The organism is Phenylobacterium sp. CCH9-H3 (assembly GCF_001557235.1).
In the GTDB taxonomy this organism is placed as follows: domain Bacteria; phylum Pseudomonadota; class Alphaproteobacteria; order Caulobacterales; family Caulobacteraceae; genus Phenylobacterium.
Genome location: NZ_LSJI01000075.1, coordinates 1 through 49,160, shown reverse-complemented (window position 1 = coordinate 49,160; position 49,160 = coordinate 1). Strand labels below are relative to the sequence as shown.

47 protein-coding genes are annotated in these 49,160 nt (G+C 66.2%); 22 read left to right on the top strand and 25 right to left on the bottom strand.

Annotated elements, in window-relative coordinates:
- Positions 1-134: 134 nt before the first annotated feature.
- The gene (locus tag AX721_RS06570) at positions 135-1,505 is read right to left on the bottom strand and encodes a HAMP domain-containing sensor histidine kinase (protein ID WP_156467043.1); all 1,371 of its coding nucleotides are present in this window, start codon (positions 1,503-1,505) and stop codon (positions 135-137) included.
- A 64-nt stretch (positions 1,506-1,569) separates the two neighbouring features.
- Positions 1,570-2,247 carry a response regulator transcription factor gene (locus AX721_RS06565; protein WP_068875213.1) on the bottom strand — a complete coding sequence of 226 codons (678 nt, stop codon included), beginning with the start codon at positions 2,245-2,247 and terminating at the stop codon, positions 1,570-1,572.
- A gap of 332 nt (positions 2,248-2,579) precedes the next feature.
- Between AX721_RS06565 and AX721_RS06560 the strand changes: the two genes are divergently transcribed.
- From AX721_RS06560 to AX721_RS06550, 3 genes are all read left to right on the top strand, one after another.
- The gene (locus tag AX721_RS06560; protein WP_068879149.1) at positions 2,580-3,014 is read left to right on the top strand and encodes a hypothetical protein; all 435 of its coding nucleotides are present in this window, start codon (positions 2,580-2,582) and stop codon (positions 3,012-3,014) included.
- Between the two features lie 111 nt (positions 3,015-3,125).
- Positions 3,126-3,395, top strand: coding sequence for a hypothetical protein (locus AX721_RS06555; protein ID WP_068875211.1), 270 nt, complete (start codon positions 3,126-3,128; stop codon positions 3,393-3,395).
- 53 nt (positions 3,396-3,448) lie between these two features.
- On the top strand, positions 3,449-3,832 hold the full coding sequence (locus tag AX721_RS06550; protein ID WP_068875210.1) for a response regulator: 384 nt from the start codon (positions 3,449-3,451) through the stop codon (positions 3,830-3,832).
- Between the two features lie 150 nt (positions 3,833-3,982).
- On the opposite strand, the gene flgC is transcribed toward AX721_RS06550, so the two are convergent.
- Positions 3,983-4,402 (bottom strand): flagellar basal body rod protein FlgC, encoded by a 420-nt coding sequence (flgC, locus tag AX721_RS06545; RefSeq protein WP_068875209.1) that lies wholly within the window; start codon positions 4,400-4,402, stop codon positions 3,983-3,985.
- 527 nt (positions 4,403-4,929) lie between these two features.
- Between flgC and AX721_RS06540 the strand changes: the two genes are divergently transcribed.
- A complete protein-coding gene (locus AX721_RS06540; protein WP_068875208.1) occupies positions 4,930-6,189 on the top strand; it encodes a type II restriction endonuclease in 1,260 nt (419 codons plus the stop codon).
- 1 nt (position 6,190) lies between these two features.
- Here the strand turns inward: AX721_RS06540 and AX721_RS06535 are convergent, their stop codons facing one another.
- The 4 genes from AX721_RS06535 to AX721_RS06520 form a co-directional block, all read right to left on the bottom strand.
- Complete coding sequence (locus tag AX721_RS06535; RefSeq protein ID WP_068875207.1) at positions 6,191-6,769, bottom strand: RNA polymerase sigma factor; 579 nt, start codon at positions 6,767-6,769, stop codon at positions 6,191-6,193.
- Positions 6,766-7,197 (bottom strand): Spy/CpxP family protein refolding chaperone, encoded by a 432-nt coding sequence (locus AX721_RS06530; protein WP_221221126.1) that lies wholly within the window; start codon positions 7,195-7,197, stop codon positions 6,766-6,768. Before AX721_RS06530 ends, AX721_RS06535 begins: the two co-directional genes overlap by 4 nt.
- 5 nt (positions 7,198-7,202) lie before the next feature.
- On the bottom strand, positions 7,203-7,496 hold the full coding sequence (locus AX721_RS06525) for a hypothetical protein (protein ID WP_068875205.1): 294 nt from the start codon (positions 7,494-7,496) through the stop codon (positions 7,203-7,205).
- Positions 7,497-7,624: 128 nt separating this feature from the next.
- A complete protein-coding gene (locus AX721_RS06520; protein ID WP_068875204.1) occupies positions 7,625-8,026 on the bottom strand; it encodes a DUF305 domain-containing protein in 402 nt (133 codons plus the stop codon).
- A 324-nt stretch (positions 8,027-8,350) separates the two neighbouring features.
- Here AX721_RS06520 and AX721_RS06515 point away from each other — a divergent pair, with 324 nt between their 5' ends.
- From AX721_RS06515 to AX721_RS27245, 3 genes are read left to right on the top strand one after another with little or no spacing between them, the layout of a single operon-like run.
- Positions 8,351-10,834, top strand: a complete 2,484-nt coding sequence (locus tag AX721_RS06515; protein ID WP_068875203.1) for a heavy metal translocating P-type ATPase — start codon at positions 8,351-8,353, stop codon at positions 10,832-10,834.
- Complete coding sequence (gene cueR, locus AX721_RS06510) at positions 10,831-11,268, top strand: Cu(I)-responsive transcriptional regulator (RefSeq protein WP_068875202.1); 438 nt, start codon at positions 10,831-10,833, stop codon at positions 11,266-11,268. Before AX721_RS06515 ends, cueR begins: the two co-directional genes overlap by 4 nt.
- A 31-nt stretch (positions 11,269-11,299) precedes the next feature.
- Positions 11,300-11,572: a hypothetical protein gene (locus AX721_RS27245; protein ID WP_156467042.1), complete on the top strand. Its 273-nt coding sequence runs from the start codon at positions 11,300-11,302 to the stop codon at positions 11,570-11,572.
- A 177-nt stretch (positions 11,573-11,749) separates the two neighbouring features.
- On the opposite strand, the gene AX721_RS06505 is transcribed toward AX721_RS27245, so the two are convergent.
- Together AX721_RS06505 and AX721_RS06500 are read right to left on the bottom strand one after the other, a co-directional pair.
- The gene (locus AX721_RS06505; RefSeq protein WP_068875201.1) at positions 11,750-12,079 is read right to left on the bottom strand and encodes a copper-binding protein; all 330 of its coding nucleotides are present in this window, start codon (positions 12,077-12,079) and stop codon (positions 11,750-11,752) included.
- A 176-nt stretch (positions 12,080-12,255) separates the two neighbouring features.
- Positions 12,256-12,453, bottom strand: a complete 198-nt coding sequence (locus tag AX721_RS06500) for a heavy-metal-associated domain-containing protein (RefSeq protein WP_068875200.1) — start codon at positions 12,451-12,453, stop codon at positions 12,256-12,258.
- A 212-nt stretch (positions 12,454-12,665) separates the two neighbouring features.
- Here AX721_RS06500 and AX721_RS06495 point away from each other — a divergent pair, with 212 nt between their 5' ends.
- From AX721_RS06495 to AX721_RS06480, 4 genes are all read left to right on the top strand, one after another.
- The gene (locus AX721_RS06495; RefSeq protein WP_068875199.1) at positions 12,666-13,079 is read left to right on the top strand and encodes a four-helix bundle copper-binding protein; all 414 of its coding nucleotides are present in this window, start codon (positions 12,666-12,668) and stop codon (positions 13,077-13,079) included.
- Between the two features lie 220 nt (positions 13,080-13,299).
- On the top strand, positions 13,300-15,153 hold the full coding sequence (locus tag AX721_RS06490) for a copper resistance system multicopper oxidase (RefSeq protein ID WP_068875198.1): 1,854 nt from the start codon (positions 13,300-13,302) through the stop codon (positions 15,151-15,153).
- 77 nt (positions 15,154-15,230) lie between these two features.
- Entirely contained in the window at positions 15,231-16,334 is a 1,104-nt protein-coding gene (locus AX721_RS06485) for a copper resistance protein B (RefSeq protein ID WP_369807894.1), read from the top strand.
- 347 nt (positions 16,335-16,681) lie between these two features.
- Positions 16,682-17,056, top strand: a complete 375-nt coding sequence (locus tag AX721_RS06480; RefSeq protein ID WP_369807893.1) for a DUF411 domain-containing protein — start codon at positions 16,682-16,684, stop codon at positions 17,054-17,056.
- A gap of 476 nt (positions 17,057-17,532) precedes the next feature.
- On the opposite strand, the gene AX721_RS06475 is transcribed toward AX721_RS06480, so the two are convergent.
- The 8 genes from AX721_RS06475 to AX721_RS27820 all read right to left on the bottom strand — a co-directional run bounded on the left by AX721_RS06475 (position 17,533) and on the right by AX721_RS27820 (position 26,546).
- Positions 17,533-20,676 (bottom strand): efflux RND transporter permease subunit, encoded by a 3,144-nt coding sequence (locus AX721_RS06475; protein WP_068875195.1) that lies wholly within the window; start codon positions 20,674-20,676, stop codon positions 17,533-17,535.
- Positions 20,673-22,175 (bottom strand): efflux RND transporter periplasmic adaptor subunit, encoded by a 1,503-nt coding sequence (locus tag AX721_RS06470; RefSeq protein ID WP_068875194.1) that lies wholly within the window; start codon positions 22,173-22,175, stop codon positions 20,673-20,675. Before AX721_RS06470 ends, AX721_RS06475 begins: the two co-directional genes overlap by 4 nt.
- 106 nt (positions 22,176-22,281) lie before the next feature.
- Positions 22,282-23,508: a TolC family protein gene (locus tag AX721_RS06465; protein ID WP_068875193.1), complete on the bottom strand. Its 1,227-nt coding sequence runs from the start codon at positions 23,506-23,508 to the stop codon at positions 22,282-22,284.
- Between the two features lie 488 nt (positions 23,509-23,996).
- A complete protein-coding gene (locus tag AX721_RS06455) occupies positions 23,997-24,362 on the bottom strand; it encodes a hypothetical protein (protein ID WP_068875191.1) in 366 nt (121 codons plus the stop codon).
- 88 nt (positions 24,363-24,450) lie between these two features.
- Positions 24,451-25,380, bottom strand: coding sequence for a copper homeostasis membrane protein CopD (gene copD, locus AX721_RS06450; protein ID WP_068875190.1), 930 nt, complete (start codon positions 25,378-25,380; stop codon positions 24,451-24,453).
- Positions 25,381-25,383: 3 nt separating this feature from the next.
- The gene (gene copC, locus AX721_RS06445) at positions 25,384-25,749 is read right to left on the bottom strand and encodes a copper homeostasis periplasmic binding protein CopC (RefSeq protein ID WP_068875189.1); all 366 of its coding nucleotides are present in this window, start codon (positions 25,747-25,749) and stop codon (positions 25,384-25,386) included.
- Positions 25,750-25,975: 226 nt separating this feature from the next.
- A complete protein-coding gene (locus AX721_RS06440) occupies positions 25,976-26,281 on the bottom strand; it encodes a hypothetical protein (RefSeq protein ID WP_068875188.1) in 306 nt (101 codons plus the stop codon).
- A 49-nt stretch (positions 26,282-26,330) separates the two neighbouring features.
- Entirely contained in the window at positions 26,331-26,546 is a 216-nt protein-coding gene (locus AX721_RS27820) for a copper-binding protein (protein WP_068875187.1), read from the bottom strand.
- Positions 26,547-27,211: 665 nt separating this feature from the next.
- On the opposite strand from AX721_RS27820, the gene AX721_RS27240 reads away from it, so the two are divergent.
- A complete protein-coding gene (locus AX721_RS27240) occupies positions 27,212-27,373 on the top strand; it encodes a hypothetical protein (RefSeq protein WP_156467041.1) in 162 nt (53 codons plus the stop codon).
- A 251-nt stretch (positions 27,374-27,624) separates the two neighbouring features.
- Here the strand turns inward: AX721_RS27240 and AX721_RS06430 are convergent, their stop codons facing one another.
- Together AX721_RS06430 and AX721_RS06425 are read right to left on the bottom strand one after the other, a co-directional pair.
- Positions 27,625-28,086, bottom strand: coding sequence for a nuclear transport factor 2 family protein (locus AX721_RS06430; RefSeq protein ID WP_068875186.1), 462 nt, complete (start codon positions 28,084-28,086; stop codon positions 27,625-27,627).
- Between the two features lie 59 nt (positions 28,087-28,145).
- Positions 28,146-30,245 (bottom strand): TonB-dependent receptor, encoded by a 2,100-nt coding sequence (locus tag AX721_RS06425; RefSeq protein WP_082765407.1) that lies wholly within the window; start codon positions 30,243-30,245, stop codon positions 28,146-28,148.
- 244 nt (positions 30,246-30,489) lie between these two features.
- Here AX721_RS06425 and AX721_RS06420 point away from each other — a divergent pair, with 244 nt between their 5' ends.
- The 5 genes from AX721_RS06420 to AX721_RS06400 all read left to right on the top strand — a co-directional run bounded on the left by AX721_RS06420 (position 30,490) and on the right by AX721_RS06400 (position 36,672).
- Positions 30,490-31,563, top strand: coding sequence for a type III polyketide synthase (locus tag AX721_RS06420; protein WP_197422485.1), 1,074 nt, complete (start codon positions 30,490-30,492; stop codon positions 31,561-31,563).
- The gene (locus AX721_RS06415; RefSeq protein ID WP_068875184.1) at positions 31,560-32,051 is read left to right on the top strand and encodes an isoprenylcysteine carboxyl methyltransferase family protein; all 492 of its coding nucleotides are present in this window, start codon (positions 31,560-31,562) and stop codon (positions 32,049-32,051) included. The genes AX721_RS06420 and AX721_RS06415 overlap by 4 nt, the downstream gene beginning before the upstream one ends.
- Before the next feature lie 253 nt (positions 32,052-32,304).
- Positions 32,305-32,772 carry a DUF305 domain-containing protein gene (locus AX721_RS06410; RefSeq protein ID WP_231733228.1) on the top strand — a complete coding sequence of 156 codons (468 nt, stop codon included), beginning with the start codon at positions 32,305-32,307 and terminating at the stop codon, positions 32,770-32,772.
- A gap of 445 nt (positions 32,773-33,217) precedes the next feature.
- Positions 33,218-34,339 (top strand): heparan-alpha-glucosaminide N-acetyltransferase domain-containing protein, encoded by a 1,122-nt coding sequence (locus AX721_RS06405; protein WP_068879147.1) that lies wholly within the window; start codon positions 33,218-33,220, stop codon positions 34,337-34,339.
- A gap of 152 nt (positions 34,340-34,491) precedes the next feature.
- Positions 34,492-36,672, top strand: a complete 2,181-nt coding sequence (locus tag AX721_RS06400; protein WP_068875182.1) for a TonB-dependent siderophore receptor — start codon at positions 34,492-34,494, stop codon at positions 36,670-36,672.
- Positions 36,673-36,816: 144 nt separating this feature from the next.
- Here AX721_RS06400 and AX721_RS06395 read toward each other — a convergent pair whose 3' ends face one another.
- The 4 genes from AX721_RS06395 to AX721_RS06380 all read right to left on the bottom strand — a co-directional run bounded on the left by AX721_RS06395 (position 36,817) and on the right by AX721_RS06380 (position 41,341).
- On the bottom strand, positions 36,817-38,175 hold the full coding sequence (locus tag AX721_RS06395; protein WP_068875181.1) for a sorbosone dehydrogenase family protein: 1,359 nt from the start codon (positions 38,173-38,175) through the stop codon (positions 36,817-36,819).
- A 394-nt stretch (positions 38,176-38,569) separates the two neighbouring features.
- Positions 38,570-39,262: a GIY-YIG nuclease family protein gene (locus tag AX721_RS06390; RefSeq protein ID WP_231733227.1), complete on the bottom strand. Its 693-nt coding sequence runs from the start codon at positions 39,260-39,262 to the stop codon at positions 38,570-38,572.
- Positions 39,263-39,296: 34 nt separating this feature from the next.
- Positions 39,297-40,157, bottom strand: a complete 861-nt coding sequence (locus AX721_RS06385) for a hypothetical protein (RefSeq protein ID WP_068875179.1) — start codon at positions 40,155-40,157, stop codon at positions 39,297-39,299.
- A complete protein-coding gene (locus tag AX721_RS06380) occupies positions 40,154-41,341 on the bottom strand; it encodes a DNA cytosine methyltransferase (protein ID WP_343056202.1) in 1,188 nt (395 codons plus the stop codon). Before AX721_RS06380 ends, AX721_RS06385 begins: the two co-directional genes overlap by 4 nt.
- A gap of 258 nt (positions 41,342-41,599) precedes the next feature.
- On the opposite strand from AX721_RS06380, the gene AX721_RS06375 reads away from it, so the two are divergent.
- The 5 genes from AX721_RS06375 (at position 41,600) to AX721_RS06355 (ending at position 47,128) form a co-directional block, all read left to right on the top strand.
- Positions 41,600-42,175, top strand: a complete 576-nt coding sequence (locus tag AX721_RS06375; protein ID WP_068875178.1) for a hypothetical protein — start codon at positions 41,600-41,602, stop codon at positions 42,173-42,175.
- A gap of 659 nt (positions 42,176-42,834) precedes the next feature.
- Entirely contained in the window at positions 42,835-43,800 is a 966-nt protein-coding gene (locus tag AX721_RS06370; protein ID WP_156467040.1) for a site-specific integrase, read from the top strand.
- A gap of 88 nt (positions 43,801-43,888) precedes the next feature.
- A complete protein-coding gene (locus tag AX721_RS06365) occupies positions 43,889-44,260 on the top strand; it encodes a type II toxin-antitoxin system RelE/ParE family toxin (protein ID WP_068875176.1) in 372 nt (123 codons plus the stop codon).
- On the top strand, positions 44,257-44,574 hold the full coding sequence (locus tag AX721_RS06360; protein WP_068875175.1) for a helix-turn-helix domain-containing protein: 318 nt from the start codon (positions 44,257-44,259) through the stop codon (positions 44,572-44,574). The genes AX721_RS06365 and AX721_RS06360 overlap by 4 nt, the downstream gene beginning before the upstream one ends.
- Before the next feature lie 427 nt (positions 44,575-45,001).
- Complete coding sequence (locus AX721_RS06355) at positions 45,002-47,128, top strand: TonB-dependent receptor domain-containing protein (RefSeq protein WP_068875174.1); 2,127 nt, start codon at positions 45,002-45,004, stop codon at positions 47,126-47,128.
- A 360-nt stretch (positions 47,129-47,488) separates the two neighbouring features.
- On the opposite strand, the gene AX721_RS06350 is transcribed toward AX721_RS06355, so the two are convergent.
- The gene (locus AX721_RS06350; protein WP_068875173.1) at positions 47,489-48,541 is read right to left on the bottom strand and encodes a PepSY domain-containing protein; all 1,053 of its coding nucleotides are present in this window, start codon (positions 48,539-48,541) and stop codon (positions 47,489-47,491) included.
- A 36-nt stretch (positions 48,542-48,577) separates the two neighbouring features.
- Complete coding sequence (locus AX721_RS06345; RefSeq protein WP_068875172.1) at positions 48,578-49,072, bottom strand: TonB-dependent receptor domain-containing protein; 495 nt, start codon at positions 49,070-49,072, stop codon at positions 48,578-48,580.
- Positions 49,073-49,160: the final 88 nt, after the last annotated feature.

The following is a 49,160-nucleotide window of genomic DNA, read 5'->3' as shown; positions in this document are numbered from 1 at the left end:
GTCCGACTACGGCGCCCGCCGCCGCTACGGTTCTGCGGTTGGCCCCACCCGGCTATCCCAGGATTTCGGCTACAGGCCCGGGGGCGCCGACGGTTACGCGGCCAGCCGCCCCTACGGGCGCTGGGGCGCGCGCTTCACGCTTCCGTTCCGCTCCCGCGACCGGTCTCACCGGTGACCTCCTTCGCTGCGCGGGCCGGGCGCAGGTCCCAATCCGGGCTCAGTGGCAAGCGTAACTCTGCCTTGAGCCCGGGCCGGTTGTCCGCAAGCACGAGCTGGCCACGATGGACGCGCGCGACGGTCGCCACGAGGGATAGTCCGAGCCCGCTGCCGGGCGTGGAGCGGCTCTCGTCCACCCGGCTGAAGCGCTGTACCGCCCGTTCCCGCGCCTCCGGCGCGATGCCGGGCCCTCGGTCGCCCACGGTGAGACGGCTGACGGCGCCGTCTAATCCCGTGGCGACGACGATCTGCCCGTCTAGGCTCCCATGCTTGATAGCGTTGTCGATCAGGTTGGCGGTCGCGTGGAGGAGCAGGCTCGATACCCCGCGCGCCGGCGCCGGGGAGACTTGAAGGACGAGATGTTGCCCGGCGTCCTCCGCCAGGGGCGCGTACAGGTCGTAGGCCTCCTGGGCGACCGCGGCGAGGTCGAGCGCCACGAAGCTATCGGCCGTGGTGGCGTCCGCCCGGGCCAGCACCAGCAGCCCATTCACCAACGACAAAAGGGCGTCGAGATCGCGCGCCGTGTCGGCCAGGATGTCCTGGGTCGGGGCTTCCGGCCCCCGTAGCGCCGCCAATTCCAGCCGCGCCTTGATGCGTGTCAGCGGCGTCTTTAGATCGTGCGCCAAGCCATCGGTGGCGGCCCGGAGCGAGCGGACCATGCGCTCGATCTCGTCCAGACAGGCGTTGAACACCTCGGCCAGTCGATCGAATTCATCGTCGCGGGGCGAGACCTTGAGCCGCTCATCCAAGTGACCGCTGAGGAACCGATCGCCGGTGTCCGCCGCCGCTCGCACCACGCGCACGCCGCGCCGGCTCACGAGCCAACCGAGGCTCAGCCCAAGCACGGCAGTCGCCAGGACCGAAAGCGCGGGCGACATCCAATAGCGACGCCCAAGCGAAATGCGGCTGTCCGCCAGGTGTCCCACCAGGAGCCGGGTGTCCGGCCCGAGCGTGCGGACCTCGGCCTCGATCCGTCGCGACTGGACCTGACCGCCGCGCCGCACCCGCACGGTCGTGAGAGCCGGGTGGTCGGCCGCAAGGCCGCTCGGCCAGACCAGGACGTTGCCGGCGAGGCGCCGCCCGGCGCGGTCGGAGACCATGTAGACCACGTCGCGCCGCGAGGTCAGAGTCTGCTCATCGATGTAGTTGGCCAGGCCGCCGAGGCCGCCGTCGCGATAGCGTAAGACGAGCGCGTCAGCCTCGCCTTCGAGCAGGTGCTCGAGTTCGACCTTGAGCACGCGGACGGTCTGAAAATGCTGGACGCTCAGCGCCACCACGGTCGTGACCACGGCGATCAGCGTGATCCACAGGGCGCCGCGGAAGGCCGCCGCCTGCGGTCGGCGCCGGGGCGGACTAACGCGCGTCAAGCTGGTAACCGGCTCCGCGGACCGTGTGCAGCAGCGGCGGCTCGTCCCCGTGCTCCAGCTTGCCGCGGAGCCGACTCACGTGCACGTCTATGACATTGGTTCCGGGATCGAAGCTGTAGTCCCACGCGGCCTCCAGCAGCATAGTACGCGTGACCACTTGGCCGGCATGGCGCATGAAGTATTCGAGCAGCTGGAACTCCTTGTTGAGCAGCTCGATGCGCCGGGCGCCCCGCTTGGCTCCGCGCGCCAAGAGGTCCAGCTCCAGATCGCCAACCTGCAGGGTCGTGGTGGCCGTGGCCGCGCCGGAACCGCGCCGGACGATGGCGGCGATCCGGGCCATCAGTTCCCCGAACGAGAACGGCTTGGTGAGATAGTCGTCGCTGCCGGCCTCAAGGCCCTTGATCCGGTCGTCGACCTGTCCCAGCGCGCTAAGGATCAGCACCGGCGTCGTCTGACCCTGGGATCGCAGCGCCTGCAGGACCGACAAACCATCCAGCTGCGGCAGGTTCCGATCGAGGATGATCGCGTCATAAGTGTTGGTGAGCGCGGCCGTCAGCCCGTCGAGTCCGGTCTCGGCGTGGTCACAGGCGTGGCCGAGCTCCGCCAAGCCTTGCTGGACATAGCTCGCCGTCGCGCGGTCGTCTTCGATCAAGAGAAGCTTCATGGGCGAAGTCTGAAGGGTCCTCGGCATCCGAACCAGGGGATATCAGTCTCGGCGATCGCCGCCAGCTGCCGGGGGGTGACCGGCAGCTGGCGGGCCTGGCCGGCGCCTCAAGCGTCCACGGGGGGCGGGTGGACCGCTCGGCGTCACCGCGCCGCCACGGCCTAGGATGCGGCCGAGACCTTTCAGGCGAGTGGGGCCGGCGTGAACTCGATTTCATGTTGGACGGAGCTTCGGAGACAGCATCATGAAATGGAATTCATCCGGCTCCCATCCGCACGCCACCTGGCGGGTCAATCTGGTCAGCTCGCTTGGCGCTGAAAGGAGCGCCCCCCATGACCAAAATCAGCCATGCAATGGTGATAGCGGCCGCCGGCCTTGCCGCGCCGGCCATCGGCGTCGCACAACCCGTCGGTCTCGGCCCGCCGCCTTTCGTCTACTACATCGTGCCGTGCGGCACTCCGGGTGCAATCGCGGCGGCGCCGGTCTTGCCTCCGTCCGCCGACGCGGCCCAGCCGGTGGAGGCCGTTTGTGTCGTGCCGGTGGCCGCCGGCACGCGTCCGCCGCGGCACCGGCGCTATTCTTCCTACGCTTATGATGCTTGGGGGCCGAACTACTATTCCCGGCCGTTCTACGGCGCCTTCGGCCTCAGCATCTTCAGCGGCGTCCACGACGCTGGCGGCCACTCCGGCCGGAGCCATTCGGGCCTCGGCCACGGTGGCGGTGGTTACTTGGGCGGCGCCCACCGCGAAAGCGGGCGCAGCCATTAGATCTCGATGAGTCAGCGTGCGGCGCGGCTGGGCGCCATTCCTGACGAGCCCGTCCTTTGGCGTTCCTGGGTGCAGGTCAGGCGTCTAGGGCACACTTCGACGGAGGAGCGGATGATGGAAACCTGGACGTATTCGGTCGTGCCGGTTCCGGGTGGCTGGGCGCTGGAGCAACCCTGCGGCCTGCCGCTCATGTTCCTGTCCGGAGGGCGGGCGGAGTCAAAGGCAGCGGAACTTGCCAAACAGGCGATCGCCCGCGGCGGATGCGCCGAGGTGCTCATCTTTGACCGCGGAAACAGCCTGCTGGGCCGTCGGCGTTACCTTGGGTATTCGGCCGCGCAGCTTGCCGAGGCGCCCGTAGGAGAGGTTGAGGGCGAGGCGTGACCTGCCGCGTAACTTCTTTAGCACGCGAGTGCTGTGTGAGGTGATGGAGTCGTATGCGTCGCGAGATCGTCTTAGTCGTGGAAGACGACCCCGCATGCCGCGACGTGATCTCAGAGATCCTGGCGGACGCCGGATATGACTGCTTGCAAGCCGACGGCGGCCGTGCGGCCATCGAGCTGATGGCAAGACGGCCCAACGTGCTGCTGACTGATCTGCTGATGCCGGACAAGGACGGCGTCGAGGTCATCATGGAGGTTCGGCGCCGGTGGCCTATGACGCGGATCGTGGCGATGAGCGGGGGCTTCGCAGTCATCGAAGCCGACGCGCTTCTCCGCACGGCCACCATGCTTGGCGCGGACACTGCGCTCCGCAAGCCGTTCACGAGCGCGCAACTTCTAGACCGCGTGTCTGCGGCGCTCCTGGCGCGGCGGCCATAGCTGGAGCCGTGCTCATTTTCGCGCGTCGGCGTTGATCGTTCGGAGCGCGGCGCCCAGCGAAGAAAGTGGGCCATCGGCTGCTTGCACGGCTGCAGACCCCAGGGTCTCTGTTGGTTGGGCGCTGCAGCGCCGTAGGCGGCGGCGACGGCATCACCGTTTCAACAGATCGAGAGTCCTCTTTTCCATCGCATCTTGGTTCTCCAGAACGTTCAGGTTGGCTTCGTAGGCGCGCATGGCCTGCTTCATGTCCAGTGCTTCGATCAGACCGTTCACGTTGGGTAGAAGAACATAGCCGCTCGCATCTGCCGCTGGGTGGCCCGGGTCATACTCTCTGGAGAATTTCGAAGGGTCGGGTTTGACGCCGGCCATTTGCACGCCGTTGCCGCCGTCCATCCGCAGGACCTTGAACACGGGGACCTGACGTCGGTAAGGCTCCCCGCCCGGAGTCTGCGCTGTCGAAGATGAATTCGCCATGTTCTCGGCGATGACCCGCATTCGCGCTTGCTGAGCTCGAAGCGCCGATGCGGCGATAGCGGCGACGCCGTCGCCGTGCATCCCGGCCTTGTCCATGGCATCTATTCCTCTTCGTCGCGTTCAGGCTCGGTGATCGTGGTTAACGACAGATTAAAGACGTGTATTTGGAAGAAGGAGTTGAGCGAACGTGGAGCGACAACAATGACATTCCTGGAATGTTATTGTTGGTCCTTGCGCGTCTGACGCGATGTCGACGCGCCCCCTTTCCGGATACTTCGGAGACTCAGCGGGCCAGGCGCCCGCCGCCTTCTCCAGGATCACGGTCTTCGCGGTGATCTGCGACGGCCCTTGCCTTCGGCTCGGGACGCACGGAGCCTTCCCAAGCGATCCAGCGAATTCCGTCGCCGGCTTCGCGCGCCGGCCGGAATGATGGGCGGCCAAGTCTCTCCTCGTGCGCTCGGCGCACCGGGCTCGAAGATCGAGACAGCGTCGCTGAGCAGGCTTTCGGCCTCGAGCGGGCGCAGCCTGGCGAGACTGAACATCATTGATCCTTTTCGGCGGAGGACAGCTTGTGATTTGAAGGTCGCCGCAGCGAACATGCGGGTCTGCGGGGGGAACGGGTCTTGTCCGACGAGTTGACACGTGAACTGCTGAGCCGGTGGCGGAACGATCCGGCCGGCGCCTATCAGAGCTGGTTCCTCTGGGAGGACCGGCTGAAGAACTTCCGGTCGATCCGGCGCGGCGTCCAGCAGGTGGCCGCGGAGATCGCGGCCGAGCGCTTCGGCGTCGCCTACCGCGGATCGTCGCTGGAGACCGTCGTCCATTCGATCGCCGAACAGCGGCAGGTGTTCAAGGGGGCGGACCACGCCTTCCTGTGGAAGCCGAAGCTGCGCATCCCTGACATCTATGAGCACCCGGGCAACCAGCGCGCCTTCGGCCAGCTGCTGGACGCCTGCGTCTGTTGCGACACCGAAGAGCATGTCCTGGCCGAGATTCACCGCATCGATGCGCTGAAGATCAAGGGTCTAGGCCCCGCGGTCGCTAACATCCTCTATTTCCTGCATCCGACGATCGCGCCGCCGTTCAACACCGCCATCGTGCGCGGCTACAACGCCTTGACCGGCGCCAACGTGAAGCTCGGTCGCTGGGACGAGTACCTGGCGATGCGGCAGGGCCTGATCGCCTTCAATCGCAAGCACCGCGACTTGCTGTCCAATGACCTCGGCGCGGCCGCGGCATTCTGTTTCGACCTGGGCATGGGGCTCTATGCGCCGCCGCCGCGCGCGGATGACGCCGCGGCGCGGGCCGATTGGGCCGCCGATCTGGCCAGAGTTCGCGCCCAGGCCGTCAAACCCTCGGCGGCCGAGGCGGACGCGCGGACCCATACGGAAATCCAGGGTTGGCTTCGCGATCTGGGCCGCGCGCTCGGCTACGACGTATGGATCGCGCAGAACGATCGCGGGCGACCCTGTGGGGCCGGTCGCCTGGGCGATCATTGTCTGGAGCGATTGCCGGCGGCGCTCGACAGTCGCCCAGGCGCCGAAGCCGTGCGCCTGATCGATGTGCTGTGGCTGAGCACGGCGGGCGCGATCGTGGCCGCCTTCGAGGTGGAGCACACGACCTCGATCTATTCCGGGATCGTGCGGATGCTGGACCTCGCGCTGGGGGGCGACGCGAGCGGGCTCCACAGCCTGTTCCTGGTCGCCCCCGACAAGCGCGAGGCTGACGTGCGCGCGCAGATCGCCAGGCCGGCCTTCAGCCGGATCGCCGACCTGAGCGTGCGCTATCTGCCGTACAGCGCCCTCGAGCAGCATCGGGAGGCGATGGCCCGCTTCGGCTCGGGGGTCACGGCGCTGGAGAAGGTCTCCCACCGGCTCACTTAGCTCAAGGCCGCATGTCGGCGTCGAGTTGCTCGGCCAGCAGCTTGCGCGCGCGGTAGACGCGCGTCTCGATGGTCTTCAGCGACACCCCCAGGATCAGTGCGGCATCTCGCTGGCTTAGGCCCTCGAACGCCGTCAGCAGCAGCGGCTCCTTCAAGCCGGGCGGGAGCCGTGCGACGGCTCGGTCGAGCCGCATCGCCTGTTCGTCTTCCAAAACGCCGGCCTCAGCGCCGGGCGATGGGTCTGGCGCGCTCAACGCCTCGGTGTCGTCCAGGCCGCCCGACCCAAAGAGCGCGCGGCGGACGACCAATCGACGGCCGCGGTCGCGCGCCTTGTTGATCGCGATCGTGCGCAGCCAGGCGCCAAACGGGCGCTGCGAATCGTAGCGCTTCAGCGCGCTCCAGGCCGCGATGAAGGCTTCGTGGACGGCTTCATAGGCTTCGTCGGCGTCGCCGGTATAGCGGCGCAGCAGCCGATAGAGGCCGTCCTTGTGGCGACGAACGAGCACGGCGAAGGCCCGATCATCCCCGGCCGCGGCGGATCGGGCGAGGATGCTGTCGGACGCCTCGGCGTCCACGGTCACCTCGTGTCTTCGGTCAGGGACCTGACGACGGTCTCGTCGAACCTGGCCGTCTGATCGGGCGTCAGCACCGCGCGCATCGCCAGGGTGTGCACGATCGTCTCCTTCTGGAGTTCGCCCATGGCGCGGTGGAAACGATCGATCGCCGCCTGCACCTGCGGCGTGTAGGCATGACTCTGCTGGAAGGCCTGCGCCAATTGCGCGTTGGCCGCCCGCATCTCGGCCTCGAGCGCCTGGCGACGCGCCTCGTGGTCACGCTCCATGCCGGCGATGCGCCGTTCCTGGTCGGCGGTCAGATTCAGCTTCTCGTGCACCAACTCGTGCAGCGGCGTCGGTCGGTGCACGCGGTGCATGACGTATTGCGCGCCGCCCCAGACCCCAAGGATGGCCACCAACACCGACAAGATCAGTGTCAGCGCCATGCTCCTCATCACGCTCACCGGCGACCCTCCAGCAGGTTGGACGGCGCGAGGCGGGCTGCGCTGGAGAGGGGGCTGTCGTGTTGCGGCGCCAAGGCCGCCGAGGCCGCGACAGCGCCGCCTGCGGTCAACCCCATCGCCAGGGCCAGGCTCACTGAGGCGAAGCGAACCGGCGCGAGCGCGGCAAGCGCACGCGCATCGCGCCGGCGCGCCGCGATTCTGCGGCCGATCTCAGTTTCCAGTCCGTCCAGTGAACGGTCAGCCGGGCTGGCTGCCAATCGGTTGAGCAGCTCATCCAAGCGTTCGCTCATGTCCAAATCCTTCAAGGTCGCCCCAGGAACTATACGTTCCAGCCCGGCCCAACCCCTAAAGGATCATTGGATGAGGCGCACGACGAGCCGCCGTTGACCGTTGGGACTCGTCGCCGCACCAGTTGGGGTCAGCCGCCGTGCGCTTTGAGCCAGGCCTCGAGCTCGGCCTTACCCTTGGTGTTCTCGTCGATCGTCTTCTGGGCGATCTTCTTGGCGTCCGCGTCGGCGCCGTGGCGAAGCTGGATCTGCGCCATGTCGATGGCGCCTTGGTGGTGGGCCATCATCTTGCGGGCGAACGTGGCGTCGGGCGTGGAGCCCTTCGCGCTCATCATCGCCTGGTCCATCTTCTTCATGGCTGCCATGTAGTCGTTCATGGCCATCATATTGTGATCGCCCTTCGCGCCCTTCATCCCCGGCATGGCGCTGTGGTCCATCCCCTTCATGGCGCCCTGGTTCGACTGAGCGGACGCCGCGCCCGCCCCGGTCGAGAGCGCCGCGATCACCGCGAGGATCGTAAGTTTTGTTCGCATCTTCGTTGTTCCGTCCTGACATAAAGGCGCGACCTCGGCCTCTAGCCTGGTCACGAACGCGAAGAGAACCGCCACAGCGGGACTTCGTTGCTTGAGATCCCCAAAGAGGCCCGCGCCGAAGCCTCCAATGATTGGAGGATGGGCGATGTGGACGGCCCTTCTTGACCGAGACTCTACGCCGCACCTTGGGAGCGCCACAGCAGTCGAAGCCCTGAGGGGCGTGCCTGCGCTGGCGCGTATCCCAAGAACAGCACCGACGGAGCCTTGACCCTCCCATGATGGGAAGCTCTATCTGAGTTGGGCATCGGAAGAAGGAACCCTGCGATGCCCGAAGCTGCAGCCCTCGACGCCATCGAACTGCCCGTGCTCGGCATGACCTGTGCGAGCTGCGTGGGCCGGGTCGAACGGGCGATCGGCGCTGTGCCGGGCGTGCGCCGGGCCAGCGTCAATCTGGCGGCCGAGCGCGCCCATGTCGAAGGCGGCGACCCTGCCGCCGTGGCCGCCGCCATCCGTGCGGTCGGCTACGAACCGCTCGAACATGCCGTCGAGCTTCGGGTCCGCGGCATGACCTGCGCGACCTGCGTCGGCCGGGTCGAGCGCGCGCTCAAGGCGGAGCCCGGGGTGTTGGACGCCCAGGTCAACCTGGCGACCGAGCGGGCCACCGTTCGGATCCTGGATGGGACGGTCACGTCTGAACGCCTCGCCGCGGTGATCACTCATGCCGGCTATGACGCAAGCATGGTGGAAGCAGCGGGCGGCGCGGACGGGGACCGCGAGCAGGCCGCCCGTCTGGCTGAGATCCGCGCCCTGCGCCGCCCGGTCGTCCTCGCCGGGCTCGCGACCTTGCCGCTGTTCACGGTCGAGATGGCCCGACACGCCGTGCCCGGCGTCCACCATTGGCTGGCGGCGAGCCTGGGCGAGCAGCCCTGGCGGCTGATCAGCCTCGCTCTGGCGAGCTTCGTCCTCTTCGGGCCGGGACTCCGCTTCTACAAGAAGGGCGTGCCCAATCTTCTGCGGCTGGCGCCGGATATGAATAGCCTGGTGGTGCTGGGCGCCACTGCGGCCTGGGCCTATTCGCTTGTGGCGACGCTCTTTCCCCAGGCCCTGCCGGCCGGCACGAACAACGTCTACTACGAAGCCGCCGCGGTGATCGTCACCCTGATCCTGCTTGGCCGCTGGTTCGAGGCCCGCGCCAAGGGACGCACGAGCGAAGCGATCAAGCGTCTGCTGCACCTGCAGGCCAAGACCGCCCGGGTGCAGCGCGGCGGGGAGGATGTCGAGCTCCCGATCGAGGCGGTGCGGCCCGGCGATCTGGTGATCGTCCGGCCTGGCGAGCGCGTCCCAGTGGACGGCGAGGTCCTCGACGGCGGCTCCTTCGTCGATGAATCGATGATCAGCGGCGAAGCGATGCCGGTGGAAAAGGGACCGGGCGCGGTCGTGATCGGCGGCACGGTCAACAAGACCGGCGCCTTCCGCTTCCGCGCCACCAAGGTCGGGGCCGACACCCTGCTGGCGCAGATCGTCCGCATGGTGGAGCAAGCCCAAGGCGCCAAGCTGCCGATCCAAGCCCTGGTCGACAAGGTCACGGCCTGGTTCGTGCCCGTGGTGATGGCGCTCGCAGCGCTCACCTTCGGGGTCTGGCTGGCGTTCGGACCGGCCCCGGCGCTCGGCCTGGCGCTGGTCAACACGGTGGCCGTGCTGATCATCGCCTGCCCTTGCGCCATGGGCTTGGCCACACCCACGTCGATCATGGTCGGCACCGGTCGCGCGGCCGAACTCGGCGTGCTCTTCCGGCGCGGGGAAGCGCTGCAGGCGCTGCGAGACGTGAAGGTGGTGGTCTTTGACAAGACCGGGACGCTTACCTTGGGGCGGCCGGCGCTCACCGCCCTGCAGGTCGTCGGAGGATATGGCGAGGACGAGGTCCTGGCCGCGGCCGCCAGCGTCGAACAGCGCTCCGAGCACCCGATTGGCGAAGCGATCGTCGCCGAAGCGCGGAGGCGGGGCCTGACCCTGCGGCCGGCCGAGGGTTTCCAGGCCACCCCAGGGTTTGGGGTGACCGCTCGGGTCGATGGCCGTGAGCTCGTAATCGGCACAGCGCGACATCTGGAGGCGGCCGGCATCGATGTCTCGCCGCTGTCGGGGCGAGCTGACGCCCTGGCCGACGCAGGCGAGAGCCCGCTGTTCGTCGCCATCGACGGCCACCTGGCCGGCGTGCTCGCCGTCGCCGACCCGATCAAGCCGACGTCGGCCGAGGCGGTGGCGGCGCTGCACAGGCTTGGCCTGAAGGTGGCGATCGTCACCGGCGACCACCAGCGAACCGCCGCGGCCGTCGCCCGAACGCTCGGCGTCGACGACGTGCTCGCCAACGTCTTGCCGGACGGCAAGGCGCGCGCCGTGGAGGGCTTGCGCGGGCGCTATGGCGCCGTCGCCTTTGTCGGCGACGGGGTCAATGACGCGCCCGCCCTGGCTACCGCCGACGTGGGCGTCGCGATGGGGCAGGGGACCGACATCGCCATCGAGAGCGCCGACGTGGTGCTGATGGGCGGTGATCTCACCGGCGTGGTGACGGCGCTCGGCCTGTCGCGGGCCACCCTGCGCAACATCCGGCAGAACCTCATATGGGCGTTCGGCTACAACGTCGTGCTGATCCCGCTGGCCGCCGGCGTCCTCTACCCGGCCTTCGGTTGGCTGCTCTCGCCGATGCTGGCGGCGGGCGCTATGGCGCTGTCGAGCGTCAGCGTCTTGACCAACGCCTTGCGCCTGAGGGCTTACACGCCTCGGCGGCTGGCGGCAGAGGACACCGCATGAATATCGGCCAAGCTGCGCGCGCGTCCGGCGTGTCCGCGAAGATGATCCGATACTATGAACAGATCGGACTGATCCGCCCGGCCGATCGCACCGACAGCAACTACCGCAGCTTCAGCGAGCGCGACGTCAACGACCTGCGGTTCATCAAGCGCGGTCGCTCGCTGGGCTTCTCGGTCGAGGAGATCACCAACCTGCTGTCCCTGTGGCGCGATCACACCCGTCCGAGCCGCGAGGTCAAGGCGATTGCCGACGCCCACGTGTCCGACCTGCGCGCGCGGATCGCCGAGATGCAGGCGATGGCCGATACCCTGACGGCCCTGTCGGAGGGCTGCGCGGGGGATGATCGCCCTGACTGTCCGATCCTCATCGACCTCGCCGCAGGGCCCGCCTCGCCAGCGGCCAATGTCGCAGACCGCGCGGGCGCGGTCTCGTGATGCGCCCGGGTTGGCTCCTGGTGCTCGTGTTTTGGCCGACGGTGAGCCAGGCGGGTCCCGCCGACTACCGCTTCGAGCCGTCGCGCCCATCGTCGAACGCGGCGTCGGCGTTCCACTGAAAGTCCGGATCGGGTCACGCACGACCAATGCCGCCATCGCTGGCGCGGACATCCGCGACGCCTATGTCGACCGCTCCCCCGAAGGTCAGGCGGGCGGCGTGCTGCCCGCGTTCTTCACGCCCAGTCTGGAATATGGCGTCTCTAATTTCCGGGCCGCCTACCGACCGACGGGACCTGGGCTCTGAAATTTACCGCGCGCCTCTTCGGAGAGGTCCAGCCGCTGCCGGCCAGCGTGGTTCAAGGTGGTGGGCCGCCTTCCCGTGCAAAGCCGCCGAGCCGGCGGCCATAGGCTCGGATCCGCAAAGCGCATGGCCCTAGCCTGCGAGACCGCCGGCGCCCGGGACGGGACGCCGGCGGCGGTCCTACTTCGGCTGAATCGCCACCACTTCCGGCGTCCCGCCGGTCTTCAGCGTGAAATTGACCTGCTGGCCCATCTTGAGGCCTTTCAGCAGCGCGGGGTCGGCCTTGAAGGCCATGGTCATGGCCGGCCAGCTGAGGGCCGCGATCGGGCCGTGCTGCAGCGTCACCGAGCCGCCCTTGGCGTCGAGCTTCTTGATCACGCCCGCGCCCTGGGCGCCGGCCGCGGCGGCGGGACGGTCCATGCCAGGCATCTTGGCCATGTCATGGCCGGCTTGGGCGAAGGCGGGGCCGCTGAGGCCGAGCGCCGCGACGGCGGCGAGGATCAGTTTCATTGCTAGTCTCCTGGTCTTGCTCGGGTGAGGCGCGCACGGCCTCATGATCGCCCCGCTTGGTTTACGCACGAGGCGGGCTGCGCCCCTCATCGGGTGGGGCAGCGGCCGAGGGGACCGGCGGCGGCCCTGGAAGGGCCGCGTGGGGCCATCGGCTGCACGCGGCGCCTGCAAAGGGATCAGGCCGCGGACGCCGCATAGCCAGCCTCTGCGATTGCGCGCATGACCGCCTTGGGGTCTGCGGCCGTCTCGGCCTCGACCCGCTTGGCGTCAAGATCCACCCGGACCTCAGCCTTGGGATCGACGCGATTGAACGCCTCGGTCACCGATCGGACGCAGTGGCCGCAGCTCATGCCTTCAACATTCAGGCGAAGCATAGCTCATCTCCTCGTTTGGGTTCGCTTCGCCCGGGTACATAGGGATTCCCACGGTAGGAAGGTCAAGGGGGCCGCCTTCAAGCAAACGCGCCAGCAGGCCTCCCATCATAGCAAGCTTTTGTCTTTTCTATTCATTTCATCTGTTCTCGCGGAACCGCGTCGAGGCGCGGCGGTTTGACGAACATTCCCGCGCAGCCAGAGGAAGCTAAACCATGCACGTCCAGGAAATGATCGCGACCCATCCGCATGTCCGCGGCAACACCAACGATGCGCTGATCCGCTGCATCGAGGCCTGCTACGAGTGCGCCCAGATCTGCACGAGCTGTGCGGACGCGTGCCTCGGAGAGGACATGGTCAAGGAGTTGACCCAGTGTATCCGGCTGAATCTGGATTGCGCCGACGTCTGCCTCGCCACGGGCTCGGTCTCGTCGCGCCGGACCGGGACCAACGAGCTCACCATCAAGCGGATGATCGAGACCTGCGCCGAGGCGTGCCGGCTGTGCGGCGACGAATGCCAGAAACACGCGCAGATGCACGAGCATTGCCGCATCTGCGCCGACGCCTGCCGTCGGTGCGAACAGGCCTGTCGCGAGGCAGCCGACACCATCACGCCGACGCTTCAATAGAGGACACCCCACCAGTCAGCGCGCGGTCGTCACTCGCGCGACCGCGCGGCTAGCGCGCCTTGAAGGCATGGGCTGAGATCGCGTTAGCGGCGGGTCCTGGCGTGAACGTGATCCGTTTTTCGACATTTCCATAAGGGTGGCGGCTGATCCGGCGCGTATTTCATGAAAGTGCGCGGCCTCGCAGCCGTGCGGTGTCATTCGCCTGGGATCTCGCATCGACATGAAAGACTTCGATCGTCGCCAGCTTCTGCGCGGCGCCTCGCTGATGGGGGGCGGTCTGGCCCTCAGCACGTTGCTGCCGGGCTGGGCGCAAAGCGCCACGCTGGACACCGGCCCGACGCTGCCGACCCTCACCGGCCCGAATATCGATCTGCGGATCGGCCATTCTCGCCTGAACGTCGATGGCCGCACCGGGCACGCCGTCACCATCAATGGGACGGTGCCCGGGCCTTTGCTGCGGCTGAAGGAAGGCCAGAACGTCCGTCTGTCGGTGACCAATGACCTGGACGAGGACACCTCAATCCACTGGCATGGCCTGCTCGTGCCCTTCCAGATGGATGGCGTTCCGGGGGTCAGCTTCCCCGGGATCAAGCCGCGACAAACCTTCGTCTACGAGTTCCCGATCAAGCAGTCCGGCACCTACTGGTACCACAGCCACTCGGGCCTGCAGGAGGCCGAGGGTCACTACGGCCCGATGATCATCGATCCGGCGGAACCGGACCCGGTCGCCTACGACCGCGAACACGTCATCGTGCTCTCCGACTTCAGCTTCATGCACCCGCACCTGATCTTCAAGCGCTTGAAGCAGCAGGGCGGCGTTTTCAACTTCCAGAAGCAGACCATCGCCAGCTTGCTCGCAGGCAAGGACCAGACGCTTCAAGAGCGCATTGAATGGGCCAAGATGCGCATGGATCCGACGGACGTCTCCGACGTCACCGGTGCGGTGCTGAAGTTCCTCATTAACGGCCACGGGCCGAAGGACAACTGGACCGGGCTGTTCACGCCCGGCGAGCGGGTGCGCCTGCGCTTCATCAACGCCGCCGCTCAGATGGTGTTCGACGTGCGGATCCCCGGGTTAAAGATGACGGTGGTTGCGGCCGACGGCCAGAACGTCCGGCCCGTAGAGGTCGAAGAGTTCCAGATCGGCAACGCCGAGACCTACGACGTCGTCGTGCAACCGACGGAAGATAGAGCCTTCACCATTGTCTCGGAGGCGAGCGACCGCTCCGGCATGGGGCGCGCCACGTTGGCGCCGCGCCCGGGCATGACCGCGCCTGTCCCGCCGCTTCGTGAGCGGCCGCTCGCGACCATGAAGGACATGGGCATGGACATGGGCGCGATGCAGGGCATGAACATGGGCGGGTCCGGCGCCATGCCCGGGATGAACCACGACGCCTCGGGCCATGACATGGCCGCGATGCCGGGAATGGCCGGTATGCCCGGCATGGGAGCCCCGCCCGGCATGGCGCCGCCTAAGCCCCGCGGGTCAGATGCGATGGGGGGCATGGCAGGTATGAAGATGTCGATGCGCGACCCGCAGAATGCCCCTGGGGTAAAGCTTGGTCCCGGAGTCCAGACCATTGCACCGATGCCGATGGATCGCACCGGCGAACCGGGACAAGGGCTGGAGAGCGTCGGCCATCGGGTGCTGGTCTACAAGGACCTCATCGCGCTGACGCCGAGCGTCGATCCACGGATACCGACGCGCGCGCTCGACATCCACCTGACCGGGAACATGGAACGGTTTATGTGGGGGTTCGACGGCCTGAAGTTCAGCGAGACCAGCAAGCCGTACACCTTCGAGAAGGGAGAGCGGGTTCGGGTGACGCTGATCAACGACACCATGATGGCCCACCCGATCCACCTGCACGGTCATTTCTTCGAACTAGCGCACGCGCCACCGGGCTACGGGCCGAGGAAACACACGGTGACGGTGGCGCCGGGCGGCAAGGTCTCCTGGGACATCACGGCGGATCCGGGAGATTGGGCCTTCCACTGTCACATGCTCTACCACATGCACGGCGGGATGTTCCAAGTGTTCAGCGTGCGGCCGCTCGACGGAGCCGCCGCATGAACCGGCTCGCTCTGATTTCGCTGGTCCCCCTGCCGTTGGCGACGCCTGTCGCGGCGCAGACCATGGACCATTCTTCCATGCCGGGCATGGCCATGCCGGCTGCGCCGTCACAACCCGCTCAGCAATCCAAGCCCAAGGCAAAGGCCCAGCCCGCGGCGCCCCCGCGCCGCAACGCGACGCCGGCGCCGCCCGCCGACGCGCATGCCGGCCACACTACGCCGGGCGGCGCAGCCCCGATGGACCATTCGGCGATGCCAGGGATGTCGATGCCGGCCCCGTCGCAGGGGCCAGCTTCCAGCGGCATGCCAGGCATGACCATGCCCGCCGCTCCAGGGCCGCAGGACCATGGCGCCATGCCCGGGATGACCATGCCGGCGCAGGCCGCGCCGGCGGATCATTCGGCCATGCCGGGAATGAACAGCGCTCCGGCGGCGACCGCCGATATTCCGAAGACGCCGCCGCCGCCGCCGCCGACGGACCGGGCGGCCGACCGCTTCTTCTCGGCGGCCGCCATGGATAGCGCTGTTGCCGAACTTCGCCGTGAGCACGGCGCGGTTATAACCTCGAAGTTCATGACCAATCTGGCGGAATACCAGGCGCGCAAGGGCGCGGATGGTTATACCTGGGACGCCCAGGCTTGGTTTGGCGGCGACATCAACCGCTTCGTGCTCAAGAGTGAAGGGGAAGGGACCCGCGGCGAAGGCCTCGAAGCCGCCGAGCTGCAGGCGCTCTATTCCCGCGCCGTCGGCGTTTACACCGATGTCCAGGTGGGGATCCGGCAGGACTTTGAACCGCGCAACCGGACCTATGCGACCGTGGGCTTCGAGAGCCTTTTCCCGTATTGGTTCGACGTCGAGGGCGCCGTCTTCCTCTCCAACAAGGGGGAACTCCTCGGGCGCTTTGAAGGTTCCTACGACGTGCGTCTGACCAACCGCCTGATCCTACAGCCGCGGGCAGAATTCAATCTCGCCGCGCAGAACACCGTCGAGACCAAGACCGGCTCTGGACTGTCCAACGCTGAGCTCGGGCTGCGCCTTCGCTACGAGGTCCGTCGGGAGTTCGCGCCCTATATCGGCGTCTCCTGGGACCGGAAGTTCGGCAAGACCGCCGACTATGCGCGCGCCCTTGGCGAAGACGTCGAAGCGACGAGTTTCGTCATGGGTGTTCGCGCCTTCTTCTAGCGCTGCGGCGCGGGCGGGCTGCCGGCGCGAATAGCGCCGGCTCTGCCGCAGCGCCGAGGCTTGATCCGAAGCCGTCGGAGATCGTCAGTTTGTTCACACTCTCCATGGCGAGGGTTCGCCGTGCACTTGCTCCTGAGACCCAGGCGCGAACGATGATCGGGCGTCACGGCCGCTCGCTTCAGCCGCCGCCCCGTACGGGCGCCGTTGCGCCGAATCGCAGCCCTAACCGGATAGCCAAGGGACGAGACAAGATGATTTCCCAAAGGTTGGATCGGCGCCATTTGCTCGCAGGCGGGGCTGCTGCGCTCCTGGTTAGCGGCTGCGCCCGGGCTGCCTCTACGGGACCCTTGGTCGTCTACAAGACGCCATACTGCGGCTGTTGCAAGGGTTGGGTGACCCACATGACTCGTGCGGGCTTCTCCCCGACTATCAATGAGCTCGAGGATCTCGCGCCTGTCCGCAGCCGTTATGGCGTCCCGTTCACGCTGTCCTCCTGCCACACGGCAGTCATTGGCGGCTATGTCGTCGAGGGGCATGTGCCGCCTGCCGATGTGATGCGCCTGCTGCGGGAGAAGCCGAAGGCGCTCGGCCTCACGGTTCCGGGCATGCCGATTGGGTCTCCAGGCATGGAAATCCCCAACGGTTCTGCGGAGAGGTTCGAGACCCTGTTGCTCCTCGATAGATCCGGACGGACGCAGGTGTTCGCCACGCACGGCGCCTGATCAGGCGCGCGAGCGTAGCTTTGCTGCCTTGCGCCCCTTCATCGTTACCCGTGCAGCTGGCTGCCCGTGCCTCCGATAGCCCTCCTCTCCTCGACGGCCGGCATACCGAGGCTGCGTTCATCGCCTCCTAATTTTCCTTCCAGTGGGTCAAGCCGTCCGGCGGGGTTTCCGACGGCACTCCGCAGGCGGAGCGCCTGGGGCGCTTCGTGCGCGTGGCGGCGATCTCAAGGTGGAGATCGCTGCGCGGCCCTCAGCCTACCGCGCGGTCTGCCGTACCGCGTGGGCGCGACACGCCCCCATGGCAAGTCGGTCCCGTCGCCGCCTCGTCGCCGTCGCGGAGATCGCAACGTCTCAACGCCGGTCCGACCGCCCGTTCTTAGACATCGTTTGGCGCCGGATAGCGGTGGCTGGTCGGATCGGGCGGTCCGCTCAGCTGCTCGCACTGTATTGGAGTGCCGTTCGGCTGCAGACGCCGCTTAGCGGCCCGCTCGGGACCCATCCTCAGGGAGCCTCCGGCGGCGAAGGAGGAGATAGCCTGCAGGAACGACGAGCATCGACAGGAGGGGGGCGGTGAGCATGCCGCCGATCATCGGAGCGGCGATGCGGCCCATGACCTCCGAGCCGGCGCCATGGCCAATGAGCATCGGCGCCAGACCGGCGATGATCACCGCGACCGTCATCGACTTCGGCCGGACCCGAAGCACAGCGCCGTCGCGAACGGCCTCCTGGAGATCCTGCCGTGTGGGATTCGCGCCCCGCGCCTCGAGAGCCTGCTTGAGGTAGATGAGCATGACGACGCCGAATTCGGCCGCGACGCCGGCCAAGGCGATGAAACCGATGCCCGTCGCGACGGAGTGGTGGAAGCCCAGCAGGTAGAGCATCCACAACCCACCGGTCAGGGCGAAGGGCAGGGTCCCCATGATCAGCGCCGCTTCATCCCATCGGCCGAAGGTGACGTAAAGCAGGACGAAGATGATCAGCAGGGTCGCCGGGACCACGATCTTCAGACGTTCGACCGCATGCTGCAAGTACTCAAATTGGCCGGAATACGAGAGGCTGACCCCCGGCGGAACCTTGACGTCCTTGGCGACCGCCGCCTCAAGATCTTTGACGACCGACGCCAAGTCCCGCCCGCGCACGTCGACATAGATCCAGGTCGAAGGCCGGCCGTTCTCACTCTTGAGCATCGGCGGCCCCTCGGCTACCTCGACCTTCGCGACCGTGCCCAGGGTGATCTGTTGGCCGGACGGCGTGTAGATCGGCAGCGCGCGCAGCTCGTCGAGGCTGTCGCGAATCTCGCGCGGATAACGCACATTGATCGGATAGCGGGCCAGGCCCTCGACCGTCTCGCCGACGTTTTCGCCGCCAATGGCCCCGCCGATGATGTCCTGGACGTCGGCGATGTTCAGTCCGTACCGGGCCGCCGCGGCGCGATCGATGTTCACGTCCACGTAGCGGCCGCCCGTGAGCCGTTCCGCGAAGGCGGTGCTGACGCCCGGGACGGTCTTGGCCACGGTCTCGATCCGCTGCGCGATCGCGTCGATCTGGCTGAGATTGGCGCCGGACACCTTGACGCCGATCGGGCTCTTGATGCCGGTCGCGAGCATGTCGAGCCGGTTGCGGATCGGCGGAACCCACACATTGGTCAGGCCCGCCACCTTCACCTTGCTGTCGAGTTCCTCCACCAGCTTGTCGGGGGTCATGCCCTTGCGCCATTGGCTTTGTGGCTTGAACTGGATCACGGTCTCGAACATTTCGAGCGGCGCCGGGTCGGTCGCGCTCTCCGCGCGCCCGGCCTTGCCGAAGACGGTGGCCACCTCCGGCACGGTCTTGATCATGCGATCGGTCTGCTGGAGCAGTTCGGAGGCTTTCGCCGCCGACAAGCCGGGCAGGGCGGACGGCATGTAGAGCAGGTCGCCTTCGTTCATCGCCGGCAGGAACTCGCCGCCTAGATGGGTGAGCGGCCAAGCGGTGGTGGCGAAGGCCAAGAGCGCCGCGAGCAGGGTCTTCTTCGGGTGCTTCAGCACCCAGTTGATGGCGGGCCGATAGAGGGCGGTCAGTCCCCGGTTCAGGAAGTTCGCGTTTTCCGGTGGGATGCGGCCGCGGATCAGGTAGCCCATCAGGACCGGCACGAGGGTGATCGACAGGATGGCCGCGCCGGCCATCGAATAGGACTTGGTGAAGGCCAGCGGCTTGAACAGCCGACCTTCTTGCGCCTGCAGGGTGAAGACCGGCACGAAGGACAAGGTGATGATCACCAGGCTGAGGAAGAGCGCCGGCCCCACCTGGGCAGCGGCTTCGGTGACCACCCGCCAGTGCTCGGCGCCTTTCAGCTTCTCGCCGGGATGCTCGTGCTCCCACTGCTCGATGTGCTTGTGGGCGTTCTCGATCATCACGACGGCCGCATCGACCATGGCGCCGACGGCGATGGCGATGCCGCCAAGCGACATGATGTTGGCGTTCACGCCCTGCACGCGCATGACGATCAAGGCCATCAGCACGCCGATCGGCAGGGACAGGATCGCGACCAGGGCCGAGCGCATGTGCCAGAGGAACAGCGCGCAGACCAGCGCCACGATGATGAACTCTTCGATCAGCTTGCCGCGCAGGTTCTCCACCGCGCGATCGATCAATTGGGAACGGTCATAGGTGGTCACGACCTGCACGCCGGGCGGGAGACTGTGCTTGAGCTCTTCGAGCTTGGTCTTGACGGCAGCGATGGTCGCCCGGGCGTTCTTGCCCGATCTGAGCACCACCACGCCGCCGGCCACCTCGCCCTGGCCGTTCAGCTCGGCGATGCCGCGCCGCATCTCCGGCCCGATTTGGATGGTGGCGACATCGCTCAGGCGCACCGGAACCCCGCCGGCGGCGGTCCGCAGCGGGATCGCGCGGAAGTCGTCCAGCGACTGCAGATAGCCGCCCGCGCGGACCATGTATTCGGCCTCGCCCAATTCGAGGACGGAGCCGCCAGCCTCCTGGTTGGCGCGCCGGATCGCCTCGACCGCCTGTTGCTGGGTGACCCCGTAGCCGGCGAGTTTGGTCGGCTCGAGGACGACCTGGTACTGTTTGACCATGCCGCCGATGCTGGCGACCTCGGCGACCCCGGGAAGCGTCTTCAGCTCATAGCGCAGGAACCAGTCCTGCAGGCTGCGGAGCTGCGCCAGGTCGTGGCGGCCGGTCTTGTCGACCAGGGCGTACTCATAGACCCACCCGACGCCGGTGGCGTCCGGTCCGAGAGCAGCTTTCGCGGAGGGCGGCAGCCGGCTCTGCACCTGGTTGAGGTATTCGAGCACCCGCGAGCGGGCCCAGTAGAGATCGGTCCCCTCGTCGAAGATGATGTAGACGAAGCTGTCGCCGAAGAACGAATAGCCGCGCACCGTCTTGGCGCCAGGGACCGACAGCATGGTCGTCGCCAGGGGATAGGTGACCTGGTTCTCGACGATCTGGGGAGCCTGGCCAGGATAGTTCGTCCGGATGATCACCTGCACGTCGGACAGGTCCGGCAAGAAGTCGACCGCCGTCGATTTGACTGCCAGTCCCCCGGCGACGGTGATGGCCAGGGCGGCGAGCAGGACGAAGAAGCGGTTCCTGACCGACCAGCGAATGATCGCCGCGATCATTGGCCCGGCTCCTTGCTGAGGCGGCGCAGGGTGGGGCCGGCGGCCGGCTGGTTAAAGGCGAACCGCACGCGGTCGCCCTTCTTGATCCCCTTCAGCAGCGTCGGCTGTTCGACGCGGAACGTCATGGTCATCGCGGGCCAGCCGATGGCGGGGACCGGCTGGTGGGAGATCGTCACGCTATCCTGGCCGATCGACTCGATGTGGCCGGTCGTTTCGGCCAATCCTGCCGCGGCGTTCGTGGCGACCGCCGGGGACGGGGGCAGGGTCATCCCGCCGCCGATCGGGCGGGCCTGGACTCCGGAAAGGCTGGCCTCGGAATCGATCAGGAACTGGCCGGAGGCGACGATACGCTCGCCTTCGGAAAGCCCGGCCAGGATCTCGGTCTTGTCACCGGCGCTCTGTCCGATCTGCACCTCGGCCGGTTGGTAACGGCCGCCCGGCAAGGCCAGCATCACAAGGCTGCGCTTGCCCGTGCGGATGATCGCTTCCGTGGGAACCAGGATAGCGGGCCGCGCGGTGGAGGTCAGCTGGACGTTGGCGAACATGCCCGGCCTCAGCCGACCGCCGCGGTTCGGCAGCTCGATGCGCACCTGCAGCGTTCGGCTTTCCACCTGGGCCTGCGGCAGGATCGCGGTCACCCGTCCCGAGAAGGTCTCCCCGGGGTAGGCCGCGAGGGTGGCGGTGACCGGCTGCCCCGACCGGACCTGGCCGGCCATCGCCTCGGGCACGGCCGCAGTCAGCCACACAGTGCCCAGGCCGGAGATCTCCGCCAGGGTCTCCCCGGCCGAGACCGACATGCCGCTGCGCACGCTGAGCGTCTTGATGACCCCGCCGATCGGGGCTGTGACGGTCACCACGTTGCGGGCGCGCCCGCTCTGGTCGATCTGGCGGATGAGCCCAGGCGACATTCCGAGCAACTGTAGCCGCTGCTGGGCGGCGCGGATGAGCGCGGGGTCGCCCGTCCGACGCACCGCCAGGTACTCCGCCTGCGCGCCGCCCCATTCCGGGAGCAGGAGGTCCGCCAAGGGCGCGCCAGCTGGAATGATGTCGCCCGGCGCACGACCATAGACGCGCTGCACGAAGCCGGCCGCCCTGGGCTGTACGATGGCGACGTCGCGCAGATTGAAGTCGATCGTGCCGGTCGCCGTCACGCCGCTGGCGAGTTCCCCGCGCGTGGCTGTCGCGAGCCGCATACCGAGGTTGGCCACCTTGGCGGGATCGATCTTGACTCCGACCTCGCCGGCCCCGACGCGTTCGTCGGCGTACCTGGGCACCATGTCCATGCCCATCGGCGACTTGCCCGGTGCCGGGAAGTGCTGCTGTGGCACCATGGGATCGTACCAGTAGAGGACCTTCCTGCCGCCTGGGGCGCTCGCCTCGGATGCGGTCGATGGCCCGGGCTTCAGTTGGGCGAGGCCGTAGCCGCCCGCGGCGGCGACAATGGCGATGGCGCCGGCGGCCGCGAGGGTTCGGAGGTTTGACCGGGACACGGAGCTCATGGCTGGCGGCTTTCGTAGGTGGTGCTGGCTTGGGTGGGTTCACTCGGATGGGTCTGTTCCGCGATGCACCGGGCAAGTCCGGGCCACCTGAAGGCTGAGGCGGCGCTCATGGTCGGTCGCTCCCGTAGGTGAGCACGAGGGTGGCGGCGTCGGCGGCCACCGCCGCCTCGCGGTCCAGCAAGGTCAGCTGGGCGTTGGCGAGCGCCGTGAAGGCTTGGAGCACGTCGGTCAGCCCGCCGCGGCCCGCACCATAGCTCGCCGTCTCCAGGTCGGCGCGCCGCTTGGCGAGCGGCAGCAGCACGTCCTTGGCCCGGCTCCATTGGTCGTGATGCATCAGGTGGTCGGCCAGCGCCGCCTCCAGTTGGGCGGCGAGCTCGCGATGCGTCGCCTCGGCCTCGGCCCGGGTTTGGTTCGCCGCGGCGAGCTTGGCCGCGATCAGCGGGTCCTGCCGCCGGGAAGCGAACAGCGGCAGGGTGACAGTGACGCCTGCGGAAACCATGTCGCCAAACATCGGGTCTCGACGCTGGTAGGCGAGTTCCCAGCTCCAGTCCGGCCGTTTCTGGGCGCGGGCGAGGCGCACGTCGGCCTGGGCTTGCGAAATTATCGCTTCCCGCTCCGCCAGCCGCGGGTGGCCGGCGAGCCCTCCCCTCAGTGTGGTCGCATCAACCTCGAAGCCCGGCGGGGATCCGGCGACCTCGGCCTGCGGATCGCCCGTGTAGCGGACGAGGTCCGCGCGAGCGCGTCCCACGGCGGCCAGGATCTCGCTGCGCCGATCCTGCAGGTCGGCCCGCATCTGCTCGGCCTCCAGGGGCTGGGCCGGCCGCGCCGCGCCCGAGGCGACGGCGGAAGGGGCGCTGTCCCATAAGGGTTCGAGGCCCTTCAGCAACTCGTCGATCGCCGACAAACGCCTTTCGGCATAGTAGAGGTTGATCCAGGCGAGCGCGGTGGCGGTGCGCAGATCGCGGACGCCGACCTGTTCGGCGGCCCCGGCAGCCTGGATATCGGTCTGGGCCCGGGTGCGTTCGGCGGCGCGTTTGGCCCCGTTCGGCATGTCCTGCATCACGCCGACCCGCGCCATGGTCATGCTGTCGCCGTTGAACCGTCCGGCTGGCGGACCCGAGACAGGGAAGTTGTCGAGCCCGAAGACGATCTTGGGATCAGGAAGGGCGCCCGCGGCGCGTGCGGCGGACCGCGCGCTCTCGACCTGCAACGCACGGGCCTGGAGGCTTGGTGAGGTCCTCTGGGCGGCCTCCAGCGCGGCGGCGTAGGTGAGCGGCGCGGCCTGGGCGCCGCCGGCCATGAGCAGGCTGGCGAGAAGGATGGGAAGACGCATGTTCGGGATCCGAAGGGGATGGAGCAAAGCCGGCCGGGACACGCCGGCGGAGCTCGAGCTCCGCCGGCGGCCGTCAGGACCGCGCCCAAGGGGATAGGAGGACGCGGCCCCTTGGCGGTTCAGCCGTTGGGCGTCTGTGACGCCGGACCCTGCATCATCGGGCACGGACAGTCCTTGGCCGCCCGCGCGGCGCTAGGCTTGGCGGTTCGGATCACCGGTCGGAAGACATCGTGCGGGTTAGAGGGCGGGGGCCCGACCCGGTACTCATATTGCCTACCTGGGGCGGGGGCCGCGAAGGCGGAGGTGCTCACGGCGGTGAGCGCGGCGACGCAGGCGGTCGCAGCCAAGAGCTTGGAAAGGTTCATTGTCATCGTCCTGAATGATCGATGAGGCCGCGGGATTGCGGTCCTCCAGCCCACATGAATCACGGCCTCTGAAGAGCGTCGGCCACGACCCGGAAGCGGGCCCGCGCAGGTCGCGCGGACAGTTCAGGCGATCGATTTCGGCGGTCGCTCCGTCCGCGGCGGCGGACGAGCTTTCAGCGGCAGAACCCGGTCGGCGACAACGGCCGCCTTCGGCTGGGGGGCGACGTGGACGTCCGCGCTCGGCAGCGCAGCCGAGATGCCGCACATCGTGGCGCAGGCCTGCGCGCACGCCTTGCTGTCCATCGTCTCCTTGCTGTGGTCGCAGCATGGGTCGGGCGCGCTTGGCGCGGTCGGATCGGATGTGGTCACGGCCATCGTCATGCCGGTCATCTCGGCTCCGGCCTCCACGCATGCCTGCTGGGCCGCCACGGCGGCGGCCGGGCTGTAGAGTAGGCCCAAGAGGGCGAGGAGGATGAGGAGGCGCCGCATCGCTGCGGATCCTACGCCGGTGAAAGGTCGAAGTCGACGGCCGCCCGCATCCAGCGCGACTGCGCCATGGCGAGCGGGAGGCGGACGTTCATTGCGCGGACACCGGCGCGAGCATGCCCAACCAGGCGATCACGCCCAGCACGAGGAAAGCCAGCGCTGTCTCGAAAAGCAAGCTCCGACGGAGGGCCGCGAGCGCCTCCCGTCGCGTCCCCTTGTTCTCGAGAGCGGCGCCAAGGGCTGGGGTCAGGCGAAAACGGTTGGCCGCGGCCAATCCCAACATTGCAGTGAACAGCAGCAGCTTCACGAGAAGGAGCTGGCCGTACGGCGTCGTCCAGAGCCCCGCGAGGCGATCTGGACCCACCAGGAACCAGCTATTGACGAGGCCAGTGCCGACGAGGACCGCGACCAGTCCGGATCCGACGCCGGCGAAGCCGTGAAGCGCCTTGTGCAAGGCGGGGTCGGTTTCGGCATCCGTCGCCCCTGGACGAAGCAAGCCGAAGAAGACGACAAGCGCGCCAATCCAGACCCCGGCGGCGAGCGCGTGAAAAATGTCGGCCGTCAGGTGAATGGGCCCGCCCGGGCCTTGGGTCGCAGCGCCGTGGCCCATCCAGGCGAGGCTGGCGCTGATGACAGCACCGAGGGCTGTGCAGATCCAGAACAGCACGCGGCCGGGGCGGAGGACCAGCACGGCGCTGAGCGCCAGGGCCGCGGCGACGGCGCGGACCACGGCGGCCTTGCCCAAGGACATCGTTGTCACGACGGCCGTGAGCGACGAAAGCTTCAGGCCCTCAGCGACCGACCCCGCGAGCGCCGAGGTTTGTGCCACCAGCCCCAGGAGGGTGGCGGCCAGGAGGGCGACGGCGCTCCAACCGAGTAAGGGTCGCGACCAGTTCAAGCGACCGCCTGATCCTGGGCCCGTGCTTGGCAGGCCGTAGATCAGGAAGAGCGATGATCCGAAGAGGATCATCGCTCCTGCGAACTGAACCAGCCTGAGGAGAATGACCGCAGGCTCAAGCACGCTCTATTTCACCGTAAAGGCGAGATCGCCGTTCATCTTGTGACCGTCCGATGTGGCGGCATGCCATTTGACCTTGTAGGCGCCTGGCATCAACGCACCCTGCGGCGTACCGATCATGGACATGCCGTCCTTCGACACGGTCGTCTTCACCGGCATCTTCATGCCGCCGCCCATCTCCAGGTCAAATCCAGAGAAAGCGGGCGTCAGCTTTTCGTTGAAGGTGAGCGTGATCGTCTTCGGCGCAGCCACCGTCACATTCGCCGCTGGGTTCGACGTGACCAATTTGGCGTGGGCCGAAGCGGTCCCGGCCATTAGCAAGGCTGCAGCCGTGACGAGGCCGGCGATGGAAAGGCTTTTGTGATGAGTCATTGGGATATCCCCGAGGTTTGAACGCTGTCCCTTGAGAGTATACGCAGCGCCTGGTCAGTCCCCCTCACTGTAGCCGCGTGCGACCGGGAGACGCACCTTCCACGATTCTGAAGCGCGCCGCGGCCGGAGCCGGGTGAAGGCCCGGCCCAGCCACGGCGCGCGGCGAGTAGTGCCTGGGCTCACGAGGCCCGAAATCGCAGAGGGCCGCCAGAAATTCGGACCCGCCCTATTTCGGCATCTTCATTCCGGCCATGTCGGAATTCGGATCGGCCTTCTGGTCCCCCTTCTTCGGAGGCATACCCTGGGCCGGCGCCGCGGTGCCTGAAGCCGCATCATGGGCCGTGACGTCGCCGTGCGGGCTAGCTTCGGGATGGGCTCCCTCGTTTGCGGGCGTCGGCGCGGCGGCTACTGGCTGGGCCTCGACCGGAGGCGGGGCAGATTCCTTCTGGCCGCAGGCGGCCAACAGCAAAGCCATCGCTCCGGCGGCGCAGGCCGCGAACTTGTTCCGAATGTTCATCATCTCTCCCATCATTTGCGTTGCTCGATCCTGTTCACCTGCGCCGCCATGCTGCGGCGTAGCGTCAGAAGCGGGTCAGTTCGGTGATCTGCTGGCTCTCCAACCTAAACCGGACCTTGTCCCCTACCGTAGCGCTGTTCAGAAGAGCGCTCTTGCCCACGGCGAAGGCCATCGTCCCTGCAGGCCAGTTCAGCGGCTCGATGGCGTCGTAGGCGATTGTGATCCTGCCTGCCGTTGCATCGATGGCTCGCACCAGGCCGACGCCGCGAATCTCACTCAATTTGACCGGTGGGGCCGCGAGGGACGACACCGCCTGCGGACGCGGCGCTGGCCGGCTTGCGGGCCTGGGGGTTGACGGAGTATCCCCGCCGCCTGGGTGCGCACTCGCAGCCGTAGCGGCGCCGAGGCACAGGACCAACGGAAAGATGTGCTTCATTGCTTGCCCGTTCCTGCCGCAGAGATCGGCCACTTCAGCTGAACCCGAGCGGCCGCGACCTCGCTCCTTGAACATATTACGCGCGCCAAGATGGATACCCCTCGCCTAGCGCGGCATTTCATTCACGGTGAATCGCAGGTTCTAAGGAGGCCCCGGGGCTGGGCTTTGCCGTATGCACCGTTGATGGACAGGATTCGGACCGCCACTTCCGCAGCAGACTACTTGTCTGCTTGCATGGACATCATGGTGTCGCCGCTGAAGGGCTGATGCAAATGGGTGCCACGATAGCTGAAATGCGAAAGGTCGACGCGCTCCTGCTGTGATGGCGCCGCAGCGCCAGAGGTCGGCCAGGATCTGAAGGCGTGCCTGACCGGCTTGTGGGCAGGTGAGGGCACGCTCTTCTGCCAAGACGCGCATCACAAATAGTTTGAGCAATTCACGGTTTCTTCAGTGCGCTCGGATAGCGATTTCTGAGCTCAAGAAGAGCACAACGAGGAAGGAACACTCCGATGAACGTCTCCGCCGCAAGCGCCGTGAATTCTGCCGCCCTGGCACAGGCCGCTCGGGCGCCGCAGCAAACCCAGCCGCCGGCTAAGCCCGAGACGAGCCACGCCACTGGCGAGACCTCGCACAATAGTAAGCCTGCGGGCGCGCTCGACATCAAGGTCTAGGACCACCCACGTCGGGCTCTGAGATTTGACCGGGAGTGATGCGCGAGCGTCATGCTCCCGGTCGGTCTAGCAACAGAGACCCGCGCCGCCTTCAGCGGCTCAAGATCCAAGCTGGTTCGTCGGGCCGCCGACGCGGCCAGCGGAGTTTACTCGTGACAAGCGCTGGCTTGCATTGCCCGTCAGCGCTTTCCGATCAATCCGAGAGCGGACGCTGCTTCACTCCAATAGCATACGGCGCGCTCGGGTCGGTCTCAGGGCGCCCTTGAGGACAGGTGAAGCTGTGCGATGCGCCAGGCGCCCGCTCTTCGCACCAGGACGGCCGTGCTCACCCCGCGCCGTTCGACGACGCCTTGGCGGCCCTTGGCGCGGATGACGTAGTCGTACTCCTCGCGTGCCCACGCCACCTCGCCGAGTACCTGAATGTCCACCTTGCGATTTTTGATCTCGAAGCTGTCGAATGCGGCAAGCTCCGGCCCGAGATGATGGTCCAGGTACTGACCGATCGGCCCCTCGTAGCGCCCGCCTTCCAGTATGGCGGCGTCCGGGGTGAAGAGCCGGGCCAACTCTCGGATCTCGCGCTGCTGAAGGGCGGCCGTGAAGGCGTCGAGGACGTTGCGAGCCTCCGACGTCGACACCTGCGCCGCCGGTGTCTGCGCCGAAGCCGGGGCGGCGATGGCCAGGACCGCGACCGCGGCCAAGTGGTGATGTTGCATCTGTCTTCCTCGAAACCCAAAAGATCCCCCTCCGCACGAAGGCGGAGGGGGCAAGAAGCCTAGAACCGGCGCACGAGCTGCACACCATATTGCCGCGGCTCTCCATAGACGGCGAGCGGCAGGGCCGGGTTCGAGACTCCGGTGGCGTCGGTCCCGACGGTCTTGTAGGTCGCGTACCGCTCGTCAGTGAGGTTGCGGCCGAACACGGCCACCTCCCAGACATCGCCGGCCGTCGCAAAGGTCGCTCGGGCGTTCAGCAGCGTGTACGGCTCGCCCGAGAACTGGCGCAGGTTGTTCGGCTTGAATTGGACGCGATCGCGCCAGGCGATGTCGCCCCGCAGGGTCAGGCTGTGGCCGTCAACGAACTCCCACCGGTACTGTGCGGCCCCTGTGAAGTTCCACCGCGGGGCATTCGGCAGGGTGTTCCCGGCCAGACTAACCCCATTGTCGAAGAAGCGGTCGTACTCGGCGTCGAGATAGGCCGCCGTCGCGTTCAGGTCGAGGCCGCGGACGGGCCTCACCGTGACCTCCAGTTCGCCGCCCTTCAGGGTGGCCTTGCCGGCGTTGGTGGTGGTGGCCACGCCGTTGATGTACTCAACCACCTGCAGGTCCGTGTAGTCGTAGTAGAAGACGCTGAGATTGGCCCGGACGCGGCGGTCCCAGAACATGGACTTCACCCCGCCCTCGTAGCTCCAGATGTACTCCGGCCGGAACGGCCGGCCGTCCCCGAGTTGGAAGCCTCCCGACTTGAAGCCGCGCGTGATCGAGGCGTAGGCCATCACGTCTTCGCTGACGTCGTACTGAATCCCAACCTTCGGGGTCCATGCGCGCCAGGACGCCTTGGCCGCTTCACCGCCCACATCGGTCCCTCCGGAAAGGACGCGGTAGGCGAAATCCTTTTCCTCGTAGCTGTAGCGGGCGCCGCCGGTGAGCCGGAGCCGATCGGTCAGCCGGAACGTGGCTTGGCCGTAGGCCGCCAGCGCATTGGTGACGTTGCTTTCGGGCAGGCCGAGGGCGCGGGCGGGCTCCAGGATCTGCAGCTGGTCGCGGGCCTTTTCGCGCAGGTAGAAGGCGCCGACGATCCATTCCAGGCGCTCAGGCTCGTTGTTGCTAAGCTGCAGCTCCTGCGTGAAGGAGCGCGAGCGTTCATAGAGGGTGATGTTGCGGAGGAAGAGATCCGTCGCATCTACGTCGAGAACCTGGTCGACCGTGCTGCCGCGATAGGCAGTGATCGACTTCAGGGTGACGGGCGCCGTGACATACGTGGCGGTCGCCGAGACGCCACCGTTCTCCACATTGTTGCGCGGTCGCGTGTCGAGGATCAGCTCGTCCTCGCCGCGCGGGATGGTCGCGCCGGCCCGCGCGAAGTCCGCCGGGTAGCTTTGGCGAATGGACGGATAGCCCGTCTCGCGGTCGCGGCCATAGTCGGCGCGCAGCGTCAGATCGAAGTTTTCGGCGAGGTCGATTGCGAGCGTGGCGCGCGCGGCGAAACGGTCGATGTCCTGGTATTTTTCGCCTGTCTTCGGATTGTCGTAGATGCCGTCGCGATCGTTCTTGAGGACGGTCAGGCGGCCGCGGATGCGCTCGCCAAGCGGCCCGGACACGGAGCCGGAGAATGTCCGTCGATCGTAGTTGCCTACCGTCGCGCTGAGTATCCCTTCCAACTCAGACGTGGGCGCCCGCGAGGTGATGTTCAGCGTGCCGCCGGCGGAGTTGCGTCCGAACAGAACGCCCTGGGGACCACGGAGCAGTTCGATGCGCTCCACGTCGAACATGTCCTGGTAACTAGTGGTCGGCCTCGGAATATAGACGCCGTCGTAGTGGACCGTCGAACTCGGGTCGGTGGCGACACCGAAGGCCGAGGTGCCGATGCCTCGGATGTTCACGATCGCCATCGAGTCGTTGGTGATGGTGACACCCGGCGTAAAGACCTGCAGATCCTCAAGGGTGGAGACCCCGAGCGCGCGAAGGGTCTCGCCGGTGACCGCCGTGACGGCGACCGGCGTGTCCTGCAGATTTGTCTCGCGCTTCTCTGCTGTGACGACCACCTCTTCCAGAGCTTCAGGAGCGGTGGACTGAGCGAACCCGGGCGCGGGCGCCAGGGCGAGCACTGTGAACATCGCGGACGCGCCGCGAAGTGCAAAACGATTGGAACGCATGAAACCTCCCCATATCTAAGGGATATACGTACAACCGTGCTTCTCCCCCTCAGAACCACACAACAAAGTTGCCATACCGAGTACGAACGCCGAGCCATCCTCCAATCTGGGCCTACGCAACGGCTTGCTTGCGCGGTCCTCCGGCGTCGATTTGCGAAGACGGTGTCTGCGATCATCGGTCACTTCGGGAACCCTGCGAGCTGCGATCTGTTTGCCTAATCCGTCGTCGAGGTCGGACGACGTCATGCGCAGGATTCCACAGTTCATGCCGCCTCCCGTGGCCCTCTTGTCGCTCGCAACGGCGTCCCCGCCTAACGTGCTGGCGCAAGCGCAAGTGGAGCAGGCGGCGCGAGACCTGTTTTCCGATAAGTTTCCGCAGTTCGAGCGTATGGCTCCGGTCTTCACCTCGGCCGGCGTTCGTACCCGGCAGGTGATCCGGCCGATCGAATGGTACTTCGAGCCCCGGGGCTGGCCCGAACGCACCGAAGCTTACCTCGATGGCGCGACGGACCTGTTCGTGCAGGCGGCCTCCGCGGCGCTGGCCGAGGCGGGGCTCGCCGGCCCCGACGTCGACGTCATCGTCACGGTGTCGTCTACGGGGATCGCGACGCCCAGTCTGGAGGCGCGCGCGATGGAGCGCATGAAATTCCGACCCGACGCCGCCCGTGTGCCGGTCTTTGGTCTCGGCTGCGCCGGCGGCGCGACCGGTCTTGCTCTGGCCGCCAAACTCGCGGCGGCGACTCCAGGCGCCATCGTCCTCTTCGTCACCGTCGAGCTTTGTTCCCTTGCGTTCCGGCTGGACAACCTCAGCAAGGCCGACATCGTGGCCACGGCGCTGTTCGGCGATGGCGCTGCAGCCTGCGTGGTCCGGGCCGGGGAGGGCGGTTTCGCCCAGGTGACTGGGATCGCCGAGCATACCTGGCCCGCCACGCTCGATGTCATGGGGTGGCGGGTCGAGCCGACGGGCCTCGGGGTGATCTTCGCACGCGCGATCCCGCCATTCGCCAAAACCAATCTGCAGCCAGCCATGGCGTCGATGTTGGGCGGCCAGAATCTAGAGGTCGAGGACATAGACCGGTTCATCTGCCATCCCGGCGGCGTGAAAGTGATCGAGGCGCTGGAGCTTTCGCTGTCGATCCCGCAGGGCGGCCTGGATCGAGAACGCGAGGTATTGGCTGACCATGGCAATATGTCCGCCCCGACCGCGCTGTTCGTCCTCGACCGCGTTCGGCGCTCTGGCATGCCGCCGCGCTCGGTTCTCACGGCGTTGGGACCAGGCTTCACCGCGAGCACTGTCACCCTGGATCGCGCGGCGTGACCCTGTCCGTCACGGTCCTGGCCCTCGTGACCCTGCAACGGATCGCCGAGCTTCTCCTTGCCCGCCGGAACTCCGCAAGGCTCCTGGCCAAAGGCGGCGTCGAGATGGGGTCTGGGCACTATCCTATCGTGGTGTCCTTGCACGCCGCCTGGCTGATCGGTCTTTGGATCATGGCCTGGGACCGGCCGGTCGCGCCGCTTTGGCTGAGCCTCTTCTTGCTCCTGCAACTGTTGCGGATCTGGGTCATCGCAACGCTGGGAGATCGCTGGACCACCCGGATCATTGTACTTCCCGGCGCACCCCTGGTGAGGCGCGGACCCTATCGCGTCCTGTCCCACCCGAACTATGCCGTCGTTGTCGCCGAGATTGCGGTGCTGCCGATCGCCTTCGGCTTGCCGACCTACGCCCTGATATTCTCCGCCTTGAACGCCGCCATGCTTTGGGTGCGCATAGGTGCTGAGAACCGCGCACTGGCCAGGCTGACATAGGCTGCCTGCGATCGCCGCTTGTTGTCGACCTCATCGGCGTGCAGCCGATCGCGATCGATTAGAGCCTGCGATCGCAACTCCTCCGACGATCCCTTTGCCACCACGTGCGCGTGTGGAGTCTAAAGCTGGGCCTTGTGATTGAACTCTTCCGATACTGCCGCGTTGTAGCCGCGCATCTACGGCGAAGCCACAATCTAGAATTTGAGCGCGATAGGAGAGGGACGTGCGGACAGAACATAAGATCGAAGGATCAATGGATCGCCAGATGATGCAGCATCACTATATGATGCTCGCGCTCAATCTCGCCTTGAGCCTCGTCATCATGTATATTGCAATGTTCGCGATGATCTCGAGCTGGGGCGAGTTCGTCCAGAACATCAACTTCTTCTACATGGCGCTGGTGATGTGGGCGCCGATGGCCGCAGTGATGCTGCTGACGATGAAGTCGATGTATCGCAACACCAAACTCAATGTTGGCCTATACGTCGTCTTTGCCGCCGTATTCGTTCTTTCGTTGGCAGGAATTCGCGCCCAAGGGTTTGTCGGCGACCGGCAGTTCGTTCGATCGATGATACCCCACCATTCCGGAGCGATTTTGATGTGCGGCCAGGCCCCGATCAAGGATGCGGAAATCCGCGAACTCTGCTTCGGCCCGAACGGGATCATAGAATCGCAGAAACGTGAGATCGCCCAGATGAAGGCCATTTTGAAGCGCCTCTAGCCCGGCCCTCTCCGCGGCACCTGTCTGGCCGCCGACTCCTGGGACGCCTCGCCGCAGACGTGATTCGACACGCGATGACGGCCAGGCCGCTCGCCTTGCTCGTGCCGAAGCTAAGCGACGATTATCCGCATGCCGCTACGCGAACGCGCCCGCGCCGGCCGCGAACGTCAAGGCGTCTGCGCGGCCGCACGTGGGAACCGCTGGCGAGCGGCGCCCTGGAGTTAAAGACTCAGATTGGTCCACGGGTTCCTAATGCCCTCCTCCAGGGGCTACCCAAGAACTCGTTCTAATGGCCGAGGGCGTTCGAATTCGTCCATCTGACCGTTGACCGTTGACCGCGCCGCGCGCCGCCGCGACCGATGGAAATACCGAGCCCATGCGAGGTCCTCTCGGGGCGGCGACCTGTAGCGAAAGGGCTAAGCGTCCGGCGGCGCGTATTCCCTAAATGATGTCCGAGCCGTCGAAATCATGGAGCTCTACGCCGGGGCGGCTGCGGTCGCTTGACGCGGCCCGAGGCTTGGCCGTAGTCGGCATGATCGTGGTCAACTGGGCCACCATCGTCGATTATCTTCGTCTCGGTCCGGTTCCAAGACAGCTCCTGCATGCCGAATGGGTGGGCATCACGCTCGCCGATCTCGTCTTTCCCGCGTTCGTGTTTCTGATGGGAATGTCGTTCGCTCTACGGAGCCCGACATCCGCCGTGTCCCCGATCACCGCCGGTGCTTGGTTCAGGGCCATCCGCTTGTTTGCTGCGGGTTGGCTGCTGTCGAACCTCCACTGGATCGTCAGCCCGGATGGGGAGGCCTTTCGCCTCCTGGGCGTGCTTCAGCGGCTGGCGCTCGTACAGATCTCTGTCGCATTGCTCGTGGCGTACACGTCCCCGCGGCTGCAGGCTCGGATCGTGCTCGCGGTGCTGGTGGGTTACTGGCTGCTGCTGCTCGCCCCAACGCCAACCGGTCAGCCGCCTGACCTTAATTCGCCTGGAACGAACTTTGTCTCGTGGTTCGATCGCTTCGTATTGGGTCGCCACATCTATGTTAGGGGCGAGGCAGGTTATGATCCGGAGGGCATCCTCGGGACGTTGCCGGCGATCGCCCAGTGTCTTCTCGGGGTTCAGGCCGGGCGCTGGCTCCGTACCGGCCACACCGCCTTGAACATCGCGGCGGGGCTGGCGGCGGCAGGTCTGGTGAGCGTCGCCTTAGGGCTGCTCTGGTCGCCGTTGCTTCCGATCTCAAAGCCGCTCTGGTCGAGCAGCTTCGTGCTGCTGACGACGGGCGTGACCCTCTTCGTGTTCGCTTTGATCTACTGGGTGGTCGATGTTTATCGCCGGGGCGGTCCGACGACGGCGTTTCTTGAGGCCTTCGGGCTGAACGCCATCACTGCCTATATCCTCCATTCGCTCATGCTTACCGCTATGACCGCGGCCGCGGCGCGTCTGCTTTTGGCCGGCCCCCGCTCCAGCGCTGAGACCCTCCTCGCGGTTGTATTGTCCTTCGTTGGCTTGGTGGGCTTCACGTGGAGCGTGGCGGCTTACCTGCGACGGCGAGGCATCATCGTGCGGATCTGACATCTGGACCCGCACCCGCGCGCCTGCGGGGGCGCAGTTCTCGCAACCATCAGCCGTACGCCCTGGCCGTGGAGTGACGTTCCCGCTTGACTGGGCCCGCATCATGCGATTGAGAACTAGTCGCAGTCGCAGTGAGCGCGAGGGATTCGGCTATGAGTGAAGTGGTTAAGGGGCGGCGCTGTCGGCGTGTGGCTTTGCTGGCGGCGACGTCGGCCGTCTGTTGGACAGGCGTGGCGCAGGCCGACGCGGCCCCTGACGCAAATACCCTCAGCGGCGTCACGGTGACTGCTCAAGCCCGCGAGCAGGAGTCCAAGGCGAGCTACAAGGTGACAGGAAGCACCACGGGGATGCGGACGGACACCGCACTGATCGACGTTCCGCAGGCGGTTACGGTGGTCTCAATCAAGCAGATCAACGACCAGGCGGCAGGCAGTATCGGCGAGGCCATCCGATACGTTCCGGGCGTCTTCTCAGCGCAAGGGGAGGGCAACCGGGAAACGCTGGTGTTCCGCGGCAATGCCACCACGGGCGACTTCTTCGTCGATGGCGTGCGCGATGACGTCCAGACCTATCGCGACCTCTACAACATCGAACGACTGGAGATCTTCCGTGGGCCCAACGCGATGATCTTCGGACGAGGAGGAATCGGCGGTGTCGTCAACCGCGTGACGAAGGTCGCCAGCTGGCAGCCCGTCGGCGAGCTCCACTTCGAGGCGGGCAGTTACGATCACAAGCGAATCAGCGGCGACGTGGGCCTTCCCGTGAATGACCGTGTGGCGTTGCGCATCACCGGCGTCTATCAGGACAGCGGCAGCTACCGCGACGGCGTCGAAAATGAGCGCTGGGGCGTGAACCCGACGGCATCGTTCCGGATCGGCGATGCCACCAACGTGCAGATCGGTTATGAGCACTTCGAAGACGACCGCATCGCGGACCGGGGCGTGCCGGCTCAGGTCCGCGGGGCCGGGATGGCGGTGGCGAAGCCGCTGAAGACCCCGCGCGGCCAATTCTTCGGCGACCCGGCCAACAGCCCCACTTGGACCGACACGGACGCCGCCAACCTCTTCATCGAGCACACTTTCAGCGACAACGTGTCGATCCGGAACCGGACGCGCTGGGCGAACTACGACAAGTTCTATCAGAACGTCTTCCCGGGCGACGTGAACGCCGCCCAGACCACCGTCTCGCTCTCGGCCTACAACAACGCCACCGCGCGCAAGAATTTCATCAACCAGACCGACCTGAACCTGACCTTCAACACAGGCGCGATCGAACACCTGCTGCTGGTCGGTGCGGAATATGGCCGTCAAATCACTGACAACCGTCGCTTCGAGGGACGCTTCGCCGGCAACGCCGCCTCTGTCACCGTGCCGATCTCTGCCTCTAACGTCCGGCTTCCCTTGACGTGGACGCAGACTGCGTCGAGCGGCGACAACAAGGGCGTCGCGACGGTCAAGGCCGGGTACGTGCAGGACCAGATCGGCCTGACCGGGGCCCTCAAACTGGTGCTGGGCGTTCGCTACGAGGACTTCCGCACGCGCGTGACGGACCGGCGCGTGGTTGGCTTCCCGGCCGGGCAGCAGCGGCAGTTCGATGTGACCGACACCCTCTGGTCCCCGCGAGTGGGGGTGATCTGGAAGCCGGTGGAGAACGCATCGATCTATGCCGGCTATTCAAAGACCTACCAGCCGCGTGGCGGCGACCAGCTCACCAGCCTGTCGATCAGCAATCAGAACCTAGATCCCGAGACGTTCCAGAACTACGAGCTCGGCGCGAAGTGGGACATCAACCCGTCATTCAACGTGACGGCGGCGGTCTTCCAGCTGGACCGCGACAACGTGCTGGCGCTCTCCGATCCCAACAATGCGGCGTCGCCTACCGTGCCGATCGGCAAGCAGCGCACGCGAGGCATGGAGCTGAGCGCGGCGGGCGAATTGACTGAGCAGCTGAGCTTCGTCGCGGCTTACACCCTCTCCAATGGAGAGTTCTTGGACAACGTGTCTGGGACGGTCCGAGCCGGCAACAAGCTGCCGAACGTGCCCAAGTCCAGCGCCTCACTCTGGAGCCGGTACGAGGTGACGCCGAAACTGGGCGTCGCACTCGGCGCGATCTACCAGGGCAAGCGATACGCCTCGACGGACAATGTGGTGGTGATGCCCGGATTCACGCGTCTAGATGCGGCGGCGTTCTATGACGTCACCGACCGAATCACGGCCCAGGTGAACGTCGAGAATCTGCTCGACAAGCGGTACTTCGTCTACGCCAACAGCAACAACAATATCACCCCCGGCTCGCCGACAGCGGTGAAAGTGGGGCTGACGGCGCGCTTCTAGTTTCACTCTTATAGGTTCCAGCCGATGTGCGACGGGTCCGGGGCCTGACAGCAGGTGCGCGCGGAATCCTACGACGCGTAGGGCCCGTCCGTCCAGCTGCTCTAATTTGATCTGCGAGCCTCAGTGTTCGATCTCCGCTCCAGTTCAACCGTCGCTGCTTAGGCCGGACTGATGTAGCGCCGGTTGAGCGGCTGCGGTCACACGCCATATGACGCCGCCGACATCGTCGGCGACGAGGAGGGCCCCACGCTTGTCGACAACCACCCCGACCGGCCTGCCCTGGATCTTGCTTTCGGCGTTGAGAAAGCCGGTTAGGAACAGCTGCGGCGCCTGGGGCCGCCCTGCGACGAAGGGGATGAACACCACCCTATAGCCATTGAGCGGCTGGCGGTTCCAGGATCCGTGCTGCGTGACGAAAGCGCCGCCTCGGTAGGACGGCGGATAGGTCCCGCCTCTGTAGAAGACCAGGCCCAGAGACGCCGTGTGCGGACCGAGCCCGTAATCGGGGACGATGGCGCTCTCCACGAGATCCGGCCGCGGCGGACGCACACGCGGATCGACGTGCTGGCCCCAGTAGCTGTAGGGCCAGCCATAGAAGCCGCCCTGTCTCACGCTGGTGAGATAGTCGGGCGGCAGGTCGTTGCCGATCTCATCGCGCTCGTTGACGACGGTCCACATCGTCCCCGTACTGGGCTCGAAGTCGATCCCATTGGGGTTGCGGAGCCCGGACGCGAAGGTGCGGATTTTGGCCGAGGCGATATCATACTCCCAGATGGCCGCGCGGCCGACTTCGTTCTCCATGCCGTTGTCGCCAATATTGGAGTTGGAGCCAACCGTCGCGTAAAGCTTGGACCCATCTGGGCTCACCACGACGTTCTTGGTCCAATGGTGATTGATCGGCGGGCCGGGCAGATCGAACACCCGCTCCGCCGGCCCCGCCGCTGCGGTCTGGCCCGAGCTATAGGCGAACCGAACCACGCCATCGTTGTTGGCGACGTAGAGCACCTCGCCGACGAGCGTCATGCCGAACGGACTGCGGAGCCCCTGCGCGAACACCGTGCGGCTCTCCGCAGCGCCATCTCCGTCCTGATCGCGAAGCAGGACGAGCTTGTTAGGACTGGGGACCGCCGCCTTCATCTTTTTCATCAGCATCTTCTGGACGAAGCCGCGAATGCCGCGCTGCATCTTGTTCGCCTTCGACGGCTCACCGGCGGACTCGGCCACCAACACATCTCCGTTGGGCAGCACGAGCAGCCAGCGGGGATGCTCGAGGTCGCTGGCAAAGCGGGTGACCGTGAAGCCGGCCGGAGCCCGAGGGCTCGCGCCCGCCGGCCAGCCCACGACGCTGGGCACGCCGACCGACGGCAGGAGACTCCTTTGCGGCGCCGATAGCAGCGGATTGGGCCCGAATCCGACGAAGGGATCACTAGAGCCCGGCGTGGTACAGGCGCAGAGCGACAACGCCGCAACACTTGTGATGACGATTGTGGCCGCGCGAGACATGAGCGCTCCTCTATCGATCAAACTGATCCGGGGGCGCTGATGTTGCGTGTCGCGGCGCCGCTCGCGAAATCTACTCTAGAAAGACGCGTGGACTAAGCCCTAGCCCTAGGTCCGGATGATTGCCAGCAACCTTCGGCCAAGGACCGCCATCGCGCCCAATCTCGGGCACGGCGCAAGTCTTGAACGGCTTGGGCACTGATTGGGATGGCAGGACATCGCTCCTGAAGGTGGCTTAGGAAGCCGAACTCATCACCGCGATGAGGATGTGTGGTTAAACTTTGAGTCGCTGGCCACGGTCGTGATCAATGCGGCGCTGTCCATCACAGGCATCATGTAATCTGTAAGCACGGCGTCAGGCCGTTCTTCGGCCACCCTGGCCGCGACGCGACGAGCCTTATACCTCTTCGCCTTCCGCTTCCGCAGCCACCGATGCGGCGCCGCCCAAGGCCTCGTAGCGCCGGGCTGAGAGCCACTGCAGGCGTTTGGCCTGGGTCAGCAGAACCCGCCGCAAACCGCCCTGGACCTTTCGCTCGGAGATCACCTGGGCAAGCCGCGAAATGATCAGCGCGCGTCGGGAAATGCGGAAGTCCGGATGAGAGCGAAGTTCGAAGACGCGCTCGGAGACAATCCGCCCGCGAAACGAAGGCGGGGCCTCGACGGCGAGGGCGCCCGGTGGTGGGTCCTTCTCGTTGAGAATCGCCTTGAATTGAGAGCCGTCGACAGCCCGCTCCGTAATGAGGCGCTCCAGCGCGTCGAGGTGCTGGCGGGCGGCATTGTCGGCTCGATTCGAACCCTGAAACTGGGGAAGGGGCCAAACCTCGATCTCGAAGACTTCGAAGGGATCGAGCACCGACATGGCCACGGCGTCGGTCCGCTGATTGGTGAGGTGGCGCCGGATACGCGTGCGCAGTCGCTCGTTAGTCTGGCCGACGTAGATCGGCTCGCCGTCGTAGTCGAAGAAGGCGTAGACGCCCCAACGGAAGTTGCCGACCGGCGCGGCCTGCCCGTCGGGCTGCTCAAACGGCGTGTTGAGGAAGCGCGTCAGGTTCTCCCGCAGGTCCTCGGTCTCGAACGGTGGGAAATTCACCGCGTCGGGATTGCGCCCGAAGAGGGGCCCCGAATCAGACACGCTGGATGGCCGTCATGTCGGACGCGTGCTGTACGACGCCGGCGCGGCGGATCACTGTGCGCCGGAAGAGTTCATCGGCCTGCTCGCCGACCTCGAAGTCCACGTAGTTGACCTCCTCGTCGCGTTCGCCGAAGGCCGCGTGGAAGGCGGCCAACAGCTCCACCTGTTGCAAAGTCTGGGCGGTCGACTGCGGATGGGCGCGCGATGGGATGGCGGCCGGGAAGACGTAGATGCAAGGCGGTGGGGTGAGGAACGGGCCGACGGCGGTCCGACGAACGGCGCCGTCCAGCGCCGCAAGCTTAGGACAGGGTCGCCCAAGCGTGCCGCAGATCATGTCCCAGATCACCACGCCATCGACGCGCTTGTTGCGGCTGATCATTTCGGCGCTCAGCCGTGTGTGGATGCCGGACCAGGCGTTCCGGCGAGGGTCTGCGCCGGAGTTTGTGCAGAGGCTCCAGGTGATGAACTCGTCGGCGTCTGCGGGGCGTTCGAACTTGTTGGTGTTCTCGCCGTCGAGGCAGCCCTTCAGGTCGATGACGGCCAGGCGGCCACTATGCAATCGGACGTAATAGTCGTTGCGCGCCTTGCCCTGGGTCCGGTCCCATCCAGCGATGAAGCCGCCGTCTTCCATGTGGTTGAGGACGTGCTGCACGAACTCGCGCTTGCCCCGCATGGTCGCGGAGAATTCACCGCGTACCTTCTCGATGGCGCCGCGAAAGATCGGGGAGCTGTAGAAGCTGGTTTCGTCCAGCCCGTGGTCGCCCAGCTGATGCGCTTGGGTTTTCAGGACCTCCGCAAAGCGTTCGATCTCGGCACGGAGCCGCGGATCCTGCTCGCAGGGGATGACCGTCACGCGGCCGCCTTCGCCGCGTCATCGACGCCGAGGAGGGGCTCGAAGAGCTGTTCCGCCAGGTGTCGAACCACATGCACGGCCACACCGTCGCCGGTCAGGTGATAGGCCTCGTTGTAGTTCTTCGGCAGCTTGTAGCTCTCGTCCAATCCCATCAAGCGGGCGGTCTCACGGGCGGAGATCAGCCGGCTGCGCACCTTCTTGCCGTCGACCACGACGATCACCTGGCGACTAGAGCCGCCGGCCGGCGTCCGCAGGCAGCCGGCGACATCGTCGAACCGGACTTCCGCACGCTGCACCTTCACCCCACGCTCATCCAGCCGTGTGCGCTTGTAGACGCAGCCCACCATACGTCGGCCGGCGCGCTTAGCGGCTTCCAGCTTGGCCTTGTTGACTGGCGACATCTTGCCGATCAGCAGATCCCGCTCGGCGTCCGTGTGCCAGCTGACGCTGGTCGGGTTCTCTTCGATAAAGTCGGCGAAGGTGGCGTTGCGTCTCGCTGGCGCGGGAATGTTCCACCAAACCATCTTCTTCTGGGCCGTTTTGCTGACGCGTTCGAAGGCGCGCTGCAGGGCGGCGGTGTGGAACGGCGCGATGGGCTCTGGCGAAAGCAGGGCTGGGTCGACTTCGACGTCGTCGCGGACGCCGATGATGAACAGCCGCGGCCGCGACTGCGGTACGAACAGGGCGGCGTTGATGACCAGCGCGCCATAGCGATAGCCGGCGTCGGCGAAGGTCTTGCAGATCGCCTCGAAATCGCGGCCGCTGTGCGAGGTCAGGGTCCCGAGGACGTTTTCCAAGGCGATGAGCTTCGGAGCGCGCCCGTCGGCGACCAATCCCTTCACGATCTCCCAGAAGGGATAGAAGGTGCCCGAGCGTTCGCCCTTCAAGCCGGCGCCGCCGCCGGCCAGCGACAGATCCTGGCACGGAAAAGAGCCCCAGATCAGATCGGCGTGTCCGGGCAGTTCAGCCGCCTTGATCTTCCGGACGTCGTCAATCCTGAGCACGTCCCCGGTGGGATAGTTCAACTGGTAGGTCAGGCCCTTCTTCGTGTCGAAGTCGTTGGCGAATAGGCAGGTCCAGCGCTTGCCAAGGCCGGCCCGGGCCATACCGCCGCCCGCGAAGAATTCGTAGAAGCTAGGCATCGCCCGCGCCGCCTTTTCCTTGGCCGTTCTCTGCGCGATCACGGGCCAATTTCTCTTTGACCGCTTCGGTTATCCAAGTGTTACGCGAGATGTTCCCCGGACGAGCGCCTCGGGCCGCATCAATGGCGTCGAAGGTTTCGCCCGGGAGCCGCAGATTGATCCGGTCTAGGGTGCGGACCGTCGCCGTTTTCGAATCAAGTAGCATGGCGCCAGAGTGGCGCCACATAGGCGCCCCGTCGAGCGTAGTTTCCATTTTGTTCTTTTCAGGCGGCGGGGCAAGGACCACGAGGGAAGGCGAGGATGACCGGATCGCGCATCTACTCCGTGGCCATCGTTCGCGAACTCGACCTTGATGCGCTGGCGGTTCTCTCCGACGAGGAGGCTGACGCCGGCGAAGACGACGGGCTGCAGGGCAACCAGCAATACCGGGATATGCGCGGGGCCAGCTGGGACCAGGTTGCCGATGCGCTGGCCCAAGAGGCGGCGCTCTTCCAGCGGTTCGCGGCGAGCGCTGGGCTCAACGAGGAGGCTGAACTCTATGAGCACGAGCGGGAGGACGCTTTCCTGCCGGAGGAGGATCTTTGGGGTCTCGATATTGGCGTGATCGGCGCGACCCTGGCGCTGTCGGCGTTGGGGGCGACGACCGTCAGCAGCTGCAATGCGGGCGGCTTTGGGGGGCACCATACGGCCATATTTCCGCACGTCGCCTTCTTCCTTCCACGCGAGGCGGCCCCGGAGGTTATGGCGATCGCCGAGGCGGCCGAGGTCGGTCTCGATGTTGTGGAAGGGGGGATTGCGCGACTCTACGGGCGAACGGATCACGACCTTCATCGGTTCGCTGAGGTCGCTCTGCAACGAGATCGAGGCGCGAGGTGATGTAGCGACGGTCGCGGCAAGTCCCAGGAGCTTTCACCTGCGCGTAGGCCGGTGACCTTGCAAAACGGTGTATACACACGTGCGCAGAAGCCGTTTGACGGTGAGGATGAACGTCTCCGCCACCAGCCCGGGAGCTCCGCGGTCCTGGCTCAGGCGGACCGGCCCCAGTAGCCGGCCGAGCCGGCGGTGAAACCCGAGACGAGCCACGCCAGCGGCGAGACGTCCCACAACACCAAATGGACGGACGGAATCGACATCAAGGTCTAGTTGGGCCTCAGCGGCTTGGACCAAGCCGTCACGTGTGCTGCGGATTTGGCTGGCACTTGCGCCGATCCAATCCGTGATCGCCACCTGGAAGTTATTCTTGGGGCTCGGACCGTGGAGATCCGGCGCGTTAGCGCGCCTAGGACGATAGGTAAAGCTGCGCAATCCGCCAGGAAGCGCTTGTTGTCCTTGAACAGGTGGTTGAAGTCGCTGCGGTCAGGATTGAGATCGGTGGCGTTGAAGATCGACCGAGCCACTAGGCACAGGCCATGTTGGATGTGCGGGAGTAACGGAATGTCAGCTGGCGCATCAATGCCGAAACCAGCTATCGACTAAGAGAAAAATAACGCGCGAGAAGGATCATTATCGCGTGTAATCCGCTCTCTGGAGCCCTGGTGGACGCCTCAACGACGAAGCCGCCAACAGCCCGCGCCGCCATGGCGATAGCCAAGGCGCAAGCCTATCAGGACGCGGCCGACGCGCCGGCGACCTTGCGCGCCTACGCCTCCGACATGAAGAACTACGAAGCCTGGTGCGCGCGCCACGCCATGACGGCGCTGCCGGCGACGCCCGAGGTGGTCGGCGCCTATCTGGCGGCGGCGGGCGAAGGCTACGCCATGCAGACCCTGCGCCGGCGGGTGGCCGCCATAGCCCGGGCGTCGGGCGTCGCTGGCCATCCGCTCGACACAAAACACCCGGCGATCCGCGAGACGCTGCGCGGCATCGGCCGCACCCACGGCAGCCGCGGTCGGCGGTCGGCGGCGCTGACCACGAGCGAGCTGAAGAGGTTCAGCGGGATCTGCGAACCCGGCCTCGCCGGCGACCGGGATCGTGCGTTGCTCCTGGTCTGCTTCTCCGGGGCGCTCCGGCGCTCTGAACTGGTCGCCCTCGATGTCGAACACCTGGCCTGGTCGGACGGCGGCGTGAAGCTGCTGCTCGTGAAGTCCAAGACTGACAAGGAAGGCGAAGGCGTCGAGATCATGATCGTCTACGGTCGCCACGAGGCCACCTGCCCGATCCGGGCGCTACGACGTTGGCTCGAAGTCGCCGCGATCAAAACCGGCCCGGTGTTCCGAAAGGTTAACAAGGGCGGCCGAGTCGAAGCGCGTCGCCTCAGCGAAGACGCTGTGCGGCAGATCCTGCTGCGGCGGGCCGCCCAAGCGGGCATCAAAGGCACCCTGGCGGAACCGGTCAGCCCGCATGGGCTCCGGGCGGGTTTCGTCACCACGGCCTATCGCAACGGCGTGCCGGACGAGGAGATCATGGGCCATACGCGGCATCGCAGCCTGACGACCATGCGGAGCTACGTGCGCCGCGCCAAGCTTTCCAAAACGGCGCCGGCGGGTAAGCTTGGCCTTTGAGCCGGCGGCCTGCAGCGTTCATATTGGAACCCTTGCGCGCCGATACCATTTCCGGTATCACACCTGCGTTGTGGATCTGTGATCGGCGATGGATGAACGGGAGATCGATTGGCGCGGCAGCACCTACAAAGACCTCTTGGAAATGCCGGCCAAGGTCCGCCAGACCTTTGGCTTCGCCCTCGGTCTCGCCCAGAACAACCTACCCTATGAGGATGCCAAGACACTTTCGGGCTTTAAGCCGGCCCTGGTCGAAATTTTAGAGGACGACGACGGAGACACCTACCGTGCAGTCTACACAGCGCACTTCGAGGACGTCGTTTATGTGCTGCATTGCTTCAAGAAGAAATCGACAAAAGGTCGCTCGCTACCGAGCCGCGATAAGGAAACCATTGAAGCGCGCCTCGCCGAGGTGAAGAAGATCGAGTCGGAAAAAGCGAAACTGAAGAAGCGAGGATCATGATGAGCGGATATAGGACCCAAGCCGGTCAAAGCGTTCTGGACCAACTTGATCTTGACCGAGGGTTCATCGTCAAGGCGAAGCTTGCGCAGCGCCTCGCCCGTTCAATTGCCGAGATGGGCTTGAGCCAGCGTGAAGCGGCCGCCCTTTTGCCAATCGCGCAGCCTAAGCTGTCTTTGATCACCCGCGGCAAGCTGGACGACATCAGCCAGGCCAAACTCGAAGAGTGCCTGCAGGCGCTCGGCCACGACATCGAGATTTCGATCGGCCGTCGTCATGATGGGCCGGGAGAGATTAGAGTTCGGGAATTCGCTTAACAGACAATATATCTTATCGGAAATTGTCGAGCAATATCAGCAACATAGAGCGAGACAGATATACCCTCTTTTTGATTGACGCGCCAGACGCTTGACGAGAGCGGATCGATCCGGCGGCCCTTGGGGCGAGGATCAAGCACTATTTTCTCTCGATCTGGCCGACCACCCGGAGCGCGCCTGCGAGACGCCAATCCCCACGCAGCCTGTGCCTAAGCTGTATGGCTGTTATTGGGTGGGCGAGCGTCCAAAACCCGACATTGGGACATCACGTCGGAGAGTGACGCGGCGGCCAAGCGGGACTTGCCTGTAGAACAGCCTGCACATGGCCCGACCCGTTACGCCCCCAAGGTACGCCCTGCAAATGACTTGCAATCTCGCTGCAATTCAGATCAATGCGCCTGCAACTTAATCGCAACTGGGGGCCCTATTGCGTTCGCAGCTTTTCCTCGCCGTCTCCGGTCTCGCCCTGGCGCTTGGCGCCTCCGCCCGTGCCGACGAAGGGGCCCCGCTTTCGGAACTGGTGGTGATCGGCGCCGCGCCATCGGCGGAGATTCCCGGCGCAGCCACCGTCGTGCCAGCCGCCGAGTTCGAGCGTTCGCAACCGCTGAGCATCAATGACGTGCTGCGGCGAGTCCCCGGCCTCTATATCCGCTCGGAGGAAGGGCTGGGCCTGCGGCCCAACATCGGCTTTCGCGGCCTCAACCCCACCCGCTCGACCGAAGTGCTGCTGCTCGAGGACGGCGTCCCCCTCACCTATGCGCCCTATGGGGACAACGCGACCTACTATCATCCGCCGCTGGAGCGCTTCAGCAGCGTGGAGGTGCTGAAGGGTTCGGGCCAGATCATCTACGGCCCGCATACGGTCGGCGGCGTCATCAACTATGTCACCCCCCGCCCGCCCGCCGACTCCTCCGGCCGCCTGATCGTGCGCGTTGGCGACAACAAGACCCGTGAGGTGGTGCTGCAAGGCGGCGACACCTTCGGCCGGCTCGGCTTGTTCGGAGGCTTCGCCGCCAGCCGCAGCGCGGGCGTGCGCAAGAACCAGGACCTGAACTACGCCGACCTGTTCCTGAAGGGCGTGCTCAGCCTCACCGAGACCCAGGAGTTGACCCTCAAGCTCAGCGGCTACCACGAGGACAGCAAGGTCAGCTATTCGGGCCTCACCCAGGCCGAGTACCTGGCCGATCCGCGCGGAAATCCGTTCCGGAACGACGCCTTCACCCTCTGGCGCTACGGCGCGACCCTGTCCCACGGCTGGCAGATCGCGCCGAAGGTCCAGCTGACCACGGCGCTCTATGTCGCGACCTTCGAGCGGGACTGGTGGCGCCAGTCATCCAACTCGACCCAGCGGCCGGCGGACTCCAGCGACCCGGCCTGCGGCGGCATGGCCAATGTCGACACCACCTGCGGCAACGAGGGGCGCCTTAGGCAGTACTACATGTTCGGCGCCGAGACCCGCCTGACCGCCGGCTGGTCCGCCGGCGGGATCGGCGGAACCCTGACAGCAGGCGTTCGCGCCCACGCCGAGAACCAGGAGCGCTTCCAGCTCAACGGCGACCGCCCGACCTCGCGCTCGGCGGGGACCTCGGTGAATGCGGGCCTGCGCGAGCACAATGTCCGGGAGGCGCGGGCCCTTTCCGGCTTCGTACAGAACACCTTCGATTTCGGCGCCCTGGCCGTCACCCCCGGCGTCCGCTTCGAGCAGATCGACTATTCGCGGTCCAACAAGATGGCCCGCCAGCGCGGCGAGCAGGATCTGAGCGAGTGGATCCCCGGTCTCGGCGTCTCCTGGTCGCCCGATCCGCGCTGGACGCTGTTCGCCGGGGTGCACCGCGGCTTCTCGCCGCCGCGGGTCGAGGACGTGGTCACCAACACGGGCGGCTCGGTGGAGCTGGAGGCCGAGCGCAGCATCAACTGGGAACTGGGCGCACGCGTCGAGCCGGTCCCGGGCGTGCGCGGCGAGCTGACCGCCTTCCGCATGGATTTCGACAACCAGATCATCCCGGCCTCGGTCGCCGGCGGCGTGGGCAGCACCGTGACCAGCGCCGGCGAGACCCGTCACCAGGGGATCGAGGGCGCGGCGAGCTTCTCGTCCAAGGCCGCCATGGGCACGCAGATCGACTTCTACGCCGAGGGGACCTTCACCTGGGTGGAGACGGCCGAGTTCCGCGGCCGGCGGTTCTCCAGCATCACCGGCTTCACCAACGTGCCGGTCGGCGGCAACCGCCTGCCCTATGCGCCCAAGTGGGTCGGCCGCATGGCGTTCGGCTTCGACACCGGTCAGGTCCAGGCCGAGATCGAGGGCGTCTATACCGGCGCCATGTTCGCCGACGACCTCAACACGATCGCGCCCTCGGCCGACGGCCAGCGGGGCCGGATCGACGACGCCTGGCAATTGAACCTCGCGGCCGCCTGGCGCGTGCCGAACACCCCGGTCAAGCTGACCGCTGCGGTCCGAAACCTGGCCGACAAGACCTTCATCGTCGACCGGGCGCGGGGCGTGCTCGTCAACGAGCCGCGCACCTTCATCGCCGGGCTGGAGCTGGCGTTCTGATTGTGAATACCCGCGCAAACCCTTGTTTCGGCGTCTGAACGCAATACGGGGGCGGCGCTGGAGCGTCCGATCGTGCGTTTTCGGCGTGCTCGATCTGCACCCGATTTGGATCCTGACGTGACAGTGTGGCCCGCAGATTCACATCGCGCGACTCATGTCCGCCAGCGTGCGGTCTCGAAGATCCATCGAATAGGTCGGGGCATCGCTGCCTGCCTCCCGTCCTAGCAGGAAGCTTGGATCAGACTTCGGCTGATTTGGAAATCCAACGATTCGCATAACTCAACCCGCTATAGCGCCGCATGTCAGTCGCATTCAGGCGAATACTGACGCGCCCCGCCTGGAGCGCGTGGAAATCGGCTCTCAAACTCTACTTCTAGGTCGCGACTGTTTGCTGGGCGACCGCCTGAAGATGCTTCTCCGATAAGCTTCGGCCCCGTACAGCGAAAGCGCGAAGAGGCTCACTCCAGTTATGACGCTGAGAATCTGCCAACCGAGGCCGCCCACCTTGGATGCGTGGATCGGCCATGCCGCCGCATAAACCTGGGCGCGCAGTGGCGATTTCAGGGGATCTTCCACCGCGAGCACCTCGCTGGTCGCGGGATCGATGTAGACGATGGTTCTGCCGTTGGCGTGCCATTCCTGCGGCTGGCGCAGCCTGATCGTCGCCGGCGCCTTCGGCTTGTCCGGTAGGGTGGCGATCCTCAGCTGCGCGGAAGGGAACCGGGCTTGCGCCGCGGCGAGCGCCCTCTCCCAGTCGACCGCGCCTGCGCCGGACTCTGGAACCTGCGCCTTGGGCAACCGGAGAACGGCGATTGTCCAGTCGCCGAGCGCGAGTGAAGTCCCCGTCAAAACCAGCACCACCACAAGAGGCGCGCTGAGGACGCCGAGGTCGCGGTGCGCCGCCAGCCACCCGGCCCTGCCGCTACGGTTCGGGAAGACGCGAGCCTGGAAGCTTCGCGCCGCCGGCAGCCACACTATGAGCCCTGTGATTACCATGGCCAAGGTGGCTAGTCCCACCACCCCGACCACTCTCGTGCCCGTCTCTCCCGAAAGGTAATGATGGTGCAGGTCGAAAAGGAAATCGACAACCCGGCCGTTCTTGGCCCACTCGCTCACGAGCGTGGGCTCGCGGAAGCCGAGATAGGCTGAGCGGCCGTTTGCGAACGTCACGTGGTGGACGCCAAGCTCTTCGTTCGCGAACATCACCCGGCGAACTTCGCCCAGGCCCATCGCCGTCCGCATCGTCGCCGCAGCTTCGGGCGCCGTCGGCTCAGCCAGCACTCGGGCTTCCGGCACCGTGGCCCTGATCCACTGCGGCTTGAACACCAGGACCGAGCCACTGAGCACGATCGGCGCCAGAAGGATGCAGAGGATCAGCCCGCACCAGGCATGCGCCTTACGCAGCAAGCTCATCGGGTATGCATCTGTACTGCTGGGCGCCGACTGGCATCAGAAGTCCTTCTGCCAGCGGAGCGTTGTCGCGCGCCCGCGGCCTGCCACGTAGTCGGTGTTCGTGACGAAGGTGGCCGTTTGCGAGAAGTAGGTCATGTAGAATTCGTCGAGCAGGTTCGATACCGCCAGGGTGAGGCGGCCAGCGTCACCTGCATCAAAGGTGGCGATGGCGTCCACTAGGACGTAGCCGTCGAAATCGTGCTGCGGCAGGCCGCCATCGAACTGGCGGTCCATCAGATAGGAGGCCTGCAAGCGACCCGTAAGGCGGTCACTCAAAGGCGCCTGGACGTAGGCGTTCAGTCGGTCGGGCGCGATGTTGCGGCCGTCAAGGTCCCTGTCGGTGCGGCCATCGCCATTGCTGTCGTAGCGTCCCTTGAGCATCGCATAAGCCGCGCCGACCTTCGCGCCGGTCGGCCAGCTGTAGCTCCCTGCGATCTCCAAGCCTTCGATGCGCGTCTTCTCCCGCGTGACGACCCCGGCGCCGCCGATCACCTGGATCCGCGATCCCAGCTTCGAAGCGGACCAGGCCTCAGTGCATTATCGGGCCGCAGAAATACGGTAGACGCTCAGCGCGGCAGGC

What these genes read in the sequence shown, in the direction of transcription:
- AX721_RS06565 (WP_068875213.1), bottom strand. Translation starts at nt 2,247, where the DNA reads ATGAAGCTTCTCTTGATCGAAGACGACCGCGCGACGGCGAGCTATGTC.
- AX721_RS06560 (WP_068879149.1), top strand. Translation starts at nt 2,580, where the DNA reads ATGACCAAAATCAGCCATGCAATGGTGATAGCGGCCGCCGGCCTTGCC.
- AX721_RS06555 (WP_068875211.1), top strand. Translation starts at nt 3,126, where the DNA reads ATGATGGAAACCTGGACGTATTCGGTCGTGCCGGTTCCGGGTGGCTGG.
- AX721_RS06550 (WP_068875210.1), top strand. Translation starts at nt 3,449, where the DNA reads ATGCGTCGCGAGATCGTCTTAGTCGTGGAAGACGACCCCGCATGCCGC.
- flgC (WP_068875209.1), bottom strand. Translation starts at nt 4,402, where the DNA reads ATGGACAAGGCCGGGATGCACGGCGACGGCGTCGCCGCTATCGCCGCA.
- AX721_RS06530 (WP_221221126.1), bottom strand. Translation starts at nt 7,197, where the DNA reads ATGAGGAGCATGGCGCTGACACTGATCTTGTCGGTGTTGGTGGCCATC.
- AX721_RS06525 (WP_068875205.1), bottom strand. Translation starts at nt 7,496, where the DNA reads ATGAGCGAACGCTTGGATGAGCTGCTCAACCGATTGGCAGCCAGCCCG.
- AX721_RS06520 (WP_068875204.1), bottom strand. Translation starts at nt 8,026, where the DNA reads ATGCGAACAAAACTTACGATCCTCGCGGTGATCGCGGCGCTCTCGACC.
- AX721_RS06515 (WP_068875203.1), top strand. Translation starts at nt 8,351, where the DNA reads ATGCCCGAAGCTGCAGCCCTCGACGCCATCGAACTGCCCGTGCTCGGC.
- cueR (WP_068875202.1), top strand. Translation starts at nt 10,831, where the DNA reads ATGAATATCGGCCAAGCTGCGCGCGCGTCCGGCGTGTCCGCGAAGATG.
- AX721_RS06505 (WP_068875201.1), bottom strand. Translation starts at nt 12,079, where the DNA reads ATGAAACTGATCCTCGCCGCCGTCGCGGCGCTCGGCCTCAGCGGCCCC.
- AX721_RS06500 (WP_068875200.1), bottom strand. Translation starts at nt 12,453, where the DNA reads ATGCTTCGCCTGAATGTTGAAGGCATGAGCTGCGGCCACTGCGTCCGA.
- AX721_RS06495 (WP_068875199.1), top strand. Translation starts at nt 12,666, where the DNA reads ATGCACGTCCAGGAAATGATCGCGACCCATCCGCATGTCCGCGGCAAC.
- AX721_RS06490 (WP_068875198.1), top strand. Translation starts at nt 13,300, where the DNA reads ATGAAAGACTTCGATCGTCGCCAGCTTCTGCGCGGCGCCTCGCTGATG.
- AX721_RS06485 (WP_369807894.1), top strand. Translation starts at nt 15,231, where the DNA reads ATGCCGGGCATGGCCATGCCGGCTGCGCCGTCACAACCCGCTCAGCAA.
- AX721_RS06475 (WP_068875195.1), bottom strand. Translation starts at nt 20,676, where the DNA reads ATGATCGCGGCGATCATTCGCTGGTCGGTCAGGAACCGCTTCTTCGTC.
- AX721_RS06470 (WP_068875194.1), bottom strand. Translation starts at nt 22,175, where the DNA reads ATGAGCTCCGTGTCCCGGTCAAACCTCCGAACCCTCGCGGCCGCCGGC.
- AX721_RS06465 (WP_068875193.1), bottom strand. Translation starts at nt 23,508, where the DNA reads ATGCGTCTTCCCATCCTTCTCGCCAGCCTGCTCATGGCCGGCGGCGCC.
- AX721_RS06455 (WP_068875191.1), bottom strand. Translation starts at nt 24,362, where the DNA reads ATGCGGCGCCTCCTCATCCTCCTCGCCCTCTTGGGCCTACTCTACAGC.
- copC (WP_068875189.1), bottom strand. Translation starts at nt 25,749, where the DNA reads ATGACTCATCACAAAAGCCTTTCCATCGCCGGCCTCGTCACGGCTGCA.
- AX721_RS06440 (WP_068875188.1), bottom strand. Translation starts at nt 26,281, where the DNA reads ATGATGGGAGAGATGATGAACATTCGGAACAAGTTCGCGGCCTGCGCC.
- AX721_RS27240 (WP_156467041.1), top strand. Translation starts at nt 27,212, where the DNA reads ATGAACGTCTCCGCCGCAAGCGCCGTGAATTCTGCCGCCCTGGCACAG.
- AX721_RS06430 (WP_068875186.1), bottom strand. Translation starts at nt 28,086, where the DNA reads ATGCAACATCACCACTTGGCCGCGGTCGCGGTCCTGGCCATCGCCGCC.
- AX721_RS06425 (WP_082765407.1), bottom strand. Translation starts at nt 30,245, where the DNA reads ATGCGTTCCAATCGTTTTGCACTTCGCGGCGCGTCCGCGATGTTCACA.
- AX721_RS06420 (WP_197422485.1), top strand. Translation starts at nt 30,490, where the DNA reads ATGCGCAGGATTCCACAGTTCATGCCGCCTCCCGTGGCCCTCTTGTCG.
- AX721_RS06410 (WP_231733228.1), top strand. Translation starts at nt 32,305, where the DNA reads ATGGATCGCCAGATGATGCAGCATCACTATATGATGCTCGCGCTCAAT.
- AX721_RS06405 (WP_068879147.1), top strand. Translation starts at nt 33,218, where the DNA reads ATGATGTCCGAGCCGTCGAAATCATGGAGCTCTACGCCGGGGCGGCTG.
- AX721_RS06400 (WP_068875182.1), top strand. Translation starts at nt 34,492, where the DNA reads ATGAGTGAAGTGGTTAAGGGGCGGCGCTGTCGGCGTGTGGCTTTGCTG.
- AX721_RS06395 (WP_068875181.1), bottom strand. Translation starts at nt 38,175, where the DNA reads ATGTCTCGCGCGGCCACAATCGTCATCACAAGTGTTGCGGCGTTGTCG.
- AX721_RS06375 (WP_068875178.1), top strand. Translation starts at nt 41,600, where the DNA reads ATGACCGGATCGCGCATCTACTCCGTGGCCATCGTTCGCGAACTCGAC.
- AX721_RS06365 (WP_068875176.1), top strand. Translation starts at nt 43,889, where the DNA reads ATGGATGAACGGGAGATCGATTGGCGCGGCAGCACCTACAAAGACCTC.
- AX721_RS06360 (WP_068875175.1), top strand. Translation starts at nt 44,257, where the DNA reads ATGATGAGCGGATATAGGACCCAAGCCGGTCAAAGCGTTCTGGACCAA.
- AX721_RS06350 (WP_068875173.1), bottom strand. Translation starts at nt 48,541, where the DNA reads ATGAGCTTGCTGCGTAAGGCGCATGCCTGGTGCGGGCTGATCCTCTGC.